Below are 47,086 nucleotides of genomic sequence, written 5' to 3'. Positions count from 1 at the left end.
CAGAGGGGCCTTCCCTCTGCTTTGGAACGTTACTTAAAAGTACACACTGTAATATAAATTGAAGCGCCGTATACGAGACCCGTACGTACGGTGTTGTGAGAGGGGCGAAAATAAATTACTTTATTTTCCCTCTACTCGATTTGTCGAGTTTTGTCGAATTTATATAAATTTTAAAATTAATTGTTATATTGAGTTAATAACAAAATTTTCATAAAGGGGTTTTGATTTTTGGAGTTTAAAATGATAGGAATAGAAGACATACAAGTTAACTTACTCAATCCGAGGTATGTGCCTCAAGATTCAGAAATAGAAGAGATGAATTTGATTATTGAAAATGGTAATATTGAGCAGCTTATGAAGGATATTTCAAAGTATGGGACAGACCCAAGTGAAAATCTGCTTGTAACCAAGGACGATGACGGAAGCTATATTGTAGAAGAGGGAAATCGTAGAATTACCGCTATAAAAATACTGAATAATCCTAACGTAGTACCTAAAAGTATAAATTATAGACCAGCATTTATTGAGAGAGTAAAAAAAATAAAATCTGAAAATAATTTTAAAGAAATATCTGAAATACAATGTGTAATCATGGAAGATGAAGAATTATTAGAACATTTTATTACACTTAAACACACCGGTGCTAATGAAGGTGCCGGAAGAATATCTTGGGATACAGAAAGCCAAATAAGATTTGATAGAAAAAATATTTATAGAAGATATTTATTGGACTTAATTAATTCAATAGTAACAAATAAGACGGAAGGTTATAACTTCACTACCATAGAGCGAATTCTTGGAGATCCCGATATGAGGGAATCATTTTCAATTATCATTGATAAAAAAGTACCATCTATTAAGTTTGGAACCAAAGAGGGAAAAAACTTTTTCGACTATGTGATAAAAGGTTTAAGTGAAAAAAAATACAAAGTAAAAGACTTTCATTCAAAACAAGATCGACTAAACTTTATAGAATATTTAAAAGGTAAAAATCAATGTGGAAGCGAAGAGATTTTAAAGAATGATGAACCTAGCAAATCAGAAGTTCCAGAAGTCTATACTGAAAATATTCCAAGCGTAATTCCAAATGAACTTATCGAAAGAGAACAACCGGTTTCTGAAATACCAACTCCATTAGTAGGTCCATCAAGAACAACGACCCGCCGACAAGGGGAACCCAAAAGAAGAATGTACCCTTTTCAAGGAATTAATTATAAAGGATCCAATCCAGGTATCAGTAGTGCACTGCACGAATTACATCATATTCCTGATATATATAGTTATCCTCTAGCGGTTACTACTCTTTTCAGAACTCTAATTGAATGTACTCTACAAGAATATGTAACAGTTACAAATCTACAATTAATTATTAAAGACAAGAAAGATATAAAAGATTTATCAATCGCTACTTTATTGCAAACAACGACTGATAATAACGGGAATTTTAAGAATTTACAAAAACAAAATGGTGTTATCAGCAGAATAATAAATGAATCCAACTCAAAGAGGGATCAAGATGAGCTAAATATGGTAACACACGGAAATTACCGTTTCCCTTCAAAAGTTGCTCTTCTAGAGATAGAAAGAAGATGGTTTGATGCAATTGCAATCATGATTGGAGAAATAAATGGCCATAAATAATTCATTGATGTAAAATAGAATTCGAGGTGATATTATGGCAAATTTATCCCCGCTTAGATATCCTGGTGGAAAAGATAAAACTTATAATTATGTTAGACATTTGGTACAACTTAATAATATTAATACTTATATAGAGCCATTTGCAGGTGGGGCAGCCGTTGCAATCAGGCTTTTGATTAATAATGATGTAGATAAAATAATAATTAATGATTTTGATAGAAGTATTTATGCATTGTGGAATACTATCCTAACAAATCCACAGGAATTAATCAGTTTGATAGAGTCTACTCCAGTAACAATGGACGAATGGTATAAACAAAGAGCAATACAAGACCGAAAACATTACGTTGATGAATTGAGCTTAGCCTTTTCGACATTATTTTTAAATCGTACAAATAGATCTGGAATAATTAAGGCTGGAGTAATTGGTGGAAAAAATCAAAACGGCAATTATAAAATGGATTGTCGATTTAATAAAATAAGTATAATCGAAAAAATTTATACTATTTCTAAATACTCAGATAAAATAAAAGTTTGTAATTATGATGCTTTGGAATTTATTGAGAAGGAAATAAAGTACACCCATAAGTCTTTAACATTTTTTGATCCGCCATATTACTGCAAAGGGCCAGATTTATATACCAATTTTTATGAACATCAAGACCATGTTGAATTGGCAAAAAAAATTAAATCAAGGATGTTAAATAAATACTGGATATTAACCTATGATGTAGCAACTGAAATTGAAAGGCTTTATTATAAAAACGACCATAAGAAATATTATCTTAATTATTCAATCGCTACTCCATCAAAAGGACAAGAGTTTATGTTCTTTTCTAAAAAAATAAATATGGGCCTAATAGATACTTTTTTGAATATCGTCTAAAAATAGCTCGCTTTTGGCATCTCAAATGAGGTGCTATTTTTTAATTGTTGCACAAAGAACAGGTGTTCGCATGTAATAAGTTAAAAATTCTTATCATTGGGAGGATTAATGTGAATGAGTCTATTACCCCATGAATAACCCCCCGCGTTCTCCCCAATAATATTAAAAGCTTACGTAATTATACACTAGAGTAAATTAAGAATACGAAAAAAAAGTGGATTTAATTAATGTAAATAAGCATATATAAAGTTAGAACATGTTCCGCACATCTGTACACCCATGGGAACGCGAGCAGTATTTGAAAATGTATTAATAAAGAAAGAGATGAAGCGAAATCGCTTCATCTCTTTTTTGTTCTTGATTATTAAAGATGAAATTAGAAAGTAATGAAGGTCATATGAATGCATCACCGAGGAAATCCAATCTATTACGACTAATCATGAAAACGTATCAAAATAAAGAGACCCAATCAACATCCCAGAAGGGTGGTTGATTGGGTCTCTTTCCACAAAAAAATAATATTGGCTGACTGAGGATGAAAATGTCAGTCAGCATGATATCGGCTCGTTAATACTATAGCATTTTTATCTCGTAAATTCAATAGAGATTAATAAAAAACCATCTCCTTTAAAGGTAGATGGTTTGATGTATTAATGAATATGTCGGTATACGCCAACTACTTTACCTAAAATAGATACTTGATTCACGATAATAGGTTCCATAGATGAGTTTTCAGGCTGTAATCGGAAATACGATTTTTCTTTGAAGAAGCGTTTAACAGTAGCTTCGTCATCCTCTGTCATAGCAACGACGATTTCCCCGTTATTAGCTGATTGTTGTTGTTTTACGACAACATAATCTCCATTTAATATTCCTGCTTCAATCATACTATCTCCCATGATTTCAAGCATAAATAAGTTATCTTCTGTTGATCCAAATGTATTCGGCAGAGGGAAGAACTCTTCTATGTTTTCAATCGCTGTAATAGGTAAACCAGCAGTAACTTTACCGATAAGTGGGACGTGTAGAACACTTGGGCTTAACGAAGCGAATTCATCTAAATCTAGTATTTCAATTGCTCTAGGTTTTGTTGGATCTCGACGTATGAGACCTTTACTTTCTAATCGAGCTAAATGCCCATGAACTGTAGAACTAGAAGCTAAACCAACAGCTTCACCAATTTCTCTAACGGAAGGCGGATACCCTTTTTTACGTACCTCATCTTTAATGAAAGTTAAAATATCTTCTTGACGCTTAGATACTTTTTTCAACTGGTTCACCTCTTTTGTCTATAATAATGTCTTTAACTAAAGATAGTATATCAATTCAGAATGAAAAATGCAAACATAGGTTCTAATTATTTGTTGACAAGAAACAAGTGTTCGGTTTATAGTTAATTTATAAATTACGAACACACATTCTGTTTGGAGGGATTTACAATGATATGGATAAAAAATAATCAATTTATTACTTTGCTAATAGGTGTGGTATTTGTTTGTTCAATCTTATTTGTAACGAATATAGTAGAAACTAATGAAACATATAATGAAATTTTTATTAATGACGGTGATACTCTTTGGTCATTGTCTGATCAATATAGAGGAAAGATTCCTAAAGAAGCATGGATTGCGGAAGTAATGGCTGCTAATCATTTACCTACTCAAATGATTCAAACTGGTGATGTTTTAAAAATTCCTGAAACCTTACATCAATATGCTCCAGATCATGGTGTTGAATTAGCTGGTGAAACTGAATGAACAATTCAGTGAAAACAGCAGTTATATATTCACGTGTTAGTACGGATAAAGAGACGCAAGAAAAATCCTTAATTAGACAAGAAGAAGAATTAAGGATATTTGCAGCAGACAATAATTACTTTGTAAAAGAAACATTCTCAGATCAACACAGTGGCTATTCTGTTGAAAGAGAAGGCTTGCTTGAAATGTTAGATTACGTAAAGGAACATAGCATTTCAGTTGTTTGCATTCAAGACGAGACTCGACTCGGGAGAGGTAACTCTAGAATGGCTGTTTTGCATTTATTAAAGAAAACGAATGTACAAGTTGTTTCAATAAATGATGGTGGTTCACTGCAAATGAACGAGATGGACTCGATGATGCTAGAGATATTGGCATTAGTTGAGGAATATCAACGTAAGCTTCATAACGCTAAAATTAGAAGAGGAATGAAGCGAGCTGTTACTCATGGTTTCAAACCTGAGAAGAACTTAAAAAATCAAGGCAATCCAGAAGGTAGAGAAAGAAAAGATATCCCAATCCAAGAAATTGTAAATCTTCGAAAGAATGGGTTAACATATGAAGAAATTGCGTCAACACTTAGAGGGTTTGGATACTCGGTTAGTAAAGCAACTGTTCATCGTCGATATATTGAATATTCCGAAAGACTTGAAGGCTAAATGCTTGCGCTTCAAGTCTTTTTTGCATACCTTTAATAAAGGTTAATTTAAGAAAGGCGTGAATATTTATGTTATCACCGGAAAAACTCCAAAGAATCAATGAACTATCTAAAAAGTCAAAAACAAGCGGCTTAACAATGGAAGAAGCTAAGGAACAAACGAATCTCCGAAAAGAATATCTAGAAACTTTTAGATCTACAATGAGAGATACGATTGAACATGTTAAAGTTATTGATCCTGAAGGCAATGATGTGACACCTGATAAAGTAAAAGCAACAAAATCTAAAAAGTTTTTAAATTAATCAACATCTCAGTTAGCATTGTCAGCATGCTCAAAGTTGACTACACTAAGAGAAGAAGAAAACTTAGTTTCAGAAAGGGTGTCGTTTATGACTCAACAAGCAGATCAGTTAGCTATTAATACTATTCGTACGTTATCCATTGATGCAATCGAAAAAGCAAATTCAGGTCATCCAGGTTTACCTATGGGTGCTGCACCAATGGCTTATACCCTTTGGACAAAACATTTACGTCATAATCCTGAAAATCCAACATGGTTTAATCGTGACCGATTTGTTCTTTCTGCTGGTCATGGTTCAATGTTGCTATATAGTTTATTGCACCTAGGTGGGTACGACTTACCGATGGAAGAAATTAAAAATTTCCGTCAGTGGAATTCTAAGACTCCAGGACATCCTGAAGTTGGACATACTTCTGGAGTTGAAGCGACAACTGGTCCTTTAGGGCAAGGTATTGCTATGTCTGTAGGTATGGCAATGGCCGAGAGACACTTGGCTGCTGTATATAACAAACCAAACCATCAAGTGGTTGACCATTACACATATGCTTTATGTGGTGACGGTGATTTGATGGAAGGTGTTGCAGCAGAAGCTATTTCTCTTGCAGGGCATTTAGAATTAGATAAACTGATTGTATTATATGATAGTAATGATATTTCATTAGATGGTGATTTAAATAAATCGTTCTCTGAAAAGATTCAAAAACGTTTTGAGTCAAACGGTTGGAATTATATACATGTAGCTGATGGAAATTCGATTGAAGATTTAAATAACGCAATTGAATCAGCGAAAAACCATAAAGGTCAACCAACTTTAATTGAAGTTAAAACAATTATTGGATTTGGTTCGCCAAATAAATCTGGGAAATCAGATGTTCATGGTGCGCCATTAGGGAAAGATGAGATTTTATTAACGAAAGAAGGGTACAAATGGACTTTTGAAGAAGACTTCCATGTACCTGATGAAGTTTACGCTACATTCAAAGAAGCTGCCCAAAAATTAGGCGGCGACAATGAAGCTTCATGGAATGCTTCATTTGATGCATACAAATCAGAGTTCCCTGAATTAGCAGCTCAATTACAATTAGCGATTAAAGGGGATTTACCTGAAAACTACGATTCCGAGTTCCCAGTATTCGAAGTTGGAACTTCTCATGCTACACGTTCGACATCTGGAGATGCTTTAAATGCAATTGCCAAAACTGTCCCTTCTTTGTTCGGTGGTAGTGCAGATTTAGCTGGTTCAAACAAAACAAATCTTAAAAATGCTGGTGATTTCTCAGCAAGTTCGTATGAAGGCCGTAACATCTGGTTTGGCGTTCGTGAATTTGCGATGGGTGCAGCTTTAAATGGTATGGCACTTCATGGTGGGTTACGTGTATTTGGTGGAACATTCTTTGTCTTTAGTGACTATGTTCGCCCAGCTATTCGTTTGTCTGCATTAATGGGATTACCTGTTACTTATGTGTTTACACACGATAGTATAGCTGTTGGTGAAGATGGTCCTACGCATGAGCCAGTAGAACAACTGGCTTCATTACGTGCAATGCCAAATCTATCCGTTATTCGCCCTGCTGATGGTAACGAATCGAATGAAGCATGGAAACTTGCCATTTCTTCGAAGGATATGCCGACAGCACTTATCCTTTCACGTCAAAACTTGCCTATACTTGAACATAGTGCGGCATTAGCTAAAGAAGGGGTTGCTAGAGGAGCATATGTTGTTTCACCAGCATCTAAAGAAGAAGCGGATGCGTTAATTCTAGCGACAGGTTCTGAAGTTTCGTTAGCAGTAGATGCTCAAAAACAATTAGCGAAAGATGGAATTGATGTTGCTGTTGTTTCAATGCCTTCTTGGGATCGCTTTGAAAAACAAGATGCTGAATATAAAAATTCGGTACTTCCGAAAACAATTAAGAAGCGCCTTGCAATTGAAATGGGAACGCCATTTGGTTGGGAACGCTACTCTGGTGATGAGGGAAGTATTTTAGCTATTAATCGATTTGGGGCAAGTGCTCCGGGAGAAATAGTGATGAAAGAATTTGGTTTCTCAGTTGAAAATGTTGTAGCTCGTGTGAAATCGTTAATGAATAAATAGTAAAAACAAGTAATGGCTAAATTTCGCCATTACTTGTTTTTTTTCGCTGAAAATAGTAACAAACAGCTTACTCCGTTCGACAGAATATTCTTGAAGTATCCTTTATACTATTGAAAAAACGGGGGAATGAATATGCGCACATATAAAATAATTCATATCAAAAAAGAATATCAATCCTTTGTCATTGGTAGAGAGAAAATGTTGCATGAATTACTGTTTGATGAATCGCATTTCGTTACGGAAGAGCCTGAAGAGTTAAAATTTGTTTGTGAAAGCTTAAATACGAAGAACATGAAAGAATGTATTCAAGAACGTTTGCAACGCGTATTTACGAATATGACACTTAATCAGGATCACATCTTTTTTGAGCACCCTGTAAAGGGGTCGATCGAGATGTCCTTTTCCCCTTATTATTTACACGTGAGTTGTGAAGGTTCACAAATGTTAGATTTAGATCTATTTGCTGGTTTGTCAGATACATGTGATTGTTACTTAGCATTCCAGCAAGAACAGAATGCATTTGGGTGGCTAAAACCAATTAAAATTGATTCATTGCATTCGTTTTCAGAAATTCTAGACTTCGTATAGAAAGATTATGTGTTTTACTGTATAATCCTTCATGGAGATAACTTCTCAGTGGAACTTTCAAGAAGGAGGATATGAAATTATGGAATTATGGTTAGCTATAACTTTAATTGTTGTTGCATTAGCAGCTGGAGTTGCAATTGGTTTCTTTGCTGCTCGTCAATATATGATGAAGTATTTAAAAGATAACCCACCGGTTAACGAGCAAATGCTTCGCATGATGATGGCTCAAATGGGTCGTAAACCGTCTGAAAAACAAGTAAAACAAATGATGAATCAAATGAATAAAATGCAAAAATAAAAACAGCACTCCTTTGTGAGTGCTGTTTTATTTAATTGGCAACAAATCATACGTATATAAAAAATCTGCTACTGTTTGTTCATATTCTTCAGGGTTTTGATTAAATGATTGCGCATGTGGACCATTATCAAATAGTTTTAATTGTTTTGGACCATTTTTCAGTTCGTATAATTCTTTTGTCATTTCCGGCAAAATGAAATCATCTGGAACGCTATGAATGAATAAGACCGGTTTTTCAATATGTTTAACCGCTTCACGAGGGGATACAAGTCTCATTGAATAACCATCTCGAACTCGTAAGAAAACATCGGCTAATTTAATGGCATATCGCGTACGTAAAGGGGTTTCTTTTTTCATTAAATACAGCAATTGATCAGTGAAGTCTGAAAAAGCACAATCCGAAATGTAGAAATGGGCATGATCTTCAACTGTTCCAGCATACAAAATAGTTGTAGCTGCTCCCATAGATTCTCCATGTATCCCGATAATAGCTTCTTCGCCAGCATAATCGTGAACAGCATTAACAACAGCTTGTAAATCCATTTTTTCATAATGGCCAAAACTCGTTGTTTTACCGCCAGAATCCCCATGCCGTCTATGATCATAAACCACCGAATTAAAACCTAATCTTTCAAACAACCTTGCATATTTAACTGAATTTATTTTATTCTCAGTAACACCGTGGCAAATGACGACAAAATTAGTTGTTTTCAGAGGTTCTAGAAAAATCGCTTTTATCGGATACCCGTTTGGACTGTCAATCCACTTTTCTGTTTTCTGAACGGTATTAAACCACACTTCATCAAATCGCTTCGCAGTTATTTCACGATCAAGAATAAATGCATCATCTTTTTTCTTTAAATACATGAGACGATTCGTGAAAATAAAACCAAAAATCGCCGCACTGGCCGTAAAGATACTCCACAGAATACTCGTAACCCAAAGAATGCGACGCTTCATAATAATTCCTCCTATGAATGATTTATGGCAAACAGTCGATACATACCTGTGTCGATTGGTCTAGAAACATGAGGCTCTATTATTGAAACTGCTTTACATAATTGATTTAAATCGATTCCTGTCTCTATATTCATTGTATGCAACATGTTAACAACATCTTCCGTTGCCACATTTCCTGTTGCGCCTGGAGCGAATGGACAGCCGCCAAGACCTCCAGCAGATGTATCAAATCTCGTGATTCCAGCTTGTAAAGCAGCGAAAATATTAGCTAAGCCCATTTTACGTGTATCGTGAAAATGTGCGGTCATCAATACATTTGGCAAAAGCTCAGCTAATTTAGAAAATAGTTGGTAACTCTCTACTGGATTAGCCATACCTATAGTATCTGCAACGCTTAGCTCGTCAACACCCCATGAAGCGAACTCTTTACATAATGCTATTGTATCTGCTTCATTTATTTTTCCTTCATAAGGACAATAAAAAGCAGTAGAGATACAAGCTCGGATAAAAATTCCTTGTTCTTTTAATTTCGTTATGACCGGTTTTAAATCCTGCATGCTTTGTTCAGTCGTTTTGTTAATGTTTTTTAAGTTAAAGGTATTGCTCACACCGACAAATACAGCAAGGGAATCAGCACCAACTTCAAGCGCACGTTCTATTCCTTTTTCGTTTGGTGTTAGAACAATTTGTCGCCCTTTTTTTGAACTAAGTTGAACAATTTGAGAAGAATCAGCCATTTGTGGTACCCATTTTGGAGATACAAATGATGTGATTTCCATTTCTTGAATGCCTGCGTCTTGTAAAGAATGTATGAATTCTAATTTTGTCTCTGTCGATACTTGATTTTTTTCATTTTGAAGCCCATCACGCGGACCTACCTCGATAATTGTCACATTGTTTGGTAAACTAAACATATCATCCCTCCTACCTCTATTGTAATGATGGGATGGTGTCTCTAGCAAATATATTTTACATAAGGGTTGAAGGAGGATTTTCATGTCGACAAAAGAAGTTGTAATTGTCAGTGCAGTTCGTACAGCAATCGGTTCATTTCAAGGGTCACTTAAAGATGTGCCTGCTACAAAATTAGGTGCACTTGTAATAAAAGAAGCGTTAGTAAAAGCAGGAATTGAACCAAAACAAGTAAGCGAAGTTATTATGGGGAATGTTCTTCAAGCCGGGCTTGGACAAAATCCTGCTCGTCAAGCATCCATTTTTGCAGGTTTACCCGATACAGTGCCATCCATGACGATAAACAAAGTATGTGGATCGGGTCTTAAAGCAATTCATTTAGCGACACAAGCGATTGTATCGGGAGATTCTGATATCGTTGTTGCGGGTGGTATGGAGAATATGAGTCAAGCTCCTTACCTGTTAAAAAATGCTCGTGAAGGTTTCCGTATGGGCGATCAAAAAGTCGTAGATAGTATGATTTCTGACGGATTATGGTGTGCGTTTAATGATTACCATATGGGAATTACAGCTGAAAATTTATGTGACCGTTACGGAATTTCTCGTGAAGAACAAGATGAGTTTTCAGCTCGCTCTCAACAACGAGCTGTGAAGGCGATCGAAGCAGGTAAATTTAAAGAAGAAATCGTTCCTGTAGAAATCCCACAACGCAAAGGTGACCCAATTATTTTTGATACAGATGAGTATGTGAAACAAGGATCGACGGCTGAAAAACTGGGTGGTTTACGACCTGCATTTAAAAAAGAAGGCAGTGTAACAGCTGGTAATGCATCTGGTATCAACGACGGTGCAGCTGCTGTTGTGGTTATGTCAAAAGAAAAAGCTGATGAACTAGGATTAACTCCATTAGCGACAATTATTGCAAATGCCTCAGCAGGAGTTGATCCATCAGTAATGGGTATTGGACCAGTTCAAGCAGTCAAAAATGTTTTCCAAAAATCCGGATTATCGATGGCTGATATGGATTTAGTGGAAGCCAATGAAGCTTTCGCTGCTCAGTCTATTGCAGTTGACCGAGAATTATCATTTAATCATGAAAAATTGAACGTCAATGGTGGAGCTATTGCTCTTGGGCATCCAATCGGAGCAAGTGGTACTCGTATTTTCGTTTCACTTTTACATGAAATGATTAAACAAGATGCTAAAACTGGACTAGCTACGCTTTGTATCGGTGGCGGTCAAGGAGTGGCAACAATTATTAAAAGACCTTAAGTAGTAGGTGAGAACATGGCGAAAAAGAAACAACAAAAACGAAATCAATCTTCACCTTCATCACAGAAGCCAAAAGAATCATATTCGGAACATTTAAATATGGATGTTTTAGAGAAACTCAAATTGGCTAAGAAAGAATTGCAGGAAGCAGAAAAATTAAAAGAAGAAGAACGTGAAGCTCAATTGCAATTTGAACGAGTACAACGTGAAAAGAATAAATCCTTCGAAGAATTACTAGACGATTACGGTATGAAGGGCAATAAGTATTAGAAATATAGTGCAAAGAGCGAATCAAAGTGATAACTTCACTTTGATTCGCTCTTCTTTTTTAAAATAAACGCATGCTTCTAGTAGAAACAAAAGTAATTGAAAATATGTTTAATCTCGATGCTCGTTATAGACATCCTGTTTTAATAAATGGGAGACTTCCAGCAAACGCTCGTCGGAGACAGTTCTTTTATAAGCTCGAATTGTTTCGTTTAATTGATCTACCGAACTTGCACCTGCTAGAATGCTCGAAATTTGTGAGTTTTTTAGAACAAAGGCTGTAGCTTCTGAATGCAAATCTATTGAGTCACTTTGTAATTGCTGAAGCATTTCTAACAACTCTGCTTTAGAATACGTCCCATACCCCTCAGAAGAAGATGCCCGTGTAATTGCTTCATCTGTTAATAAACCTTTTGCAAGCGAACCACGAGTAACCACTGAAGCACCATAAGAAGAAATCGTTTCAAACCACTCTTCAGGTCGACGGTCAAGCATACTATATTGCATCATGACGGAGGAAGCATGACTATTCTCTAAAAAGTGTTTAATGACATTCGGTCGAATCGATGAAATTCCATATGCATGGATAAGACCTTCTTTTTTTAACTCTTCAAATGCATCAATTGCTTCATTCAAGTTATCATCCATTGTTCCGCCATGAAGTTGGTACAAATCCATGTAATCAGTTTGCAATCGCATTAAGCTCTCTTTAACTTGGTTTTTGATATATATCTTTGATGAATCCCAAGACCAGCTCGACCCATCAGAATTCCATTTGTTGCCGACTTTTGTAGCTAGAATAACTTGATCTCGTACTCCTTTTAAAGAGTGGCCGACTACTTCTTCATTCTTTCCTCGATCGTATAAATCTGCCGTATCAAAATAGGAAATGCCTTGATCAATTGCAGCATCTACTATGTATTTAGCTGCCTTCATATCAGTCGGTAAGGACATACAACCTAAACCGATTTCTGAAACATATATACCACTATTACCTAATTCTCGTTTCTTCATTAAGCATCCTCCTCATGTCATTCATGGTACAATTACGCTACTGATTAGTAAAACAGAAAGGATGATACATATGAAAAAATACGAAGAAAAATCAATTACATCCACCCCGATATATGATGGGAAAGTAATATCCTTGCGAGTTGATGAGGTTTCATTGCCAAATGGAAAAACGTCAAAAAGAGAGCTAATTAAACATCCAGGGGCTGTTGCAATCATTCCCATAACGGACGAGGGTAAAATTCTTTTAGTGCATCAATATAGGAAAGCCCTTGAACGTTCAATTATTGAAACGCCAGCTGGTAAATTAGAAGCTGGTGAATCACCTGAGGTTACTGCACGAAGAGAATTAGAAGAGGAGACAGGATTCGGCTGCCACAAATTGACGTATATTCAAAGCTTTGCAACTTCACCAGGATTTGCAGATGAAATTATTCATTTGTTTGTAGCTGAAGATTTGTATGTTCCTGAAGAAAAAGCACAACTTGATGAAGATGAATTCTTGGATGTTCTCCATACATCTATCGAAGAAGCAGAAAAAATGATGGCGAATGGTGAAATCTATGATGCCAAAACTGCTTTTAGTATTTTGTGGACAAAAGAATATTTACGAAATAAATAAGGTAGGACATGCATACATTACTCTATCGAGAAAGGTAGGTGGGTAATGTTGAACCGTTCTTTTCCTCTTATTTATTTACTAGGATTATTGGTTGTTGGTTATCTAGGTGGGCTATGGCTATTTTCGCATATGCCAAATGAACAAGTGAATCAGTTGATTAAGTGGATGGATCCTAGAATCTTGGATGATAAAGTACCAAGTAAGTTATCGTCTATCCTTCCTCAATTAGTATCCATTTTTCTGCTTCTCCTGTTTGCTACTCATTTGATTTTAAGGTATATAATTTTGCTGATTGGTACAATGAGATCAGTATTTTGGGGGATTTGCTCAGGGTACTTGATTGCTCAAGAGACTGAATTTTGGTCCTATGCGCTATGGTGGTTTCCATTCCAATTACTTTATTGCTCCCTTTTATTGTTAATTGGCTATTTGATGGTCCCGCCACATGCATTACATCCTCAGTTAACCAATCAAAAATTAAAGGTCATCGGCGTATTGGGTTGCATCTACTTATTGATTATCGCAATTGAATTATTTGTTCTTCCTTACATTCACGTATTATAATTTCTATTAAATTATAATAATAATCATTATAATCTATAAGCCTTTCTCTATCTTGAAAAAAGAAAGGTTCATTTGTTATAATGAAGGAAGTTTGAGGGGGGCGTCACATGGAAAGCCGTATTGACCGAATTAAAAAGCAACTTTCTGGTGCGAGCTATAAACTGACGCCACAACGTGAAGCGACAGTTAGAGTATTATTAGAAAATGAAGAAGATCATTTAAGCGCTGAAGATGTGTACCTTCTTGTTAAAAACAAAGCACCTGATATTGGATTAGCTACTGTTTATCGTACATTAGAATTATTAACAGAACTCAAAGTCGTTGATAAAATCAATTTCGGTGATGGTGTTTCTAGATATGATTTAAGACAAGAAGGAGCGGCACATTTCCATCACCACTTAGTCTGTATTGAATGTGGTGCTGTTGATGAAATCCAGGAGGATTTGCTAGAAGATGTGGAAGAAATCGTAGAAAAAAGATGGAACTTCCAAATTAAAGATCATCGCTTAACATTCCATGGTATTTGCTGGAGATGTCATGATAATGAAAGTAAGCCTTTAGAAGAAGAAAAATAACGACTAACAAGGATAGCTGCTAGCTGTCCTTTTTTCGTTTAAGGAGACATATAAATGACGACAAATATGACCGATTCAATTCAAGATTATTTGCATTTTTTACGAGTTGAAAAGCAATTAGCTCAAAACACGCTCGTTTCATATGAAAAAGATTTAAAATCCTACATATCCGATCTTACAGAATCACAACAGATTAAGTCTCTTGAAGATGTTGAAAGACATCATATCTTAGCTCATTTACAAAATCTAAAGTCATCTGGTCATTCGGCAAGAACTTTGGCTAGGCATATATCATCTATTCGTTCATTTCATCAATTTTTGCTTAGAGAAAAGGTTTCATCTAGTGATCCAACCGTTCATTTAGAAATGCCTCAACAAGATCGAACACTTCCAAAAATCCTTTCGCTTGAAGAAATTGAAGAATTACTGGAAGCCCCAAATCGTAACAAACCACAAGGGTTAAGAGACCGAGCAATGTTAGAACTTCTATATGCAAGTGGCATGCGTATTAGTGAATGTATATCGCTTGCAATAGAGGATGTACATTTAACGATGGGCTTCGTTCGATGTTACGGAAAGGGTGGCAAAGAACGTATTATTCCACTAGGTCGAACAGCTTTAGGAGCAGTTGAAGAATATTTACGTGAAGGTAGACCAAAACTAGCTAAAAAAGAAGTCCGAACGGATGCTCTTTTTATTAATCAGCGTGGGATTGGACTAACTAGACAAGGGTTTTGGAAATTATTAAAAGAACACGCGCTAAAAGCAGGGATAAAAAACGAAATCACACCGCATACTTTACGACATTCTTTTGCTACGCATTTAATTGAAAATGGAGCGGATTTAAGGGCGGTTCAAGAAATGCTCGGACATGCTGACATTTCCACTACTCAAATTTATACACATGTTAGTAAAACTAGACTTAAAGAAGTTTATAAAAAATTTCATCCTAGAGCTTAATTTAATTGCACATGTCAGAAGTCTGAAGTGTAATATTCCCAAACTTTTGTTAAGATACATTTATAAGCTTGAAGGAGGATTCTAATGGAAAATCTAACATTTAAACGCATACATTTAGTTGTAATGGATTCAGTAGGTATTGGAGAAGCTCCAGATGCTAAAAGCTTCGGAGATGAAGGTTCAGATACGCTCGGACATATTGCAGAGCGAATGGGTGGACTGAAGATGCCTAATATTGAAAAGTTGGGTCTATCAAATATTAGACCGATTAAAGGGATTTCCCCAATGGATAAGCCAACCGCTCATTTTGGTAAGTTACAAGAAGCATCTGTAGGTAAAGATACGATGACTGGACACTGGGAAATCATGGGCTTAAACATTGATAAGCCTTTTAAAGTTTACCCAAATGGATTTCCTCAAGAATTAATTCAAGCATTAGAAGAAAAGACAGGACGTAAAATCATTGGGAATAAACCTGCAAGTGGTACTGAGATATTAGACGAACTTGGTGAAGAACATATGAAAACGGGTGCGATTATCGTCTATACATCAGCTGACCCTGTGTTACAAATCGCTGCACATGAAGAGGTCGTTCCGTTAGAAGAACTTTACCAAATTTGTGAAATTGCTCGTGAATTAACATTATCACCTGAATTTTTAGTAGGCCGAATTATCGCTCGTCCGTTTTTAGGAGAGCCAGGTAACTTCAAACGTACAACAAATCGTCATGACTATGCTTTAAAACCATTTGAACGCACGGTGATGAATGAACTTCAAGACGCTAATTATGATGTCATTGCAATCGGTAAAATTGCTGATATTTACAATGGTGAAGGCGTAACTGAATCATTAAGAACAAAAGACAATATGGATGGAATGGACAAATTAAATGAAGTTGTTCGAAAACCTTTCCATGGCATTAGTTTCCTGAATTTAGTTGATTTTGACGCTCTTTATGGACATCGTCGTGATCCAATAGGATACGGTGAGGCATTAGAGGCATTCGATGCAAGACTTCCAGAAGTTTTAGAAGCGTTAACAAATGACGACTTACTTATTATTACTGCGGACCATGGAAATGATCCAACATTTGAAGGAACGGATCATACACGTGAATTTGTACCGGTTTTAGCATACTCACCAAGATTTACTAAAGGAACTGAACTTCCTGCAAGTGAAACGTTTGCTGATATAGGTGCTACAATTGCAGAAAACTTCCAAGTGCCAATGCCGAAATTCGGTCGTAGTTTTCTTTCATATTTAAAATAGAGGATAGGTGATCATTCATGAGAATGGTGGATTTAATAGAAAAGAAAAGAGACGGATCTGCATTAACGAATGAAGAAATTCGTTTTTTCATTAATGAATATACAAAAGGTGAAATCCCGGATTATCAAGTTAGTGCGTTATTAATGGCTATATATTTCCAAGATATGAACGATCAAGAGCGAGCTGATTTAACTCTTGCGATGGTCGAATCAGGAGATCAAATTCATTTGACTGAAATAGAAGGTATTAAAGTAGATAAGCATTCTACTGGCGGTGTTGGCGATACAACAACACTTGTCCTTGGTCCATTAGTTGCGGCTTGTGGTGTTCCTGTAGCTAAAATGAGTGGTCGTGGCTTAGGACATACCGGAGGAACAATTGATAAATTAGAAGCAATTGAAGGATTCCATGTCGAATTAACGACCGAGCAATTTACAAAACAAGTGAATGAGTTTAAATTAGCTGTTATTGGACAAAGTGGTAACTTAACACCGGCCGATAAAAAGCTTTATGCTTTACGCGACGTGACAGGTACTGTGAATAGCATTCCGTTAATCGCTAGTTCAATCATGAGTAAAAAAATTGCTGCAGGTGCTGACGCAATCGTTTTAGACGTTAAAACGGGTGAAGGTGCATTTATGAAAACGGTTGAAGATTCGAGAGCCTTAGCTAAAGCGATGGTTCAAATTGGAAATAACGTTGGTAGACAAACAATGGCGATTATTTCAGATATGAGTCAACCTCTAGGTTTTGCAATTGGAAATGCTTTAGAAGTGAAAGAAGCAATTGATACATTGCGAGGTAAAGGTCCTGCCGATTTAACGGAACTTTGTTTAGTTCTTGGAAGCCAAATGGTTGTTGTTGGTGGAAAAGCGAAAGATTTAGATGAAGCGAGAAAAATGCTTCTTGAAGTGATTGAAAATGGAAAAGCATTAGAAGTCTTTAAAGACTTCATTCAAGCTCAAGGAGGAAATCCAGCAGTTGTGGATCAACCTGAATTACTCCCTCAAGCAGCATTTACATTCGAAGTCCCTTCAAAGGAAAGTGGATTTGTGTCATTCATCGAAGCTGACGAAGTAGGAACGGCGGCGATGTTACTAGGTGCTGGAAGAGCGACCAAAGAATCCGAAATAGATTTAGCTGTAGGTATTGTTCTTCACAAAAAAGTAGGGGATTCAGTGGAAGCGGGGGAATCATTAGCAACCATTCACGCAAACACAGAAAACATCCAGCAGGTTTTGGAGATTTTGTATAAGCATATTGAGTTCTCTGCAGAACCTGTTACACCACCAAACTTAATCGAAGAAATTATTACCGAATAAAATAAGTAAGAAGAGGTGTTTCGGAAGTCGTGAAAAGTGACTTTTAGAACACCTCTTTTTTGTGTCTATAAGGAAATGAAATCTCAGATGAAGGCTATCCAACAACAGAAGGGCTCCGAAAGCAGAGCAAGCAGCCCTAATTAGTCCTGACCGCTCCGCTAAGCAGGTATTTCTGTTGGTGAATGTTCGCTCAGTTAAAGATTTGGCGATCTCGGTTAGAATTAGGGGATTCTCAGTTAGAAAAAAGGCATTCTTGGTTAGAAAAATCGCCATCAGTTGTAATTGTTGAGGTAGCACAATCTCCGAAGAAAGGCTAATCAACCGAAAAGGTTGCGAAAGCTACGCGTGCAGCCCAAATTAGCCATGCCCGCTCCGCTAGGCAGGTGTTTCTGTTAGTGGAGAGTCGCTCGGTGTTTGCCTTCCAGGAAAGCATCCATTGATATGGAAATCAATCATTTTATTTTTATTCAGGTTCAGATCTTCTTTTTTAAAAAAAGAAGGTCTTTTTTTATCTGGGTTGTTTAAATGTAAGAAAGATTTTCCATACTAGGGGTGGTGGCAATGTGCAGGATTTGTCGATAAATAAGAAGTTTTTACTTTATTTGTCAACGCGAAGGAATAACGATTAATCACCTCGAATAAACACCGAAAGGAGGATGAGAAATGAAACATCAACTGTTATTTGTCGAAGACGGCATCGCCATTATCCGGTTACGAGGTGAATTGGATCATCATGCGACACAACTAATTCGTGAAGAAATATCACAATCTTTATACAGAGGTAAGTTAAGGGCAATTATTTGGAATTTACAAGAGTTACATTTCATGGACAGTTCAGGGATTGGTTTAATTTTAGGAAGAATGAGAGATTTTGTACCTTCCAATGGTCAAACGGTTATTTTGCATCCATCTGAAACTATGAAAAAAATCTTTCAATATTCTGGTTTGGGATCATATGTTTGGGAAACAACAGAACAAGAAACAATTGATGCGTTAGGGGGGATTTTAAATGGACAATGAAATGACGCTATCGTTTATTGCCATTAGTGAAAATGAGGGTTTAGCGCGAATGGTTATGACCAGCTTTATCGCATCTTTAGACCCTACGATTGATGAGCTTGCTGAGTTTAAAACAATCGTCTCAGAAGCGGTTACAAACGCAATCATTCATGGGTACGAAGAGGACGCTCAAGGAATCGTGACGATTCGAGCGAAAAGAGATGGAAGAAAAATCACCATGACAATCAGCGATGAAGGTCGTGGAATCTCCGATTTAGAACAAGCCATGGAACCTTTGTTCACGACTAAACCTGAAAGAGAACGTTCTGGAATGGGCTTCACCATTATGGAAAGTTTTTCAGATCATTTATCGGTATGGTCAGAACCTCAGAAAGGAACTGCGATTACCTTTTCAAAAGATTTTTCACCCATTCACTCTAAAATCACGATGGGTGAACGATGACAGCCCCGATTGAACAACAACCCGTGTTGTTGACACAGGAGAAAATGAGAGAACTTATTTATGCATCACAACAAGGAGACAAGTTAGCTAGACAAACAATGGTTGAAGGAAATACGCGCCTTGTTTGGTCAATTGTGCAACGATTTGCTTCGCGGGGAGCCGATTTAGAAGATTTGTTTCAAATTGGATGTATCGGATTAATGAAATCTGTGGATAAGTTCGACTTATCGTATGAAGTGAAGTTTTCAACGTATGCGGTTCCAATGATTATTGGAGAAATTCAAAGATTTTTAAGAGACGATGGAATGGTCAAGGTAAGCCGCTCCATCCGTGAACTGAGTTTTAAAATACGTCATGCTACAGATGATTTCATTAGGCAGCATGAAAGACAACCAACATTAACTGAGCTTGCTGAAAAGTTAGAAGTAACAATGGATGAAATCGTTTTAGCTTCGGATGCTTTAAGAGATCCAGCCTCGTTGCATGAGCAATTATTTGAAAGTGAGGGCGATGCTTTAACTTTGATGGATCAGATTAGAGATGAAAGGTCAGAGCGGTCATTTGACCACATACCTCTTCGGGATATTATTTCAAAGTTAGGCAAACGTGAACAAATGATCATTTACTTGCGTTATTACTTAGATTGTACACAAAGTGATATTGCTGAAAGGTTAGGGATCTCACAAGTTCAAGTGTCAAGACTGGAAAAGAAAATATTGATACAGCTTAAGAGTTGGTTGTTACCAAAACAGACAACTGCAAAGGATGAATTCCGATAAAACAGTCTCTATTTACAGATATTGAAGCTGCTAAAAATTTTATTAAAGACCAATTTGGTGATGGCGAAAGCTTTGATGTGGGCATTAAGGACATGCATATTTGGTCCATGCCCACTCTATTGATTTATATGAACGGCTTAATCGATGGCAGTATGTTAACTCAATTACTGACATTGACACAGCCTACATCGAATCAATTACGAAGGAAACAGGAGTTAAACGAGTTTGAAGCGATGAACACTTGTTTTCCATACCACTCCGTAACAATTTACGATTCTAAGGATGCCTGGGTATCTGCGATATTAAGTGGTCAATTAGGAGTTGTAACCTCACAGGGGTTTGTTTTTAGCATAGATGTTCGATCTTATCCTGGAAGACAGCCTGAAGAACCAGATAATGAAAAGGTCATTAGAGGAGCAAGGGATGGATTTACAGAGAATATATTGCAGAATACAGCTTTGATTCGAAGAAGAATTCGAGATGTTTCGTTAAGATTTGAGCTAACTAAAATTTCGACTAGGGGTCAAACAGATATAGCTATTGGGTATATAAAAGGTCTCGCAAGTAAAGAGCATCTTAATTACCTAAGAAAACGCTTAAAAGAAATTCATCACGATGGCATGACAATGACAGATAAATCATTAGAAGAGTGGCTTTTTAAACAAAAATTCCATCCGGTCCCTTTTGTGAGATACACCGAGCGTGCTGATACTTGTGCTGCTCATTTGCTGGAAGGACATATTGCCATCATCGTTGATACTTCTCCTTCGGTCATACTTGTACCCACGACCATTTTTCATCATTTACAACATGCTGAAGAGTACCGTCAAGCACCACTAATTGGTACGCTTGTCCGATTGACTAGAATGGCTGGTTTTTGGATGAGTTTAACCTTTTTGCCATTCTGGTATTTGCTCGTAAAAGAGTCAAACCACTTACCAGATTTCCTTGCATTTATTGGACCGAAAGAAATGTCTGAAGTTCCTTTGTTTTTACAACTTATGTTTGCGGATTTAGGACTAGAATTCTTAAGGTTGGCAGCCATTCACACACCTACACCTTTGTCTACCGCTATGGGATTAGTTGCTGCTATTATTATTGGTCAAATCGCTATTGATGTGGGGTTGTTTATTCCTGAGGTTGTACTTTACTCGGCAATTGCCGCTATCTTTACTTTCGCTATTCCTTCGTATGAGCTCAGCGTTGCAACGAAGATTTTTAGAAATATGTTATTAGTTGCTACCGCAATATTTGGTGGAGTAGGTTACTTTGTAGGTTTACTCCTATTATTTATGTATTTATCTTCTTTAAAACCTATGGGCGTCCCATATTTATGGCCACTCGTCCCGTTTTTCCCGAAAGCATTTAGCCGAATATTAGTGAGGTTTCCGATATCTTCAGGTGCATTAAGGCCATTTATTGTTCAGTCTCCTAATCGTAAAAGATCGTAGTCCATACATTGCATCTAAGTCTTTTCCTATGGTAAGGTTCATATATTGAAAAATCACCAGGAGAGATGAAGATGCATTTATATGGAACGCAATCAATTAATGATTTAGGCGTATTACAAATTGGACAGGTTGACACTGTTGAACTAGCTAAAAAATATGGTACTCCGTTATTTGTCTATGACACTTCTTTAATTCGACAAAGAGCGAGAGCTTTTATTCAAACTTTTAAAAAAGCAAACGTAAAAGCAGAAGTTGCATATGCTAGTAAAGCTTTTTCAAGTATTGCAATGTACCAACTTGCAGCTGAAGAAAAGCTATCTTTAGATGTTGTTTCAGGTGGAGAACTATTTACGGCAATCCGTGCGGGTTTCCCGGTTGAACGAATTCATTTTCATGGAAATAACAAAAGTGATGAAGAAATTATGTTTGCCATCACTTCCAAAATTGGATGTATTGTTGTAGACAATTTCCATGAAATCGATCGTTTAAAAGCAATCGCAAGTGAACAAAACGTAAAGGTGCGAATTTTACTACGTGTTACTCCTGGAATTGAAGCCCATACACATGACTATATTACGACAGGTCAAGCAGATTCGAAATTCGGATTTGACTTAATGAATGGACAAGCTGATCAAGCATTTCAATCAGTAAAAGACCATTCATCAATTCATCTATTAGGTATGCACTGTCATATAGGTTCTCAAATTTTTGATACCGTTGCTTTTTCATTGGCCGCTAAAAAACTGATGAATAAAATGAAGGATTGGCATCAAAAAGATGATTTTATATGTGAGGTTCTTAACTTAGGCGGAGGATTTGGAATTCGTTATACCGAAGAAGATGATCCGCTAGAGCCATCGGTATATGTTGAAGATATGATTAAAACGATCAGAGATGAGTTAAGTAAAGTCGATTATCCAATGCCGGAGATTTGGATTGAACCAGGTCGTTCGTTAGTTGGTGACGCTGGAACTACGTTGTATACAATAGGTTCTCAAAAAGAGATTCCATCAACCCGTACCTATTTAGCGGTAGACGGAGGAATGTCAGACAATATTCGACCAGCACTTTATCAAGCTAAATATGATGCAGCGATTGCCAATAATATGCTTTCTACGGCCGATACAACTTATACGATTGCAGGGAAATGCTGTGAATCTGGTGACAAATTAATTGAAGAAATTAATCTTCCTAAAGCGAATGCAGGTGATTATTTAGCTGTTTTTTGCACCGGTGCATACGGCTATTCTATGGCAAGTAACTACAATCGTCTTGCTAAACCAGCTGTTGTTTTTGTTGAAAATGGAAACCATCGTTTAGTCATTAAAAGAGAATCATTAGAAGATTTAATACGTTTAGATGTTTCTTTATACGATGATTCAATTGGTGGTGCAAAATGAAAAAACAAAATGTCATGTTGTTCATATTTATAGGTTTAATCGCGATAATATGGGGTATTATATATTGGGTTTTCATTGCTCCAAATCGCTAATGAATGGAACTTTAGTTGAAATTCTTTTCTTTATCATGTAGGATTGTCATGGTGCTTAAAGGGATCAAAAATGAGGGATATCAAATATGCTAGTACGTTATAAAAAAACATGTGAAAAAATAGCGATGGGTCTTTTATCGTTTATGCCAGAGGAAAAAGCTTTGAAAAAATTGCAGGTTTCCATGCAATTATATGAGACAAATCCGAATTGGCATTTATTCATGTGGAAAAAAGAAGAAGACTTTGTTGGCTTAATAGGTGTAGAGTCCGTTGAAGACGTTTGTGTGATTCAGCACATTACGGTTAATCCGTCACATCGTGGAGATGGTATAGGCAAAGCAATGGTGAACAGTGTTCAACAATTTTTACCTTGTACGGTCGTAACTTCTACTGAAATTACTAAGCCATTCATTGATAAATGCATGAACTAAAAAGAAGGGACTAACTGCTAAGTCATTAGTGACTGAGTGGTGGTCCCTTTTTTAATGCAATGATTTCAGTTTTAAGGAAATTATATATTTCGAAGTAAGTAAAGCGATTCTGAACCAAAAACAGAGGTTTTGATAAGTCTTCCACTTTAGTCTAGTGTCAACTAGAAAAAGCAGTTTACTAAATAGAATAAAATCAGGGGTATGCCAATGATAATTTATGATGTACATATATAGTTGTTTATGAAAATATTTTTATGACCGATGATTTTAATGGAGGTGGCGACTCCAGGGGGGAACAGCACGAGCTGAAGACCCTGGACTGAGCGAAGCGAAGGAAGCGGCTAAAGCCGTGCCCCCCGGAAAGCGTCCACCGCAATGAAAATCCTCCATTTCTTATATAGAAAAGGGTTGTCCCTAAAGTCACTTTTCATGACTTTTGGAACAACCCTTCATTTTTTCTTCTCTAGCTTTTAGTATTTCACTGCGGTCTCTTCGCATATGTTTGTGTATAAGTTCTTCACCAATTAAGGCTAACGGCATCTGTTGCTTTTGAATCCGTTGATTTAACTCATCGGAAAGGATCGAAAGGGTGAACGGTTTAAACTCTTTTGATTGATTAATGAGGGCAATAGAATTTTCTAAGTTCAAATGCATTTCTGCCATATCTATTCCACTATAATATTCACTAGTTAGATCCAATGAAAATCGTTTTTGTGCATTTTCTAATGACCGTTTTGCACCCGCTCTGTTATTCCTTCTCCAGTGGTACATTCCTGTTGAAAGTAAAATCCACGCAGTTAAAGCATGTGACTTATCATTCGGTGAAACACTTTTCCAATACTCCTCTAATACTTCATGACATTCAAAATAATCTTGTTGTTCATTGAAATAAAGAATAAATTGCAAAAAAAGTGGATGAAACAACGGATGCATTCTTTTCACCATTCCTCTATACTAAAGTTTGATTATATATTGCTAGGGGGAGAGACTGTGTCTTACAAAGTTAGATTAGAGGCGTTTGAAGGTCCTCTCGATTTATTATTGCATTTAATACATCGTTTGGAAATTGATATCTATGATATTCCAATGGCAGAACTGACAGTTCAATATATGGACCACATACGTGCAATGCAGGTAATGGAATTGAATGAAGCAAGTGAATATTTGGTCATGGCCGCATCACTCTTAGCTATAAAAAGTAAAATGTTATTACCAATCCATGAAGGAGAAGTGGACGATCTCGACCTTCAAATGGAAGGGCAAGATCCGCGTGACGAGCTGGTTAGTCGTCTAATCGAATATAGAAAATATAAAGAAGCTGCTGAAACTTTTCAAGAACTGGAGCAAACTCGGGCACAATATTTCACAAGACCTCCAAGTGATTTGACAGATCTTCAACAAATATCTCAGCTATCTTTTTTTGATGATTCATTAAATGTTTATGATATGCTTGGTGCTTTTCAAAAAATGCTGAGAAGAAATGTTTTAAAAGCTCCACTTACAACAAAGATTGCACGACAAGAACTCTCCGTGAAAGATCAAATGCAATCCGTCTTTCACACACTTAAAACAAGAGGAGGCCGTTGTTCGTTCAGTGACCTCTTTCCAGTGCATGATAAAACAACGTTGGTCGTAACATTCTTATCCATTCTGGAGTTAATGAAGCGACAGTATATTACCGTTTCCCAACAAAAGAACTTTGAAGATTTAGACGTACAACTATTGATTGAAAAGTGGGAGGATGAATCTCTTGAAACAGTTGATGAGTAAAATAGAGAGTCTACTTTTCGTAACAGGCGATGATGGACTGACAATTAAACAATTAGAAATTATTACTGAAGAAAATTCGAAGGATCTGATCGAAGCGATTAAAGCCCTTCAAAACGACTATGCTAGTTCTGAGGTACGAGGAATTGAGATAAAAGAGTTAGCAGGAACCTATCAGTTAATATCTAAAAAAGAGAATGCTGAAATTATTCAAAAGTTAGTTGAAAATCCTACAAATCAATCACTCTCTCAAGCTTCACTCGAGACATTAGCAATCATTGCTTATAAACAACCGATTACGAGAATTGAAGTGGAAGATTTAAGAGGTGTTAAGAGTGAAAGACCAATACATACATTAGTAGCCAAAGGTTTGATTCATGAAGTTGGTCGAGCTGAAGGGACGGGTAGAGCAATTCTATATGGAACGACAAATGAATTTTTGAATGCATTTGGATTAATGAACTTACAAGAGCTACCGCCTTTACCAGATGAAGTGGTTGACTCAGAAGACGATGGGCAAACGGATTTATTTATGACGAAGTTTCAAGAAACGTTTGGAGATCAACAAGATTAAAAAACGAAAGGTGTTCATGCTTGAAAAAAATCTTCTCTATTTTTTTGTTAGTAGTTCTTATGTTCCTTTATGTCAGTCCCAATACGGAAGCGTATGGATCTTCTTATGCGGTTATTGATGCGAATACAGGTCGATTGCTATTTGGTAGTAACGCTCATGAACAAATGCCAATTGCGAGTTTAACCAAAATTTGGACGGCTTATGTCACTGCAGAAGAAGTGAATATGAAAGAGGAAGCCCAAATTTCTTCTAATGCAGCTACCCAAGAGGGATCTTCCATTTATTTAAAAGCAGGCGATAATCAACGAATTGAAAAATTGTTATACGGTCTTATGCTTCGATCTGGAAACGATTCAGCTGTAGCGTTAGCTGAGCATGTAGGCGGGTCTGTCGAAGGCTTTGTTGATTTGATGAATGAAAAAGCAAGAATCGCTGGACTTCAACAAACTGTCTTTAGAAATCCATCTGGTCTTCATCATGAAGAACATCTCTCTACGGCTTTTGATACAGCTCTAATGTTGAAAAATGCAATGGGGAATACAGAACTGAAAAAAATTATGAGCACTGATTATTATCGAAGCGAAGGTGTACACTGGGAAAACAAACATAAACTCGTCCGTTCAAATTCGTTAGCTATTTCAGGAAAGACAGGATATACAAAAGCAGCGGGGAGAACGCTTGCTACATACTTCAAAAAAGACGAGCAAGAAATTATTGTTGTGACGCTGAATGATTCAAATGATTGGAAATCCCATCAAGAACTAGCTGATCGAGCGTTTAAACAATATAATATGGTACAATTAGTTCAAGAAGGTGCATATGACTTACCAGGTGATTTAGTTGTCCGGCTAAATAAGCCAATTCATTTGATTGTTAAAGATAAAGAACAGGTACAGCATGTGGTCTTGTTAAATCGATCACACAATGGAATTCGAACGGGTCAATGGACTGTTCAAATAGATGGAAAACCTGTTTATTCACAACAAGTGCATATTGAGCGGAATCGTAGATGAAGACTGCTTTTTCTAAAAGCGGTCTTCTTTTAATTTGGTTGAAAGTGTGACATACTTTTTTTAATTAGAAAGCAATTATAATGAGGTGAAACCATGGAAAGATTACAAAAAATGCTAGCCCACGCAGGTGTAGCATCTAGACGAAAAGCAGAACAATTAATACTTGAAGGAAAAGTACAAGTTAATGGGAAAGTTGTTAGAGAATTAGGAACGAAGGTTTCTGAATCAGACACCATCGAAGTAGCAGGAGTAAAGTTGGAAAAAGAGCAAAAGGTGTATTATTTATTGTACAAGCCTAGAGGTATTATTTCAGCTGTTACGGATGATAAAGGAAGAAAAACCGTTTCGGATTTATTTCCTTTCGTACCTGAAAGAATCTTCCCGGTTGGTCGTTTAGATTATGAAACATCTGGTCTTCTTTTGATGACAAATGATGGTGATTTTTCATATATGCTTACACATCCGAAATTTAAAATTGATAAAACGTATGTTGCTCGTGTTAAAGGCATACCGACAAGAGAACAATTGCGACCACTTGAACGTGGTGTCGTGTTAGAAGATGGCAAAACAGCTCCTGCACGAGTTAAAATGCTTTCTTCAGATAAAAAAGCGGACAAAGCTATTATTGAAATTACGATACATGAAGGGAAAAACCGCCAAGTGCGTCGTATGTTTGATGCGATCGGTTTCCCCGTTCAAAAACTAAAAAGAGAACGTTTTGCCTTTTTAAATCTGCACGGCCTAAATGCAGGAGAATCTCGCGAGCTTACTTCTCACGAAGTGAAATTACTTCGAGTTCAAGCTGAAACAGGGAAAATAGGCTCTTGATTTAAATAACTAAACGTTCACAAACCCTTCAAATGTATAGGCAAAGTACGATTTTTTCTTTGTTATAATAAGTTTACATTCGTACGTCTTGTAGGAGGTTAACAAAGTGACACAGACGAAACAAAAAAGATTTATTTTAAGAACTGTCATTCTTACAGTTTTAGCTGCAGCTATTATCTACACCATTTATTCCAATGCAACGAAGGAAAGAACTCAAATTTTAGGTGTTGGAGATGAAGCACCTGATTTTACCTTGGAAGATTTAAATGGTGAGGAGCATCGTTTATCTGATTATAAAGGACAAGGTGTATTCTTGAATTTCTGGGGAACTTGGTGTAAACCTTGTGCAAAAGAAATGCCAGCCATGAATAATCAATATGCAGAATATAAAGACCAAGGTGTTCAAATTCTTGCTATTAATATTGCGCAATCTAATTTCGAGGTCCAAAAATTTGCTAATCAATATGGGTTGGATTTCCCAGTTGTTTTAGATCGTACGAAAAGTGTCATGCACACATATAATGTGGATCCTCTTCCAACAACTATTTTAGTGAACCCTGAAGGTAAAATTGAACGCATTATTACTGGAGAAATGACAGAACAGGATATCGCTACTTTTATGGAGCAGATTAAACCTGAATAAGGAGTCAATCATATGAACAACATTAAATGTGCTTGTGGGCATGAAAATCCAGAAGGAACAGTGTTATGTGGGAATTGTGGTAGACCTCTTACGGCAGAAGCTGAAAACCAAAAAATGGTGGATATGCGTTATGAAGGTTCTGCAAGAAGATCTCAAACCTACAATAAAACAGTAATCGATAAGATTTGGAACTTTTTCTCAAGTGTGAGAGTCGGTATCTGGCTTATCGTGATTATATTAGTTGCAGCCGCTATAGGAACGATTTTACCTCAAGTTCTTTACGTACCTGCAACAACTGAAAGTGATATTGCGGCTTATTATGAGCGTGTATATGGTACGTTTGGAAAGCTTTATTACCAACTAGGTCTTTCAGATTTGTATGGTTCTTGGTGGTTCCAAACGTTAATTGGAATGCTTGGTATTTCATTAATCGTAGCAAGTCTAGATCGTGTCATCCCTTTGTATAAATCTTTGAAAAAACAAAGAACAAGAAGACACGAAAGCTTTATGAAACGTCAGCGTCTTTATGGTGTTGGTGAAAATCATTTAAACGAAGAAACGTTTGTTAAAAGTGAAGAGAAATTAAAAGCATTGCGATACAATGTCAAACGTGAAAATGGAGCTTTACTTGCCGAAAAAGGGCGATTTTCTAGATGGGGTCCATATGTAAATCATGCGGGACTAATTATATTCTTAGGTGCCGTAATGCTTCGTTCGCTTCCTGGATTCTACGTGGATGAAACGATGTGGATTCGAGAAGGAGAGACACGTGCCATTCCTGAAACTGGAGGGTACTACCTTGAGAGCAAAGAATTCACATTAGAAACATATGATAAAGACCAAACGGATGAAGTATTTGGCGACGCGATTGAGCGAGTTGGAACGATTGCTTCTAATTATCAAACCGATGTTGTGTTATATAAAAATCCAGAGAATGCTTTACCTGGTGACACAAAAAATCTAAAAGAAGTTAAAAAAGAGTCTATTCAAGTAAATCAGCCATTAAAATTTGACGGGTTTGCCGTTTATCAAATGGATTTCAGATTAGACGAACTAAAAACAATGAATTTTAACTTAATCAATAAACAAACAGAAGAATCGCTTGGTGATGTGTCAATTGATTTAATCGATCCAGAAAATCAGTATGACTTAGGAGAAGGTACTTCTGTAGAACTATTGGGGTATTATCCTGATTTTAGTGGTTTTGAAAATGGAGAGCCTCAAACAAAGTCTCCTTTGCCAAACAACCCAGCATTTTTAATTAAAATGATTACTCCTGATACACCTGAAGGAGAGACAAGCTTTGTAGCCATTAAACAAACGGTTGAACCGCTTGGTGAAAATGAATACAAACTAGCATTTGAAAATGTTGAAACGCGTGACGTTTCTGGATTAACGATTCGTAAAGATAAAACACTTTGGATTTTAGGACTTGGTGGTTTAATCTTTATGATTGGTGTCGTGCAAGGAGCTTATTTCAATCATCGTCGAATTTGGATTCATGAAACAAAAAATGGTGAAATTGCCATTGCAGCTCATACGAATAAAAACTGGTTTGCTATTAAAAAAGAATTAGACCAAGTTACTGAGGCTGCACTTTTACCAAGATATACCGATCAACAAGATATAGATTCTGAAGTTGATAAAAAGGAAGGTGAAACATTGTCATGACACTTGTAGAAATTAGTGGAAATCTATTATTCTTTGCCTTTGTTTGTTATCTCGTCGCTACTTTGCTATTTGGTGGAGCAGTAAAGGGATCGAAGTCTGAATCTGGTGCTTCTGAAATGCGTTGGGGTAAATTAGCGATTCTTGTTACCATACTTGGATTCATTTCAAATTTAGGCTACTTTATCACTCGTTGGATTGCAGCTGGACATGCTCCGGTTAGTAACTTATTTGAATTTACGACTGCTTTTGGCATGATGGTGGTGGGTGCGTTTATATTAATTTACTTTATTTATAAAACACCTATGCTTGGACTATTTGCGCTACCAATTGCGGTTATCATTATTGCATATGCAAGTATGTTCCCGCGTGAATTAAACCCGTTAATCCCGGCTCTTAAGAGTTACTGGTTATACGTTCATGTAATAACAGCAGCTCTTGGAGAAGCGATTTTAGCTATTAGTGCTGTGGCAGGATTAATTTATTTATTAAAACATGTCGATGTTACGAAACGCACGAAACAAAGATTTTGGTTAGAAGCTGTTATGTTTACACTCGTATTAGTGCTTGGTTTCGTAGCTTCTACTACTACTTTTTCTGTAATGGATTACGAAGCTTCCTATTCGTATGTTGATAAAGAAGGAAAAGACAGTCAAATTACGTATAACACACCTCCGTTATTTGGGATGAATGAATATAAAGCATTGACTTCCAATCAGATGGAACCATTAGCGGAAATGCCCCCTATCATTAATGCGAAGAAGTTATCGACAGTAACTTGGGCGTTTCTATTCGGTACAATCCTATATGGATTGATTAGACTGATTGCTAGAAAGTCAATTTCTGCTTTACTTCAACCATTAGTGAAAAAAGCGAATTCGAGCTTAATGGATGAAATCGGTTATCGTGCAGTATTAATTGGTTTCCCGGTCTTTACTCTGGGTGCTCTTATATTTGCTATGATTTGGGCGCAGGAAGCTTGGTCTCGTTTCTGGGGCTGGGATCCAAAAGAAGTATGGGCTCTTATCACGTGGTTATTTTATGCAGCATTTTTACATCTTCGATTATCTCGAGGATGGCATGGTGAAAAATCTGCTTGGTTAGCAGTGATTGGTTTCATCATTATTATGTTTAACTTAATTGCCGTTAATTTAATTATTGCAGGATTACATTCGTACGCTTAATTTTCAAGCCTTTTCCTTCTGAGGAGAAGGCTTTTCTTTCATTTTGGATGTCTAACTTGTACAATATATGGTAGTGATAGGCACGAAAGGAGTAATTTTAATGTCAGAGAATATAACGATATTAGTAGCAGATGATGAGGATCGTATCCGTCGATTATTAAAAATGTATCTAGAACGTGAAGGGTACGAAGTAGATGAAGCTGAAAATGGTGCAGAAGCACTCGAAAAGGCAATCGAAAAAGATTACCATGCCATTATTCTTGATGTGATGATGCCAGAAAAAGATGGTATGGAAGTTATTGCTGAGTTACGTGAACATAAAGCCACACCGATTCTTTTATTAACAGCTAAGGGTGAAGAGGCAAATCGAGTACAAGGGTTTGAACTTGGCGCTGATGATTATATTGTTAAACCTTTTAGTCCTAGAGAAGTCGTATTAAGAGTGAAAGCGGTTTTAAAAAGATCGGTTTCATTTGCACCTGTATCAAACACATCAGTATCAAAAGATTTAGTGGTCTTTCCACACTTAACAATAGATCATGATGCACACAGGGTGACGGCGGATGGGACTGAAGTGAATTTGACTCCGAAAGAATACGAATTGCTTTATTTCCTAGCTAAAGCACCTGATAAAGTATTTGATCGTGAGCAACTTTTGAAGGAAGTTTGGCATTATGATTTCTTTGGGGACTTGCGTACAGTAGATACTCATGTAAAACGCTTGCGTGAGAAGTTAAATCGAGTTTCTGAAAAAGCTGCAAAAATGATTGTAACTGTTTGGGGCGTAGGGTATAAATTCGAGGTTATCAATGAATAGAATATGGAACAGTGTTGTCGGGAAGCTATGGATTACCATATTGCTTCTCGTTTGTTTTGTATTGTTTATCATCACCATTTTAATCCTTGAATTTTTAGGTAATTATCATAGTGAGCAAGCTGAAGCCTCCTTACGCCAAGAAGCCACAACCATAGCGAGTATTGTGGATGAACACGAAACCGTCAACTCATCACTAATGATTATTTCGGAAATTTTAGGCCCTGAAACAAATGCAATTATTGCAAAAGAACCTGAAGAAATTTCACTTACCTTACATGAGGGGTTAAATGGGGAAAAGATTCAACAAGCGTTAATAAATGATCAAAACCTTTCAAAAGTGTTTCAATCCTCTGAACCAATTATTAAAGAAATGATTTTGCCATCTATTAAGAACGAAAATCAAATGGAATCATATATTGTTTTGGCTAGCCCGTTGAATGTTGAAAATGAATTGCATGGCGCGGTATTTATTTACCAAAGCTTAGATGTAATTCACCAAACAACAAAAGAAACGACAAACATCGTATTTTTATCTGCCTTTATCGGATTTATTTTAACGACGTTTTTTGCGTTTTTCTTATCTACACGTATTACATCGCCATTACGAAAAATGCGTGAAGCTGCATTCGAATTGTCAAAAGGAAATTTTGATACCAAATTGCCATCACTTCAAAATGATGAAATTGGTCAATTAGCAACAGCTTTCAATCAGATGGGCAGACAATTAAAACATCATTTAGAAGTAATTAATCAAGAAAAGGAACAACTGTCGAGTATATTAACATCGATGACAGATGCTGTGATTACCTTTAATCGTGATCACACGATTTTATTAAGTAACCCGCAAGCTGAAAAGCTATTACAAAAATGGTTTTTCCAAATTGGTACGACAAAAGGGCAACCAATCCCTGTTGAAATGGATCATATGTTAGATCATGTTCTTCACCTAGAAGAAGAAATTAATGAAGAACTTGAAATGCAAGGTAATTATTATGCTATATCTATTAGTCCGCTATACAGCGGTGATTCTGTTCGTGGAGCAGTAGCAGTTTTGCGTGACATGACAGAGCAGCATAAACTGGATAAGTTGAGATCAGATTTCATTGCCAATGTTTCTCATGAACTTAGAACACCAATTGCGATGTTACAAGGTTACAGTGAAGCAATTGTGGATGATTTGGTTACGTCCGAAGAAGAACAACGCGAAATAATGAAAATCATTTACGAAGAATCTCAACGTATGGGACGCTTAGTTACAGACTTATTAGATCTTGCACGTATGGAGTCTGGTCGTATGAGGTTATATAAAGAAAATGTGTCTATAGAGTCAGTCATCAGAAGGATTACACAAAAATTTGCTCAAACGGCTAAGGAATCATCGATACATTTGACATTTGAATCAACTGTATCAGATGAACTGAAGGTTGAAATAGACGAAGACAGAATTGAACAGGTGCTAACCAACTTAATTGATAATGCCATTCGTCATACACCTCAAGAAGGAAAAGTGAACGTTCTTGTCGAACAAGAGAATGCATTTGTAAAAATTACGGTTCAAGATACAGGGTCTGGCATTCCAAAGGAAGACTTACCTTTTGTATTTGAACGTTTTTACAAAGCTGACAAATCACGTACTCGAGGTAAGGGTGGCACTGGGTTAGGCTTAGCGATAGCAAAAAATATGGTAGAAGCACATGATGGGACAATTTGGGTGACAAGCGAAGAACAAGTAGGAACCACTTTTGAATTTAATTTACCGATAAAAAACGTGTAACTTTTCACACCCATTACACGACTACTATTATGAACGGGGGGAGTATATGAATGACTCCGTTTTCAATCGATTGTATGATGAGTTTCACCAGGACGTTTTTCAGTTTTTAATTTATTTGGTGAAAAATAGACAGACCGCAGAAGACTTAATGCATGAAGTTTATGTAAGAGTTTTAAAGGCATACAGTCGTTTTGAAGGGAAAAGCACTGAAAAGACATGGCTATTTTCAATTGCTAAAAATGTAGCGATTGATCATTTCCGCAAAACAGCTGTCCGAAAAAAACATTTGTTTGATTTTTTTGACTGGGAAACTCAAGAACTTCCTTCGATAGGTCCTTTGCCTGAAGAACTGGCGGTCATGAATGATGAAATGAAGGATTTGTTGCAAGCATTAGATGAATGTACGGGAGATCAAAAGATGGTCGTCATCATGAGGTATTTCCAAGATCTATCTATTGCTGAAACTGCCCAGATATTGGGTTGGTCCGAAGGTAAAGTAAAAACGACACAACATAGAGCCATTCATAAATTACGTGATAAATTAACTGGGCATGTAAGAGGGGAGGTCGTTCAACATGAGTCAGAATAACTGGAATGAACAAAAAATTGAACAGTTACTTAGCCAAATGCCCAAACCAAGTGATTCAAGATCGAAAGAAGATGTTTTCAAAAGATTACAGCAAGAAATTGATGCATCTATAATACCTAAGAAGAAACGTAAGTATTGGGCACCTCCAGCAGTTGGTGTCGCTGCAATGATCACCTTAACATTACTTGGAGTAACTTATATCAATAACTCTTCATCAAAAAATGAAATGGCAGTTCAACATGATGCCAAAGAAAGTGCTTCAACGAATGCAGACGAAAGCTCAAGCATGCTGAAAATGAATGAAGAGGCTGAAACAAGTAGTGAAATGAGTACTTTAGACAATTCCAATGAAGAACCTGTAATAGCGATGGGTTCAAGTGATATGGAATTCAGCAAAGCTGTTTATGAAGAAGATGTCCAAAATTATACACCATTTCAAATTGGTCTTGCAGGAGACCAAGCAAATAGTGTGCCTGTGACAATTTTAATACCAAATGAGATGATTCAAAATGATTTTGCAAATGATACGCCATCTCAGCTTGAAGTTTATCAACAGTATGCACCTCTAATTAATGAAGAAGCGCTTGGTTTTTCTGAATATCATCCTTATAAGGGTGAATTCACAACAGAGGAAGATTCAATAATTCATGTGTTACCTGAAAATCACGACTATGATTTAGCGAGTGGAACAATAGAAGTGTATGGTTCTTCATTAAAGTATACTTTCGATGAATACAAAGAGATTCGTTTTCAAAATGAAGACGGTTCAACTGTCGAATTTGACCAGGTAGGAAAACCAAAAGAACCTATGACATTAACAAAAGATAAATTAATGAAAAATTATTATTTATTTACCTCTGCGGATGGTCGTGAATATTTGAGCCCAAGTTTTGGTCAATCATTTGAAACTATTGCTGAAGCTTTAGAAGCAATGAAAACTAAACCAAATGATATATATACAACTGTAATACCAAGAGGCGTTAAATATGAAGTTCAAGAACAAGATAAAGTGGTGCGAATTACGTTTGCTGAACCATTAGATTTAGAGGCAATGGATCCTAAAGTAGCTACGCATTTGATTGAAGGGATTTTGTTAACTGGTGGAAGTTTTCAACAGTCCATTCAGTTTGAAAATGTTGTTCAATCGAATTGGAATGGCTTTGATTTTACTAAACCAATGCCAATACCAATAGGACCGAACAAAATGTATTATGAAAACATACAATAAAATAGACCATTTGTAGGCTCAAGTAGTTTACAAATGGTCTATTTTTTCTTATAGTAGTCTATGTAAGTAAATATTGATTCATCTTCGGGGCAGGGTGAAATTCCCGATCGGCGGTAATAGAAAATAATTTTCTTAAGCCCGCGAGCCGTAAGGCAGGATTTGGTGCGATTCCAAAGCCGACAGTATAGTCTGGATGGGAGAAGGTGAAGGTGCGGTCGTTTTTCGTTCTGTCATTTAACGAGACGCCTATTTAAGTGCGCCTTTCTACTCCCTTAAGCGATAACGGCTTAGGGGTATTTTGATGGGACAAAACGAACGAACTTTTCTTCTTGTGGAGTGAATCGCAAAAGGAGAGAGTTACATGAAGAACAACAAACTACGATCGATGATCGTAATCGGAATGTTAAGTAGTATCTCATTCGTATTGATGCTATTGAATTTCCCATTACCTGCTTTACCACCATTTTTGAAAGTGGATTTCAGTGATGTACCAGCATTAATTGCGGCCATTACAATGGGGCCAGTCGCTGGGATTTTAGTCGCTTTATTTAAAAATGTCTTGTATTGGATTTTCAGTGGAAGTCCTACAGGGGTTCCAGTGGGTGAAATGGCGAATTTCGCAACGAGCATTCTGTTTATGCTTCCTGTCTATGCCATCTATCGTAAAATTTCTAGTAGCAAAGGCTTATTAATTGGATTAGTAGCTGGCGTTTTAGCGATGACAATTGGTATGAGTGTTCTTAACTATTTTGTCTTTTTACCAATGTATACGTACTTCTTAAATGCACCAGCACTAACTGGATCTGCTATGAGAGATACAATCGTGCTAGGAATTTTACCGTTTAATTTAATCAAAGGCATTTTGTTGTCAGCCGTAGTATTCATGTTATTTAAAACAATGAAAACATGGTTAGACAAACAACGTGTACAATTTTCATAAATAAGAACGAATCATGCCTTTCCTACAGACTGACTACTGAAGATTCATTGCTTTTAAAAGTAAGAGGTCAGGAAGGGTTTGTAAAAAGTACAAATAAAAAAGCTGCGGATTTGCTCCGCAGCTTTTATTCGTATTTTAGTGCATCGCCATCGAAAGAATCGTCAGCAACTTTAATAGAGTCTGTTGGACATCCTTCAAAAGCGTCCTGCATATCTTCTTCTAATTCGTCTGGAACTTGTGTAGTTCCCGTGTTATCATCTAAAATAACAAAGGCAATCCCTTCGTCATCATAATCATAAATATCAGGTGCTGCAGCGCCACATGCTCCGCAAGCTATACATGTATCTTTATCTACAATTGTATACTTCGCCATTTTGTTCCTCTCCTTTATATCCGTTCGCTTGTAAAAGCTTTCGTTTTCATTCTAATCATGTTTTCCCTACTTTTCAACCTAAAAACTCTTCAATTGGAGGATTGTTACGTGCTTTTTGAACAAATTCTTTTAAAAATGATTGATCGTTTAAATGGAGAGCGTACAATTTCTGCTCCATTTCATCTTCTAAGAGGAAAAAAATCAGGTCAAACGATTCAAGATGTGAAAAGTTATGGCTTAACAGACACATTTTCAATTTTCCCTAAACTCTCTCAAAATAAATACAATCACATTGTCGAAAAAATGATTCAATATCAGTTACTAGAAATTGACCAGAATAATATACCTACAATAACTGAAAAGGGCATTCATTTTAAAGATAAACTAGAGCCACTAGCCATTAACGGATGGTTGTATCGCGGAAATGAAATGGTGTTTTTTCAAAGGCTATCTTTATTAGTACAAACTCTTTCACATGTGAAGGCACAATCTATGAATTTTATCCCTGTTCAAAAAGACGAAAAAATTCAAAGATGGATTCGTAGTTTTATGTTAAAAGTTCCATATAAATCGCCAGAATATGCTCAAAAAGTGTATGAGGAAATGGAGAGATGTTTAAATCAAGCACATTTAACAGAAACTCATCGTCAATTAATTGTCTTTCGATTAAGTGGATTTAAAGTAACTGGTCTTACTTGGCAACAACTTTCTTTTGATGTTAAATACGAGCCAATAGATGTTCAATTACTGTTTATAGAAGGATTACATCAAATGCTAAACGAAATCTGTTCAAAAAATACATATCCCATTCTTCATTCATTAGCTGAGGGCGTTCAAGCGATAAATCCTTTAACCGAATCTGCTTCTAAAACTGCACAACTATACGCTGCCGGAAATTCGTTACAAGCTATTTCAAGTATTCGTCATTTGAAACAAAGTACAATTGAAGATCATTTTGTGGAAATGGCCATGAATGGCGTATGGATAAATTGGTTGATGTTTTTTCCGAATGAAAACATAGATGATTTAAAACGAGAAATCCAAACGACATCTTCACATAAGTTGTCTATTTTAAAAGAACAGTTTCCACAGCTATCATTTTTCCAATTAAGATTATTATTAGCAAGTAGAGGTGAGAAGAATGACAAGTGAAATCTATCAAGTTCTGAGTGAGAAATTTGGCTATCATTCTTTTAAAGTAGGTCAAGAAGAAATAATTAAAGCAGTTTTAGAAAAGGTCGATGTAATTGGCATTTTACCCACAGGGATGGGAAAATCATTATGCTATCAATTGCCAGCTTATTTGATGCCTCATCCGGTACTGATCATTTCTCCTTTACTTTCTCTTATGCAGGATCAAGTTGAGCAGATGAAGTTGTTTGGTGAAAAAAAAGTAATCGCACTCAATTCACTTTTATTACCAAATGAGAAACAACAAATATTGACCCAGTTATCTACATATAAATTCATATTCATTTCTCCAGAAATGTTCATGCAGCCACAAGTGTTGTCAGCATTAACTCAAACACCAATTTCATTAATTGTAGCCGATGAAGCACATTGTATTTCACAGTGGGGATATGATTTTAGACCAGATTATTTAAGATTAGGTGACGCGTTTCGAAATTGGGACAGACCACCTATTTTAGCGTTAACTGCAACGGCAACGTCTAAGGTTTTAGACGATATTTCTCATTTTTTGCACTTAAAACAACCTAAAACCGTTATTCAATCATTAGATCGTCCAAATATTCGATATAAGGCAATTCAGACCCAACATGCTGATGAAAAATATGAGATGATCCTGCAACAAATCACTACGTATGAAGGCCCGGGAATTATTTATACGCAGTCGAGAAAAAAAGCGGATGAATATGCCGTGAAATTAAATGAAGCGGGCTTTCGAGCAGCATCGTATCACGCTGGAATGGAACCAATGGACCGGACATTGGTTCAACAACAATTTGCAAACCAGGAATTAGAATGGGTATGTGCAACAAATGCTTTTGGTATGGGTGTACATAAAAGCAATATACGTCAAGTCATTCATGATCATATTCCATCCTCGATTGCAAGTTACTCACAAGAGGTAGGGCGCGCCGGACGTGATGGGAAAGACGCTATTGCTACCTTGTTTTTTTCCTCAGATGATGAAGATATGACCATATTTATTTCGACAAATGACTTTCCTGATAGGTCTCAAATCAACCTTTATTTACAACAAGCCAATCCCAAAACATTAGTTGATGATGGATTATTAAGTGACACGATGTATCGTATTTTAACTTATTGGTTAGAAAAACACTCTGAAGATGAAACGGTTCAGATTATGGGAAATTTGAGACATGAAAAAATACGACAGATTTATTTAATGAAAGAATTATTAACAAATAGTAAGTGCATCCGGCATCAACTAGTGTCATTTTTTGGACAAATATTAACGAATACCCCTAGTAACTGTTGTACTGTATGTGGAGTGAAAGATGATGTGGTGTTAAGGACAAGGTCTATTGAGGTGTTAAGTGACAATGGTCTCAATTGGAATGAAAGATTAGCACGCATTTTTAACATAGAACAACCTTAGGTGCATTTACTTTTTCTACATATTTCGTCATAATAAGTAGAGAAGTACAGTAGAATAGGAGTTTTACAACATGAATAATGATGATTATAAACATAAAATTGATGAGCATAGAAAACCGATTAGTTTAGATAATGAAAGTCGAACGAATACTCGTGTGACTAGACGCTCAACAAAACAAAACGTGGAACAAGTCAAACCGCGTCGAAATCTTTTGCTACCGATTTTGTTTACGATATTTATATTAATTCCAGTAGGTTTTTTAATTTATATCCAAGTGTTTTATCAACCAAACACAAATCAAACCGCCATTACCGATGCTGGAGAATTTGAGTTTGAAGAGAATGAAGTGGACTCTGTTGACACGACCGTTACGGAAGAGCCAAAAGAAACGAATACAGAGGACTCATCTAATGATGATGAAGGTACAGAACCTTTAGAACCGGTTGTAACAGAAGATGAATCTGAAGGGGAAGTCACTGAGGAAGAGCAGGAAGAAGTGGTTGAAGAACAACCAACTGAAACTGAAACTTCTGGGAAAACCCACATCGTTCAACCAAATGAAACACTATATCGCATTGCGATGAATTATTACAATTCGCCAGATGCAGTGCAGAAAATAAAAGATGCGAATGGTTTAACATCGGATTCAATTTCAGAAGGACAAAAATTAATATTGCCTTGATTTTTTATTTTAAAAAAAGGGATAGATTAATTGTCTGTCGAATAGGGTAAGTATTGATAATAGAATGAGGTGTTTAAATGTTTGCAAAAAGTGTAATGATCCCAAAAGAAAAATGTATAATGATTCAAAGTTCAGCTTCTTTAAACGAAGCATTGGATTTGCTAGAAAAGCATCAATTAGATGCTTTACCAGTTTGTGAAAATGGAATGTATAAAGGGATACTAAATCGCTATATTGCGTACCGTGCATTTTATTTTAGCGGACTAAGCAAAGAAGAGTTCTTAGCAAATACTTTACTTAAAGACGTAATCAGTAAATCAGATACATTCTTACATATTGAAGATGTATTTGAAAATTCATTCCTTCAGTTAAATGATTTCCCTATCATCGCGGTTGTTGAAGAAGGGAAATTCCTTGGCATTGTGACACGTTTTGATATGATGCATCAATTCCGCAGTGCTTTTGGAATGGATCGTCCAGGCGTTCGAATCAGTTTCACGTCTGCAGAATCAGAAGGCCGAATTGCTCGACTTGGTGACATCATTCAGAAGTTCCATGAATCGGTTATCTCACTTGTCACATTTGATGAAACAGATAAATTGTTAAGAAGAATTGTTTTAAAGATCGAAAAGAAAGACAATGTTCAAAAATTCTTAAAAGAATTAGAACGATCAGGATTCCGCGTTTTACACATGGAAGAAGATTAATGATAAAATAGGTACACCACAAAATTTAAAAGGTGGAAGGGGAAATTTCCCTTCACCTTTTTTTTTGACCATTATTAAAATCCAGTCAAATAATTATGTGTCTTAAGATAAAGAGGTGTGATCAATGCGTTATTTATTTGGTGTTTTTGGTTTATTAAGTTTGATTCCCATGTATATGTTTAAAAAAGCGTTTGAGATTAACGTATTGCATCATCAAATTAATCATGAAGCTTTTAATAATCAACCATCGTTTAAACTTTTTTTCATATCTGATATTCATCGACGTAAAGTGACGAAACATCTGTTGAAAAAAGTTGGAACTAATGTGGATGTCGTTTTAATAGGAGGGGATTTAGCTGATCGACGTGTCGATAAAGAACGTCTAGAGGCTAATTTACGCCAATTAGCTAAAATTGGGCCCATCACGTATGTATGGGGTAATAATGATCGTGAAGTTGGTGAAGAAATCATCCGTGAAAAGATTAATCGAGTCAAAGGGAAGATTATAGAGAACCGCTCGCTTATTTTAAGAGAAGGACAATCTACAATTAAGTTAGTAGGTATCGATGATGTATCTTCAGGAAAAGCAGATATTTTAGAGGCGTTTTTAGGTGTAAAAAATGAAGAGTATACGATTTTTGTGTCTCATACTCCATCGGTATTTTCAAAAGTTGTTGAAAGGTATAGGCCAAATCTTTTACTGGCAGGTCACACACATGGTGGACAAATTCGGTTCGGTAAATATGGATTATATCCGAAAGGTACATTTGATGACTCTTCTACTTCCGTATCCTTGATAAGTAATGGGTATGGTACATCGCTTATTCCGTTTAGATTTGGTGCTTCACCCGAATGTCATATGATTACTTTTACTGGAAAAGGCTATACAGAGGATAAATAAAACATATACAATGTTTACACGAGTATAATTATTTCCTATACTGAACCGAATAGATGTACTTGAAGTATGGGAAGGAGAAGATAATATGGATAATGCGAATATAGGAAGATATAACATAAAAGCCGTTTCCACAATGGTTGGAGTCCTTCCAGGAACAATAAGAGCGTGGGAAAGACGTTATCAAATGATTGAACCAATTCGAAACGAGGCGGGGCATCGTTTATACTCAGATGAACATGTCCGCACATTAAAATGGTTATCTAGCAAGGTAAACGCAGGATTTACAATTAGTCAGGCGGTTGCATTACTCGACCAAAATGATAACAAAGCTGCACCTCCAAATGTGAAAGAAGATGAAAATCGCATAACTCGTATGCAAAGCGATCTTATGGAAGCTTTAATACAATTCGACGAAAGAAGAGCACAACATATTATGAATGAGGCATTTACGATCTATACAATGGATAAAGTCCTAATCGATTTGTTAGCGCCCATTTTAGTGAAAATAGGTTTGCTGTGGGAAAATGGCGAAATCACAACAGCCCATGAGCATTTTTCTACCGCTATCTTACGTTCTCGAATTGGATCTGTCATGCATGCCTATCCGCATAATGGACTTTTACCAAAAGTAGTAGCGGTATGTGCTCCAGGTGAATGGCATGAATTAGGCTTACTTATTTTCACCTTGTATATGAGACGTAAAGGATTTGAAGTCATTTATCTTGGAAGCAGTATAAAAAAAGGAGATATCCAAGTTGTACTAGAAACTGTACAGCCAGGTTTTTTATTTTTATCATGTACAATGAAAGAAAACATATTGCCTACAATTGAATTAATTCAGTCTTTAGATGAGCAGTTTCCAAATGTACGAATTGGAGCGGGAGGCTATGGTTTCGATTCTATGCCTGAAGATCAGAAAAAAGAAATCGAAACTCATCTGGTTGGTCTGACGATGGTAGAGTGGGATGACTGGGTTGAAAAATACACATATGCGAATTAGTTGAGAAGAACGATTATATCTCCTATCATTAGATGGGAGATTTTTATTTTGTGATGATCAAAAAATTTTCATTTCAATTTTGAGATGAACATAGGTTTGAGTATGTAAAGGAAGTGAATGGAATGGAAAAAGTAGATGCGATTGTCGTCGGGGGAGGCCCATGTGGATTGGCAGCTGCCATATCATTGCAAAACATTGGATTAAAACCAATTGTCATTGAAAAAGGCAATGTAGTAGAAGCGATACATAAATACCCTACACATCAAACATTTTTTAGCACATCTGAAAAATTATCAATAGGGGACGTCCCATTTATCATTGAACAAAGAAAACCGAAGAGGAACCAAGCTCTTGTTTATTATCGTGAAGTCGTAAAACTGAAAGATATTCATGTCCGACGCTATGAGAATGTAGAAAAGGTTATCAAGAACAATGGTGTTTTCGAAGTGTATACATCAAAAGGGTCATACATATCCGAATACGTCATTATCGCTACTGGCTATTACGATCATCCAAACCAACTCAATGTGCCAGGAGCAGATCTTGAAAAAGTACATCATTATTTTAAAGAAGGCCATCCCTATTTTCAAATGGACGCACTCGTTATCGGCGGTAAAAACTCTGCCATTGATGCCGCATTGGAGTTGAATAAAGCAGGTGCCCGTGTGACAGTCGTATACAGAGGGGAAGACTACTCACCGAGTATAAAACCATGGATTTTGCCAGAATTCACCGGACTTGTGAAAACAGGTGAAATAAACATGATGTTTAATGCTCATGTTGAAAAAATAGATGAACATACGATTGATATCGTACAGAATGGAAAAAGACATCAATTGAAAAATGACGTCGTGTTTGCGATGATCGGTTACCATCCGGATCATCAATTCTTAAAACATATGGGTGTTAAAATGGATGATGAGACAGGTAGACCATATATCAACGAACAAACGATGGAGTCAAACGTCGACAATTTATATATTGCAGGAGTCTTAGCGGCAGGTAATAATGCAAATGAAATTTTCATTGAAAATGGACGATTCCATGGTGAACAAATTGCACAGTCTATAAAAAATGGACGAAAATAAAGAGCTGCCATTGTGCAGCTCTAAAATTTTTTAAATACAAAACGTTGATTTACATTTCGGCGGACGCGTTCCGCGGGCAAGACTTCAGCCGCTTCCCTCGCGATGCTCAGTCCAGGGTCTTCAGTTCTTGCTGATTCCGCTGGAGTCGCCGCCTGCATTCCAATCTACTAGACAGTCTGACAGGAATTTAATCGAATCAAAGAGTGTTTAGCTTAAAGGATATCGTAACTATCAATTCAATTTTGAAGTTATGTGTAAAGTGACAATAAATACTTACTTAAAAAATTTTTTGCACTTTAAGCATGACGTTGCTGTCTATTTAGTAGGTTAGTGGTCGGTTATTTCTGAAGACTCCTGCGGAAAAACGAAACACGCAAGACCCCACAGGCAACGAATTGTGCACAATTCGTTTGCGACGAGTAACCGCAGGAGCATAGGTTTTTAACAGCCGAGGAGGCTTGCGTTTCGTCCGCGGAAAGCTTAAGAAATATCCGACCACTGTCTTTTTTAATAAATCGGCGTCGGATATTTACCATGTTCCGTATTTATATAGACTAAATAGTCTTAAGCTGCCATAGTGAAGCTCTTTTGAATGGATTTTATTAGTACGTTAAAAATAGCGCTGGGATATCGGATGATTTTTCGACTTGAGACAACGCCAACAATAATTTTATTCGAGCTTTTTGACCATTTAAACCATGTGCAAAAATGACCCCAAGGTCTGCAAGCATTTTCCCTCCACCTTCGTAACCATAAACCGGTTGGGATATTCCGTTATAACAACGAGAAACAATAACCACATAGATGTTTTTTGCCAGTAACTCTCGAATGGCTGGAACAATTGCAGGGGGAACGTTTCCTTGACCTAACCCTTCTAAAATCAATCCATCATAATGATTTTCTCCAATGGATGAAATCAAATCAGCATCCATCCCAGCATATACCTTTAACATCGCAACTTTTTTCGTGATTTCGCGAACAACAAACGTTTCATGTTGAATGGGTGAATGGTGAAAATGTACACCAGTTTTCGTAATAATTCCGATCGGCCCGTATTGAGGGCTTTGGAAAGTAGAGACATTGCTCGTCGATGTTTTGGTTACGTTTTGTGCAGTATGAACTTCATCATTTAGAACCACGAGTATTCCTTTATCAATTGCATCTTTGCAAATAGCCACTCGAACTGCTGAAAGTAAATTATAAACCCCGTCAGCACCAATTTCATTTGAAGAACGCATTGCTCCGGTGAGCACAATTGGGATAGTCGTATCAATCGTTAAGTCTAAAAAATAAGCGGTTTCTTCTAATGTATCCGTGCCATGTGTAATGACGAATCCATCTACATGATTATGTTGAGAATACTCCATGATCATTTCTTTTAGAATTAACATTTCTTTAGTCGTCATATGAGGAGAAGGTAAATTAAACGCTTCAATTTCAACCACATCTGCAAACTGATCCAGTTTATTCATTTCAGCACTCAACGGATTAATCTCCCCAGGTACAACAGCACCCGATTGAGAGTGAACATGCATGGAGATGGTTCCACCTGTATGTATAACCACAATTTTTTTCATAAATTTTTCCTCCTAATCGGTCTTCATATGAGTTAAGAATGATATAATTAAAATTAGTGAAAAGGGGGCGAGAAGCAACATGATATTCATATTGTCAGTCGCGATCGCTCCAGGACTCGCTTTGTTTAGCTATTTTTATTTGCGTAATCACATTGCGAATGAACCTTCAAGAACATTGTTTCACACTTTCATTTATGGTGCTATCTTAACATTTCCATTGCTGTTTATTCAGCATGTATTTGTTGAGGAGGCAATCATACAAAATTTATTTTTACGACAAGTTTTATTTTCAAGTATTTTAGAAGAATTTTTCAAATGGCTCATCCTGGTGATGTTGATTTTTAGACATTTTGATTTTGATGATCCATACGATGGAATTCTATATGGTGTTAGTGTGTCATTAGGTTTCGCCACGGTCGAAAATATATTATATTTATTTGCATTTGGTGTAGACACAGCCTTTTTGCGTGCGTTACTTCCCGTTTCTAGTCATGCTATTTTCGGTGTTGTAATGGGGTATTATTTGGGTCGAGCAAAATTCGCAAAGGAACAATCATACAGGCCGCTTTTATTTGTGGCCTTACTCGTTCCATTTGGATTACATATGGTTTACAACGGCATTTTATCCATACCAGGGATATGGGTGTATTTGATGGTGCCATTTATGTTATTCCTATGGTGGTTAGGTCTTTTAAAAGTTAAAAAAGCTCATTTACTAACGGTCGAGCATTTTCATAACAAAAATATTTTCACAGGAAGTCATTAAGCAAATTGCTTAATGGCTTTTTTTAATAAACCAATCTGGACAAATCTTTACATTTGTTTCATAACTAATTAACTTAATCTCTCCGTTTTTATGTATAAATTATGGTTCTTATCCCATGCTAATAAAAAAAAGGAGCATGTGTATGAATCAATCTAAAAAATGGTTAGCATGGCCACTTACTTTCTGTCTTTTATCAATGTCACTCTATACACCTCAATCGATTAGTGCTTTCTCAGGTCAAGTGATTGAATTAGGTGCATATGGTGAAGATGTGATTGAACTTCAAGCAAGGCTACAGCACATCGGTTTCTATAAAGGGAGAATCGATGGTGATTTTGGATATGGTACATATTGGGCCCTTCGAAACTTCCAAGAACAATATGGTTTACCGATCGATGGACTAGCTGGAAAAGATACTAAAGCTAAATTAGTAAGTGTCTCAAAGTATCATAAAGAGTTTGTGCAAACACAAATTAAACAAGGAAATCAATTTACTCATTACGGGAATGTTCCTTTAGATCAACAAACAAAAAAAGGAACAGGGAAACCAAAAGCTGAGCAAGTTCAATTACCTTCTAAATACTCAGAGCAGGATTTACAGCTTATGGCTAATGCTGTTTATGGTGAGGCAAGAGGAGAACCTTATGAAGGTCAAGTTGCTGTAGCAGCCGTCATTCTAAACAGAATTGAGGATTCGGAATTCCCAAATAGTATAAGTGGTGTAATTTTTCAACCAGGTGCTTTTACTGCTGTTGACGACGGTCAAATTTGGCTGACACCAAACGCACGGGCAAAAGCAGCCGTATTAG

Annotated in this window: 50 protein-coding genes and 1 riboswitch (1 of these 51 running past the window's edge); of the genes, 43 read left to right on the top strand and 7 right to left on the bottom strand. The window is 36.5% G+C overall.

Annotation, left to right across the window (positions count from 1 at the left end; genetic code table 11):
* Positions 1 to 228 precede the first annotated feature (228 nt).
* The gene (locus AC3EA5_RS12900) at positions 229 to 1,641 is read left to right on the top strand and encodes a hypothetical protein (RefSeq protein ID WP_488608704.1); all 1,413 of its coding nucleotides are present in this window, start codon (positions 229 to 231) and stop codon (positions 1,639 to 1,641) included.
* Between the two features lie 34 nt (positions 1,642 to 1,675).
* Positions 1,676 to 2,527 (top strand): DNA adenine methylase, encoded by an 852-nt coding sequence (locus AC3EA5_RS12895; RefSeq protein WP_488608703.1) that lies wholly within the window; start codon positions 1,676 to 1,678, stop codon positions 2,525 to 2,527.
* A 650-nt stretch (positions 2,528 to 3,177) separates the two neighbouring features.
* Here the strand turns inward: AC3EA5_RS12895 and lexA are convergent.
* On the bottom strand, positions 3,178 to 3,798 hold the full coding sequence (lexA, locus tag AC3EA5_RS12890) for a transcriptional repressor LexA (protein WP_394187468.1): 621 nt from the start codon (positions 3,796 to 3,798) through the stop codon (positions 3,178 to 3,180).
* 168 nt (positions 3,799 to 3,966) lie between these two features.
* Between lexA and yneA the strand changes: the two genes are divergently transcribed.
* The 6 genes from yneA to AC3EA5_RS12860 all read left to right on the top strand — a co-directional run bounded on the left by yneA (position 3,967) and on the right by AC3EA5_RS12860 (position 8,225).
* Entirely contained in the window at positions 3,967 to 4,284 is a 318-nt protein-coding gene (yneA, locus tag AC3EA5_RS12885) for a cell division suppressor protein YneA (RefSeq protein ID WP_488608702.1), read from the top strand.
* Positions 4,281 to 4,943, top strand: a complete 663-nt coding sequence (locus AC3EA5_RS12880) for a YneB family resolvase-like protein (RefSeq protein WP_488608701.1) — start codon at positions 4,281 to 4,283, stop codon at positions 4,941 to 4,943. The genes yneA and AC3EA5_RS12880 overlap by 4 nt, the downstream gene beginning before the upstream one ends.
* Positions 4,944 to 5,011: 68 nt before the next feature.
* Positions 5,012 to 5,245 (top strand): DUF896 domain-containing protein, encoded by a 234-nt coding sequence (locus AC3EA5_RS12875; RefSeq protein ID WP_394187471.1) that lies wholly within the window; start codon positions 5,012 to 5,014, stop codon positions 5,243 to 5,245.
* A gap of 87 nt (positions 5,246 to 5,332) precedes the next feature.
* Positions 5,333 to 7,339 carry a transketolase gene (tkt, locus tag AC3EA5_RS12870; RefSeq protein ID WP_488608700.1) on the top strand — a complete coding sequence of 669 codons (2,007 nt, stop codon included), beginning with the start codon at positions 5,333 to 5,335 and terminating at the stop codon, positions 7,337 to 7,339.
* Positions 7,340 to 7,471: 132 nt separating this feature from the next.
* Entirely contained in the window at positions 7,472 to 7,927 is a 456-nt protein-coding gene (gene sirA / locus AC3EA5_RS12865; protein ID WP_488608699.1) for a sporulation inhibitor of replication protein SirA, read from the top strand.
* Positions 7,928 to 8,006: 79 nt separating this feature from the next.
* Entirely contained in the window at positions 8,007 to 8,225 is a 219-nt protein-coding gene (locus AC3EA5_RS12860; RefSeq protein ID WP_394187474.1) for a YneF family protein, read from the top strand.
* 27 nt (positions 8,226 to 8,252) lie between these two features.
* Here AC3EA5_RS12860 and AC3EA5_RS12855 read toward each other — a convergent pair whose 3' ends face one another.
* Together AC3EA5_RS12855 and AC3EA5_RS12850 are read right to left on the bottom strand one after the other, a co-directional pair.
* Positions 8,253 to 9,185: an alpha/beta hydrolase gene (locus AC3EA5_RS12855; RefSeq protein WP_488608698.1), complete on the bottom strand. Its 933-nt coding sequence runs from the start codon at positions 9,183 to 9,185 to the stop codon at positions 8,253 to 8,255.
* Between the two features lie 11 nt (positions 9,186 to 9,196).
* A complete protein-coding gene (locus AC3EA5_RS12850; protein ID WP_488608697.1) occupies positions 9,197 to 10,099 on the bottom strand; it encodes a hydroxymethylglutaryl-CoA lyase in 903 nt (300 codons plus the stop codon).
* 82 nt (positions 10,100 to 10,181) lie between these two features.
* Between AC3EA5_RS12850 and AC3EA5_RS12845 the strand changes: the two genes are divergently transcribed.
* On the top strand, positions 10,182 to 11,369 hold the full coding sequence (locus AC3EA5_RS12845; protein WP_488608696.1) for an acetyl-CoA C-acetyltransferase: 1,188 nt from the start codon (positions 10,182 to 10,184) through the stop codon (positions 11,367 to 11,369).
* Positions 11,370 to 11,384: 15 nt separating this feature from the next.
* Positions 11,385 to 11,639 (top strand): YqkE family protein, encoded by a 255-nt coding sequence (locus AC3EA5_RS12840; RefSeq protein WP_488608695.1) that lies wholly within the window; start codon positions 11,385 to 11,387, stop codon positions 11,637 to 11,639.
* Positions 11,640 to 11,747: 108 nt separating this feature from the next.
* Here AC3EA5_RS12840 and AC3EA5_RS12835 read toward each other — a convergent pair whose 3' ends face one another.
* Entirely contained in the window at positions 11,748 to 12,650 is a 903-nt protein-coding gene (locus AC3EA5_RS12835) for an aldo/keto reductase (RefSeq protein WP_488608694.1), read from the bottom strand.
* Between the two features lie 70 nt (positions 12,651 to 12,720).
* Here AC3EA5_RS12835 and AC3EA5_RS12830 point away from each other — a divergent pair, with 70 nt between their 5' ends.
* From AC3EA5_RS12830 to AC3EA5_RS12775, 12 genes are all read left to right on the top strand, one after another.
* Positions 12,721 to 13,269 (top strand): NUDIX hydrolase, encoded by a 549-nt coding sequence (locus AC3EA5_RS12830; protein WP_488608693.1) that lies wholly within the window; start codon positions 12,721 to 12,723, stop codon positions 13,267 to 13,269.
* A gap of 48 nt (positions 13,270 to 13,317) precedes the next feature.
* Entirely contained in the window at positions 13,318 to 13,833 is a 516-nt protein-coding gene (locus AC3EA5_RS12825) for a hypothetical protein (RefSeq protein WP_488608692.1), read from the top strand.
* Between the two features lie 107 nt (positions 13,834 to 13,940).
* Positions 13,941 to 14,408, top strand: coding sequence for a ferric iron uptake transcriptional regulator (gene fur / locus AC3EA5_RS12820; RefSeq protein ID WP_394187482.1), 468 nt, complete (start codon positions 13,941 to 13,943; stop codon positions 14,406 to 14,408).
* Between the two features lie 66 nt (positions 14,409 to 14,474).
* Positions 14,475 to 15,368, top strand: a complete 894-nt coding sequence (gene xerD, locus AC3EA5_RS12815) for a site-specific tyrosine recombinase XerD (protein WP_488608707.1) — start codon at positions 14,475 to 14,477, stop codon at positions 15,366 to 15,368.
* An 84-nt stretch (positions 15,369 to 15,452) separates the two neighbouring features.
* Positions 15,453 to 16,637 carry a phosphopentomutase gene (gene deoB / locus AC3EA5_RS12810; protein WP_488608691.1) on the top strand — a complete coding sequence of 395 codons (1,185 nt, stop codon included), beginning with the start codon at positions 15,453 to 15,455 and terminating at the stop codon, positions 16,635 to 16,637.
* 17 nt (positions 16,638 to 16,654) lie between these two features.
* On the top strand, positions 16,655 to 17,959 hold the full coding sequence (locus AC3EA5_RS12805) for a pyrimidine-nucleoside phosphorylase (protein ID WP_488608690.1): 1,305 nt from the start codon (positions 16,655 to 16,657) through the stop codon (positions 17,957 to 17,959).
* Positions 17,960 to 18,622: 663 nt separating this feature from the next.
* Positions 18,623 to 18,979, top strand: a complete 357-nt coding sequence (locus tag AC3EA5_RS12800) for an STAS domain-containing protein (RefSeq protein ID WP_394187485.1) — start codon at positions 18,623 to 18,625, stop codon at positions 18,977 to 18,979.
* A complete protein-coding gene (gene spoIIAB, locus AC3EA5_RS12795) occupies positions 18,969 to 19,421 on the top strand; it encodes an anti-sigma F factor (RefSeq protein WP_394187486.1) in 453 nt (150 codons plus the stop codon). Before AC3EA5_RS12800 ends, spoIIAB begins: the two co-directional genes overlap by 11 nt.
* The gene (locus AC3EA5_RS12790) at positions 19,418 to 20,200 is read left to right on the top strand and encodes a SigF/SigG family RNA polymerase sporulation sigma factor (protein ID WP_488608689.1); all 783 of its coding nucleotides are present in this window, start codon (positions 19,418 to 19,420) and stop codon (positions 20,198 to 20,200) included. The genes spoIIAB and AC3EA5_RS12790 overlap by 4 nt, the downstream gene beginning before the upstream one ends.
* Positions 20,197 to 21,651 (top strand): spore germination protein, encoded by a 1,455-nt coding sequence (locus AC3EA5_RS12785; RefSeq protein WP_488608706.1) that lies wholly within the window; start codon positions 20,197 to 20,199, stop codon positions 21,649 to 21,651. Before AC3EA5_RS12790 ends, AC3EA5_RS12785 begins: the two co-directional genes overlap by 4 nt.
* 71 nt (positions 21,652 to 21,722) lie before the next feature.
* Positions 21,723 to 23,051: a diaminopimelate decarboxylase gene (gene lysA, locus AC3EA5_RS12780; protein ID WP_488608688.1), complete on the top strand. Its 1,329-nt coding sequence runs from the start codon at positions 21,723 to 21,725 to the stop codon at positions 23,049 to 23,051.
* A 178-nt stretch (positions 23,052 to 23,229) separates the two neighbouring features.
* Positions 23,230 to 23,574 (top strand): GNAT family N-acetyltransferase, encoded by a 345-nt coding sequence (locus AC3EA5_RS12775; protein ID WP_394187489.1) that lies wholly within the window; start codon positions 23,230 to 23,232, stop codon positions 23,572 to 23,574.
* A 420-nt stretch (positions 23,575 to 23,994) separates the two neighbouring features.
* Here the strand turns inward: AC3EA5_RS12775 and AC3EA5_RS12770 are convergent, their stop codons facing one another.
* Complete coding sequence (locus tag AC3EA5_RS12770) at positions 23,995 to 24,507, bottom strand: DUF309 domain-containing protein (RefSeq protein WP_488608687.1); 513 nt, start codon at positions 24,505 to 24,507, stop codon at positions 23,995 to 23,997.
* A 57-nt stretch (positions 24,508 to 24,564) separates the two neighbouring features.
* Here AC3EA5_RS12770 and AC3EA5_RS12765 point away from each other — a divergent pair, with 57 nt between their 5' ends.
* The 12 genes from AC3EA5_RS12765 to AC3EA5_RS12710 all read left to right on the top strand — a co-directional run bounded on the left by AC3EA5_RS12765 (position 24,565) and on the right by AC3EA5_RS12710 (position 36,599).
* Positions 24,565 to 25,344 (top strand): segregation/condensation protein A, encoded by a 780-nt coding sequence (locus AC3EA5_RS12765; RefSeq protein ID WP_488608686.1) that lies wholly within the window; start codon positions 24,565 to 24,567, stop codon positions 25,342 to 25,344.
* Positions 25,325 to 25,915, top strand: a complete 591-nt coding sequence (gene scpB / locus AC3EA5_RS12760) for an SMC-Scp complex subunit ScpB (RefSeq protein WP_488608685.1) — start codon at positions 25,325 to 25,327, stop codon at positions 25,913 to 25,915. Before AC3EA5_RS12765 ends, scpB begins: the two co-directional genes overlap by 20 nt.
* 20 nt (positions 25,916 to 25,935) lie before the next feature.
* Positions 25,936 to 26,928 (top strand): D-alanyl-D-alanine carboxypeptidase family protein, encoded by a 993-nt coding sequence (locus tag AC3EA5_RS12755; protein WP_488608684.1) that lies wholly within the window; start codon positions 25,936 to 25,938, stop codon positions 26,926 to 26,928.
* 93 nt (positions 26,929 to 27,021) lie between these two features.
* A complete protein-coding gene (locus AC3EA5_RS12750; protein WP_488608683.1) occupies positions 27,022 to 27,756 on the top strand; it encodes a pseudouridine synthase in 735 nt (244 codons plus the stop codon).
* A gap of 106 nt (positions 27,757 to 27,862) precedes the next feature.
* Complete coding sequence (gene resA / locus AC3EA5_RS12745; RefSeq protein ID WP_488608682.1) at positions 27,863 to 28,399, top strand: thiol-disulfide oxidoreductase ResA; 537 nt, start codon at positions 27,863 to 27,865, stop codon at positions 28,397 to 28,399.
* A 12-nt stretch (positions 28,400 to 28,411) separates the two neighbouring features.
* Positions 28,412 to 30,070, top strand: coding sequence for a cytochrome c biogenesis protein ResB (gene resB, locus AC3EA5_RS12740; protein ID WP_488608681.1), 1,659 nt, complete (start codon positions 28,412 to 28,414; stop codon positions 30,068 to 30,070).
* On the top strand, positions 30,067 to 31,251 hold the full coding sequence (gene ccsB / locus AC3EA5_RS12735; protein ID WP_488608680.1) for a c-type cytochrome biogenesis protein CcsB: 1,185 nt from the start codon (positions 30,067 to 30,069) through the stop codon (positions 31,249 to 31,251). Before resB ends, ccsB begins: the two co-directional genes overlap by 4 nt.
* A 100-nt stretch (positions 31,252 to 31,351) precedes the next feature.
* Positions 31,352 to 32,068, top strand: coding sequence for a response regulator transcription factor (locus AC3EA5_RS12730; protein ID WP_488608679.1), 717 nt, complete (start codon positions 31,352 to 31,354; stop codon positions 32,066 to 32,068).
* Positions 32,061 to 33,842 (top strand): ATP-binding protein, encoded by a 1,782-nt coding sequence (locus AC3EA5_RS12725; RefSeq protein WP_488608678.1) that lies wholly within the window; start codon positions 32,061 to 32,063, stop codon positions 33,840 to 33,842. Before AC3EA5_RS12730 ends, AC3EA5_RS12725 begins: the two co-directional genes overlap by 8 nt.
* Positions 33,843 to 33,888: 46 nt before the next feature.
* Entirely contained in the window at positions 33,889 to 34,431 is a 543-nt protein-coding gene (gene sigX, locus AC3EA5_RS12720; RefSeq protein WP_488608677.1) for an RNA polymerase sigma factor SigX, read from the top strand.
* Positions 34,418 to 35,659 (top strand): hypothetical protein, encoded by a 1,242-nt coding sequence (locus AC3EA5_RS12715; RefSeq protein ID WP_488608676.1) that lies wholly within the window; start codon positions 34,418 to 34,420, stop codon positions 35,657 to 35,659. The genes sigX and AC3EA5_RS12715 overlap by 14 nt, the downstream gene beginning before the upstream one ends.
* A 76-nt stretch (positions 35,660 to 35,735) precedes the next feature.
* Positions 35,736 to 35,868: riboswitch (FMN riboswitch) on the top strand.
* A 152-nt stretch (positions 35,869 to 36,020) separates the two neighbouring features.
* On the top strand, positions 36,021 to 36,599 hold the full coding sequence (locus AC3EA5_RS12710; RefSeq protein WP_394187502.1) for an ECF transporter S component: 579 nt from the start codon (positions 36,021 to 36,023) through the stop codon (positions 36,597 to 36,599).
* 124 nt (positions 36,600 to 36,723) lie between these two features.
* Here the strand turns inward: AC3EA5_RS12710 and AC3EA5_RS12705 are convergent, their stop codons facing one another.
* A complete protein-coding gene (locus AC3EA5_RS12705) occupies positions 36,724 to 36,972 on the bottom strand; it encodes a ferredoxin (RefSeq protein WP_394187503.1) in 249 nt (82 codons plus the stop codon).
* A 108-nt stretch (positions 36,973 to 37,080) separates the two neighbouring features.
* Here AC3EA5_RS12705 and AC3EA5_RS12700 point away from each other — a divergent pair, with 108 nt between their 5' ends.
* From AC3EA5_RS12700 to AC3EA5_RS12670, 7 genes are all read left to right on the top strand, one after another.
* Positions 37,081 to 38,124 (top strand): YpbB family protein, encoded by a 1,044-nt coding sequence (locus AC3EA5_RS12700; protein ID WP_488608675.1) that lies wholly within the window; start codon positions 37,081 to 37,083, stop codon positions 38,122 to 38,124.
* Positions 38,114 to 39,556, top strand: coding sequence for a RecQ family ATP-dependent DNA helicase (locus AC3EA5_RS12695; protein ID WP_488608674.1), 1,443 nt, complete (start codon positions 38,114 to 38,116; stop codon positions 39,554 to 39,556). Before AC3EA5_RS12700 ends, AC3EA5_RS12695 begins: the two co-directional genes overlap by 11 nt.
* A gap of 70 nt (positions 39,557 to 39,626) precedes the next feature.
* On the top strand, positions 39,627 to 40,238 hold the full coding sequence (locus AC3EA5_RS12690) for a LysM peptidoglycan-binding domain-containing protein (RefSeq protein ID WP_488608673.1): 612 nt from the start codon (positions 39,627 to 39,629) through the stop codon (positions 40,236 to 40,238).
* Between the two features lie 77 nt (positions 40,239 to 40,315).
* Positions 40,316 to 40,945 (top strand): CBS domain-containing protein, encoded by a 630-nt coding sequence (locus AC3EA5_RS12685; RefSeq protein WP_394187507.1) that lies wholly within the window; start codon positions 40,316 to 40,318, stop codon positions 40,943 to 40,945.
* 124 nt (positions 40,946 to 41,069) lie between these two features.
* Entirely contained in the window at positions 41,070 to 41,846 is a 777-nt protein-coding gene (locus AC3EA5_RS12680) for a metallophosphoesterase (protein ID WP_488608672.1), read from the top strand.
* An 85-nt stretch (positions 41,847 to 41,931) separates the two neighbouring features.
* The gene (locus AC3EA5_RS12675) at positions 41,932 to 42,846 is read left to right on the top strand and encodes a MerR family transcriptional regulator (protein ID WP_488608671.1); all 915 of its coding nucleotides are present in this window, start codon (positions 41,932 to 41,934) and stop codon (positions 42,844 to 42,846) included.
* Between the two features lie 122 nt (positions 42,847 to 42,968).
* Complete coding sequence (locus AC3EA5_RS12670) at positions 42,969 to 43,934, top strand: YpdA family putative bacillithiol disulfide reductase (protein ID WP_488608670.1); 966 nt, start codon at positions 42,969 to 42,971, stop codon at positions 43,932 to 43,934.
* Between the two features lie 602 nt (positions 43,935 to 44,536).
* Here the strand turns inward: AC3EA5_RS12670 and AC3EA5_RS12665 are convergent.
* Positions 44,537 to 45,511, bottom strand: a complete 975-nt coding sequence (locus AC3EA5_RS12665; RefSeq protein WP_488608669.1) for an asparaginase — start codon at positions 45,509 to 45,511, stop codon at positions 44,537 to 44,539.
* Between the two features lie 79 nt (positions 45,512 to 45,590).
* On the opposite strand from AC3EA5_RS12665, the gene prsW reads away from it, so the two are divergent.
* Both prsW and sleB read left to right on the top strand, forming a co-directional pair.
* Positions 45,591 to 46,277, top strand: a complete 687-nt coding sequence (gene prsW / locus AC3EA5_RS12660) for a glutamic-type intramembrane protease PrsW (protein ID WP_394187512.1) — start codon at positions 45,591 to 45,593, stop codon at positions 46,275 to 46,277.
* A gap of 136 nt (positions 46,278 to 46,413) precedes the next feature.
* Positions 46,414 to 47,086, top strand: the 5' portion of a protein-coding gene (sleB, locus tag AC3EA5_RS12655) for a spore cortex-lytic enzyme (protein WP_488608668.1). 128 nt of this gene lie beyond the right edge of the window; 673 of the gene's 801 nt are visible here — the first part of the coding sequence; its start codon is at positions 46,414 to 46,416; its stop codon lies off the right edge, out of view.

It is taken from the genome of Paenisporosarcina sp., from assembly GCF_057785155.1.
The sequence above is the reverse complement of the archived record's forward strand: the minus strand, read 5'-3'. Positions and strand labels throughout refer to the sequence as shown.

What these genes read in the sequence shown, in the direction of transcription:
- AC3EA5_RS12895 (WP_488608703.1), top strand. Translation starts at nt 1,676, where the DNA reads ATGGCAAATTTATCCCCGCTTAGATATCCTGGTGGAAAAGATAAAACT.
- yneA (WP_488608702.1), top strand. Translation starts at nt 3,967, where the DNA reads ATGATATGGATAAAAAATAATCAATTTATTACTTTGCTAATAGGTGTG.
- AC3EA5_RS12880 (WP_488608701.1), top strand. Translation starts at nt 4,281, where the DNA reads ATGAACAATTCAGTGAAAACAGCAGTTATATATTCACGTGTTAGTACG.
- AC3EA5_RS12875 (WP_394187471.1), top strand. Translation starts at nt 5,012, where the DNA reads ATGTTATCACCGGAAAAACTCCAAAGAATCAATGAACTATCTAAAAAG.
- tkt (WP_488608700.1), top strand. Translation starts at nt 5,333, where the DNA reads ATGACTCAACAAGCAGATCAGTTAGCTATTAATACTATTCGTACGTTA.
- sirA (WP_488608699.1), top strand. Translation starts at nt 7,472, where the DNA reads ATGCGCACATATAAAATAATTCATATCAAAAAAGAATATCAATCCTTT.
- AC3EA5_RS12860 (WP_394187474.1), top strand. Translation starts at nt 8,007, where the DNA reads ATGGAATTATGGTTAGCTATAACTTTAATTGTTGTTGCATTAGCAGCT.
- AC3EA5_RS12855 (WP_488608698.1), bottom strand. Translation starts at nt 9,185, where the DNA reads ATGAAGCGTCGCATTCTTTGGGTTACGAGTATTCTGTGGAGTATCTTT.
- AC3EA5_RS12850 (WP_488608697.1), bottom strand. Translation starts at nt 10,099, where the DNA reads ATGTTTAGTTTACCAAACAATGTGACAATTATCGAGGTAGGTCCGCGT.
- AC3EA5_RS12845 (WP_488608696.1), top strand. Translation starts at nt 10,182, where the DNA reads ATGTCGACAAAAGAAGTTGTAATTGTCAGTGCAGTTCGTACAGCAATC.
- AC3EA5_RS12840 (WP_488608695.1), top strand. Translation starts at nt 11,385, where the DNA reads ATGGCGAAAAAGAAACAACAAAAACGAAATCAATCTTCACCTTCATCA.
- AC3EA5_RS12835 (WP_488608694.1), bottom strand. Translation starts at nt 12,650, where the DNA reads ATGAAGAAACGAGAATTAGGTAATAGTGGTATATATGTTTCAGAAATC.
- AC3EA5_RS12830 (WP_488608693.1), top strand. Translation starts at nt 12,721, where the DNA reads ATGAAAAAATACGAAGAAAAATCAATTACATCCACCCCGATATATGAT.
- fur (WP_394187482.1), top strand. Translation starts at nt 13,941, where the DNA reads ATGGAAAGCCGTATTGACCGAATTAAAAAGCAACTTTCTGGTGCGAGC.
- xerD (WP_488608707.1), top strand. Translation starts at nt 14,475, where the DNA reads ATGACCGATTCAATTCAAGATTATTTGCATTTTTTACGAGTTGAAAAG.
- deoB (WP_488608691.1), top strand. Translation starts at nt 15,453, where the DNA reads ATGGAAAATCTAACATTTAAACGCATACATTTAGTTGTAATGGATTCA.
- AC3EA5_RS12805 (WP_488608690.1), top strand. Translation starts at nt 16,655, where the DNA reads ATGAGAATGGTGGATTTAATAGAAAAGAAAAGAGACGGATCTGCATTA.
- AC3EA5_RS12800 (WP_394187485.1), top strand. Translation starts at nt 18,623, where the DNA reads ATGAAACATCAACTGTTATTTGTCGAAGACGGCATCGCCATTATCCGG.
- spoIIAB (WP_394187486.1), top strand. Translation starts at nt 18,969, where the DNA reads ATGGACAATGAAATGACGCTATCGTTTATTGCCATTAGTGAAAATGAG.
- AC3EA5_RS12790 (WP_488608689.1), top strand. Translation starts at nt 19,418, where the DNA reads ATGACAGCCCCGATTGAACAACAACCCGTGTTGTTGACACAGGAGAAA.
- lysA (WP_488608688.1), top strand. Translation starts at nt 21,723, where the DNA reads ATGCATTTATATGGAACGCAATCAATTAATGATTTAGGCGTATTACAA.
- AC3EA5_RS12775 (WP_394187489.1), top strand. Translation starts at nt 23,230, where the DNA reads ATGCTAGTACGTTATAAAAAAACATGTGAAAAAATAGCGATGGGTCTT.
- AC3EA5_RS12770 (WP_488608687.1), bottom strand. Translation starts at nt 24,507, where the DNA reads ATGCATCCGTTGTTTCATCCACTTTTTTTGCAATTTATTCTTTATTTC.
- AC3EA5_RS12750 (WP_488608683.1), top strand. Translation starts at nt 27,022, where the DNA reads ATGGAAAGATTACAAAAAATGCTAGCCCACGCAGGTGTAGCATCTAGA.
- resB (WP_488608681.1), top strand. Translation starts at nt 28,412, where the DNA reads ATGAACAACATTAAATGTGCTTGTGGGCATGAAAATCCAGAAGGAACA.
- ccsB (WP_488608680.1), top strand. Translation starts at nt 30,067, where the DNA reads ATGACACTTGTAGAAATTAGTGGAAATCTATTATTCTTTGCCTTTGTT.
- AC3EA5_RS12730 (WP_488608679.1), top strand. Translation starts at nt 31,352, where the DNA reads ATGTCAGAGAATATAACGATATTAGTAGCAGATGATGAGGATCGTATC.
- AC3EA5_RS12725 (WP_488608678.1), top strand. Translation starts at nt 32,061, where the DNA reads ATGAATAGAATATGGAACAGTGTTGTCGGGAAGCTATGGATTACCATA.
- sigX (WP_488608677.1), top strand. Translation starts at nt 33,889, where the DNA reads ATGAATGACTCCGTTTTCAATCGATTGTATGATGAGTTTCACCAGGAC.
- AC3EA5_RS12715 (WP_488608676.1), top strand. Translation starts at nt 34,418, where the DNA reads ATGAGTCAGAATAACTGGAATGAACAAAAAATTGAACAGTTACTTAGC.
- AC3EA5_RS12710 (WP_394187502.1), top strand. Translation starts at nt 36,021, where the DNA reads ATGAAGAACAACAAACTACGATCGATGATCGTAATCGGAATGTTAAGT.
- AC3EA5_RS12705 (WP_394187503.1), bottom strand. Translation starts at nt 36,972, where the DNA reads ATGGCGAAGTATACAATTGTAGATAAAGATACATGTATAGCTTGCGGA.
- AC3EA5_RS12695 (WP_488608674.1), top strand. Translation starts at nt 38,114, where the DNA reads ATGACAAGTGAAATCTATCAAGTTCTGAGTGAGAAATTTGGCTATCAT.
- AC3EA5_RS12690 (WP_488608673.1), top strand. Translation starts at nt 39,627, where the DNA reads ATGAATAATGATGATTATAAACATAAAATTGATGAGCATAGAAAACCG.
- AC3EA5_RS12685 (WP_394187507.1), top strand. Translation starts at nt 40,316, where the DNA reads ATGTTTGCAAAAAGTGTAATGATCCCAAAAGAAAAATGTATAATGATT.
- AC3EA5_RS12680 (WP_488608672.1), top strand. Translation starts at nt 41,070, where the DNA reads ATGCGTTATTTATTTGGTGTTTTTGGTTTATTAAGTTTGATTCCCATG.
- AC3EA5_RS12675 (WP_488608671.1), top strand. Translation starts at nt 41,932, where the DNA reads ATGGATAATGCGAATATAGGAAGATATAACATAAAAGCCGTTTCCACA.
- AC3EA5_RS12670 (WP_488608670.1), top strand. Translation starts at nt 42,969, where the DNA reads ATGGAAAAAGTAGATGCGATTGTCGTCGGGGGAGGCCCATGTGGATTG.
- AC3EA5_RS12665 (WP_488608669.1), bottom strand. Translation starts at nt 45,511, where the DNA reads ATGAAAAAAATTGTGGTTATACATACAGGTGGAACCATCTCCATGCAT.
- prsW (WP_394187512.1), top strand. Translation starts at nt 45,591, where the DNA reads ATGATATTCATATTGTCAGTCGCGATCGCTCCAGGACTCGCTTTGTTT.